A 56401-nucleotide genomic window follows, 5' to 3' on the forward strand; every position below is an offset into this window, starting at 1 on the left:
GTGGGGAGCCGTCCTGCGGGTGATCCATACGTCTCACATCTGCTATTAATATGTCGACCGTCAGCGCGGCGGCATCTACAGATGGGACCGACGATGAGACCCCAGCACCGAATGACCACGATCGCAGCGACGGCCACGGTCGCCCTGCTCGTTCTGACCTCCGCCCCGGCATCCGCGGCACCCCCCGACTCTCCCCTCCCTGCGACCCCGAGCGAGACCCACCCCTCGGGCCTGACCGCTCGCATCGAGAGCGTCGACGTCACCGATCGCACGGCCGTGGTCTCCGGCAACGCCGAAGCCGGCGCGACCGTCGTCGTCGACGACACCTTCGAGGTCGACGCGAACGACGCAGGCGTCTGGCGGGCCGAGCTCGGGCACCTCCCGCTCGGGCCCGCCTCGACACACCTCGCCGAGTACCGAGGCGAGACCCTGGTCGACACCCTCGACCTCGAGTTCTTCGTCGGGACCCCCCTCGATGTGACCCGGACGTTCCCGGAGGCACGGACCGAGCGTGTCCACGTCGAGGGTCGAGCGACTCCCGAGTCCCTCGTCGAGGTGCTGAGCGTCGGCGGCGGCCTCCTGGGCTCGGGCCGCACCGACCGTGACGGCGCGGTCGACGTCGAGGTGCTCGCCCCCGACGCCGGCGGCGTGCACACAGTGACGGTGCGCCAGTCCCTCGACGGCGAGAAGATCGACGAGACCCGTCTCGACCTCGACTACGGGGCGGCCGTCTCCGTCGCGAGCCCGGCGGACGGAACAATCCACACCGGGGGCCCGGTCGCGCTGACCGGGAAGGGAGTCCCGCGCGGCGAGGTCCGAGTCCGCGAGAAAGGCTCCACCTCGTGGCTCGCCCCCGCGACCACCGTGCTCGCCTCCGGCACCTGGCGCGTGACCACCGCGCCCCTCGACGACTCGGGTCACGACCTCGAGGTCGTACAGATCGGCCGCGGCCACAACCGCACCACCGCCGCACTGACGCTCGAGGGCCCCGAGACGCCCGAACCCGCCCCCCTGCTGCCCGGCACCATCACCGGCCCGGCGACCTACACGGCGGGCACGCTCACCCGGATCGAGGGCATGGCGACCCCCCGGGCCACGGTGGCGCTCGTCAACGCCTGGGGCACCGAGGTCGCCCGCGGCATCCCGGTGGACGGCGCCGGCCACTGGCACCACGACCGCGTGTTGGCCGCGCCGAGCGTCTACACCCTGTGGGTCGCCCAGACCCTGGCCACCCAGACGGCCAAGGACGGGCCGTTCACGATCCACCCCGAGACGCTCCGCCCCGAATTCCGGGTGATCAGCCCGAACCGGGAGGCCGGATACGTCTCGGGCACGGCCACCACCTTCAGCGGCACGGCCGACCCGCGAGCCGCCGTGCACGTGCAGAACAAGTGGGGCACCCGCGTCACCGGCCCGGTCGACGCCACCCCGGACGGCGGCTGGTCGTTGAGCTACGTCCTCGCGGCGCCGTCGGTCTACGACCTCACCTTCGTCGAGACGACTCCGGGAACCAGTCCTCGGACCGTTGCGTTCGGCGAGTTCCGACCGCGTAGCTGAGCCGGAGGACGACGGAGGCGCGGGTGCGGTGATCACCCGACCCGCGCCTCCGTGGTCCGGCCGAACCGGCGGTCGGCCGAGGGCCGGCCGTCAGGGGCCGTCGGCGAAGCGCGTGATCGTGCTCGCCCGGCCGTAGACCGGCAGCGTCGTGGCCGACCAGTCGTTGCGCACGAGATCGAGGACGTTGCCGCTGCCCGGCACCGACACCCCCCTCACCGGGACGGGAGTCGAGACCGGGCCCGACCCGGATGACACGCGGTACGCGTTCCCCACGAAGGTCGCGGTGTTGGAGGCGCTGCGCACCTCGAAGGCCGCCGCGATCGAGGCACCCGTCCCGAGGGCCAGTCCCTCGACCGTGTTTCCGACGACCAGGGTCGCGTCGTTCGAGTGGTAGAGCGACAGACCTCGCGTCACGCATCCACTCAGGGTGTTGCCGCGCACCACGACGTCGCGGGTCAGATAGAGCAGGATGCCCGCCTCGCGATCGCCGCCGCCCATGCCGACCACGACGTTGCCCTCGACGACGGCCGTCGCCCGCTCGGACGCCGACGCGACCGTCGACCCCGCCCCCTTGATCATGATGCCCGACCCCGTGCCCGTCGAGGCACCCCGCTCGACGTGGTTGCCCGTGACGACGACGTCGGTGGGCGCGTAGACGTACTCCTGGGGCGTGGCCGCGTTCTGGCAGGGCACGACGGCGATGCCCACCGCGCAGCCCGAGACGTCGTTGCCGCGGATCACGATGGACTCGCCGGCGTGCGTGTCGATGCCCTCCCAGCGGGGCACGCCCCGGACGGTGTTGCCGTCGACGGTCACCCGGACCGAGCGGGGTGACTCGGTCAGCGACCGCGACTCGTCACGCGTCACCGCGATGCCGTAGGCGTTGACGTAGCCGGGCGGCTGACGGACGTCGGTGATCGTGCAACCGCGGACGACACTGTCGCTGCACGACACGAGCAGCACACCCGCGTAACCGACGTCGCTGATCGTGCACGCGACCACCTCGAGTCCCACGACGTTCGTCGCGAGCAGCGCCGTGTGCGAGAACGACGAGAAGTGGCTGTCCTCCACCGACACGCGTTCGACCGGGGCGGCCGCCGTCCCCGTCACGACGATGCCGCGTCCGGCCCCCGTCCGCCCGGCGCCCGTTCCGACCAGGGTCGCGTCGACGATGCGCACGTCCGAACTGCGCACGTCGAAGACCGTGCAGTCCGCCGTCGCGGTCAACACGACCGAGGGGCCGAAGACCACGGTCGTCGGACGGTCGACGACGAGCGGGGCCGCGACCGACTCGGACCGGTCGACCACGAGGGTGCCCCCGTCGGGCACCGCGGCGAGCGCCGCCGCCACGGTCGGGTGGGCCGACGACGCGACGACGACGGTCAAGGTCGGCACGGCGTCTGGCGAGACGGGCTCGGCGGCCGCGACCGGGGCCGCGCCGGCGCCGGACGCGACCCCGCCCGCCGTGGCCGCTGCGGCCGTCGCGAGCGCTCCGATCAGGAACGAGCGACGCCCCGGTGTCGGCGAGTGGTGATGTTCGGGGCGACGAGATGTGTCGTGCAAGAAGATCCTCCGGTGCCGTGTGGCACATTACAATGACGAGCGTTAGTGTTACTCTCGTGACCGTACACGCCCCGCCGGTGAGGTGCGGGCATACTGGCCCGATGATCTCCGTCGACCTCGCCCGACGCCTGAGCGCCGCCGGCCTCCGCTGGCACCCCGCTGCAGGTGACCGGTTCGTCATCGAGCAGGGCGACTTCGACACGGCCGAGGTCTTCACCGTCAGCGACATGACGGTCGAGGCGCACGAGTACCCCACGGGCACGGTGCTCGGTTTCAACGGCACCACCGAGTGGGCGCTCGACTCGGTCGGGGTCGACGAGACCCTGTGGCTCCCTCGGGAAGACCAGTTGCGCGACCTGCTCGGCAGGTCGTTCGTCTCGTTGACGCGTGTGGCCGGGACGGACGGAGACGCCGACGGCTCCCTCGGCGGGACCACCGAGAGCGTCGTCTTCGAGGTCCGTACGCGGGCCCCGGGTGCCGACGTCGAGGCATCGACGCAGACGCACGCCGCGAGCCTGCCGGACGACGCCTACGCGCTCGCCCTCCTGGCGTACATCGAGTCGTCGCTGCGTCTCGACTGACCCGTCACCGTCGGGTCGGAGTCCTCACCGTCGGATCGGAGTCCTCACCGTCGGGCAGGAGTCCTCACCGTCGGGTCGAGACCGTCACCGTGAACCGGGCGTCGCGGGACACCTGCCGGGTCGGGCCGATGATGCGCTGCAGAGCCGGGCGATAACCGAGGGGCGAGTTCCAGACGCACCACAGCTCGCCTCCGGGCCGGAGTACCCGGGCGGCCGCGTCGAACAGCTTGTACGCGATGCCGGCGTGGACGGTCGCACCGACGTGGAACGGCGGGTTGAGCAGCACCAGGTCGGCGGAGCCCGCGGGCAGTGAGGCGCCTGCGTCGTCGCGCCGCACCTCCATCCGGTCGGCGACGCCGTTCGCCTCGGCGGTCGCGACGGCCGACGCGACCGCGGCCGCGGACTGGTCGGTGGCCACGAGGCGCGCCCGGGGGTGGGCCCGTGCGTACGTCACGCCGAGGACGCCGGTGCCGCAGCCGAGGTCGACGACGTGGTCGGCCCGCGGGTCCTCGACGGCCAAGGCCTCGAGCAGGGCCCGGGTGCCGATGTCGATCGACGCCCCGGCGAACGCCGCCCCGTGCGCCACGACCACGAGGTCGTCGTGCCGCTCCGACCGGGGCCACGACGGCCCCGAACGGGTCAGCGGTGCCGACGCGGTGAGCACCCGGGACTTCTGACGCGCGAGCCCGGCCTGCACCTCGCCGAAGTGGCGCCGCAGGACGTCGTTCATGGCCACGGCCATGTGCTTGACCCGCCCACCCGCGAAGAGGCGGACGTCGGGATCGGCGTGAGCGGCCACGAGCTCGGCGATCTCGTCGAGGGCGTCGAGCCCCCGAGGCAGCTGGAGCAGGACCACCCGGGCGCCGGCGAGCAGGCTCGCGTCGAGCGGACCGGAGACCCAGGCCGACGGAGCTTCGGGCCGACCGGGGGTGGGCGTCGACAGGCCTAGCCGTGCGGCGTTCGCGACCAGGGCGAGCTCGCCCGACCGTGCGTCCTGGTGCACCCGCACGGGACCCACGAGGTGATCGGACCCTCCGCCGACGGGCTCGAGCATCGAGACGGCCCCGAGGGTCAGGGCACCGTAGCGGTCGCCGATCACGGTGACGTGCCCGGGGTGGGCGACCAGCGCCTCCTCGGCGGTGTCGAGCAGCAGCCGGTCGGTCGCGTCGTGGGCCACGAGTTCGGGTGCCTCGACGTCGGGCCATCGGCGGAGCTGCGCGAAGTCGATCACGGAGACACGCTAGCGGTGCCGGTCGAGGGGGCGCGCCATCTCGACGACGTGAGAGCGGACGGGAAGGGCCGCCGTCAGCGCAGGGGCCGCCAGACGACCACCGAGGTCTGCCGCGACGGGCGCGTTCCGTGCCGCAACGGCACGACGCCGCTCTCACCCGCGGCGAAGACCCGGGCCCCGGGCCGGTTGACCATCTCGTCGGCCAACGCTCGTTCGAGCTCGCGCACGCGGGACTGCAGGGCGGTGACCTGGTTCTCGAGCTCGAGGATGCGCTTGATCCCCTCGAGCGAGATGCCCTCGCCGCCGAGTCGCGCGATCTCGCGGAGCTGCACGACGTCGCGCATCGAGTAGCGGCGCGACTTGCCGGCCGTGCGTTGCGGCACGACGAGCCCGAGCCGGTCGTACTGCCGGAGGGTCTGTGCGTGCAGGCCCGAGAGCTCGGCGGCGGTCGCGATGGCGAACAGAGGCGAGTGCTCGTCCATCGGCCACTGGGTGGGGTCGGGTCGGTCCATCTCGTCTCCTGTCTCGTCGCTCGGGACCTGCCGCCGAGGAGGCGCGGGTCGGGTGGGTCTCGTCAGGCCCGCGCCCGGGCGATGAGGTCGTCGCGGGGATTCTCGGAGGGCAGGGCGGCCGCCAGGGCCTCGACGGCCTCTCGCGCCTTGTCGTTGAGATGGGCGGGCACCGCGACCTGGACGGTGGCGAGCAGGTCGCCGACGCCGTCCTTCGCGTGCACGCCGCGCCCCTTGACGCGCAGCACGCGGCCCGAGGGCGTGCCCGGCGCGACGCGCAGTCGCACGGGGTCGCCGCCCAGGGTGGGCACCTCGATGGTGGCACCGAGGGTCGCCTCGGCGAACGTGACCGGCACGTCGAGCCGCAGGTTCTTGCCGTCGAGCTCGAACACGGGGTGCTTGCGGACGGCGACGGTCAGCACCATGTCGCCGGCCTCGCCGCCGTCGGGGCTCTGCTCGCCCCGGCCGCGCAGCTTGATCTTCTGCCCGTCGTGCACGCCGGCCGGGATGCGGACCTTCATCGGCTTGCCGTTCGACGCCTGCAGCGTGATGGTCTCGCCGACGATGGCGGTCTGGAAGTCGAGGGTCGTCGTGGCCGTCATGTCGCGGCCCTTCTGCGGACCGCCGAAGCCGCGGTAGCCGCCGCTGGTCTGACCGAAGCCGCCACCGCCGAACATTCCGCCGAAGATGTCGTCGAAGCCGCCGCCGCCGCCCTGGCGGAACTGCGTGCGCTGGCCGCCCTGGTTGAACATGCCGCCGAAGACGTCCTCGAAGCCGCCACCCGCGCCTCCGGGGCCACCGCTGCCGGCCGCGAACCGGGCGCCGCCGCCCATGGCACGCACCTGGTCGTACTCGCGACGCTGCTCGGGGTCGGAGAGCACCGAGTTGGCCTCGCTGATCTCTTTGAACTTCGCCTCGCTCGCGGCGTCGCCCGGGTTGCTGTCGGGGTGGTACTTGCGCGCCAGCTTGCGGTAGACCTTCTTCAGCTCGGCGGGCGTGACGTCTTTGGAGACACCGAGGACGGCGTAGAAGTCCTTGTCGAACCAGTCCTGACTCGCCATGCGGCACCTCCTTCCTTGACTGGAGGTCGCTGCCTGGCAGCGACCGGAAGAGAACGGGGGAGGCGGTGGGCACCTCGTCGAGGAGCCCACCGCCGGTCGCGACTCGCGTCGCAAGGGGGTGGTGACGGGCCGCCTCGAGGCCGCCCGTCACCGGGGTGTCACTGCGGGGTGTGCACCGCGACCTTGGCGGCGCGGATGACCCGGTCGCCGATCGTGTAGCCCGGCTCGATCACGTCGGCCACGGTGTTGACCGTGACGTCGGCGCTCGGCAACTGGACCAGTGCGTCGTGCTTGCTGGGGTCGAAGACGTCGCCCTTCGCGCCGATCTGCGTGAGGCCGAACTTGTCGAGCCCCCCACGGATCTTCTGCGCGATGACGGTCATCGGGCCCTCGGCGAGGTCGCCGTGCTGCTCGGCACGGGCGAGGTCGTCGAGCGCCGGCAGCAGCGAGCGGACGACCTCGGCGACCACGGCCTCGCGGTTGGCTTCACGGTCACGCTCGACGCGCCTCCGGAAGTTCACCAGCTCGGCCTGGGCCCGCAGCATGTCCTGTCGCATGTCGGCCACGAGGTCGGCACTGGCCGCGTCGAGGATGGCCTCGTCGTCGGCGCTCAGCGTCTCGGTGCCCTCGGGCGCCTGGGCCATCGATTCGGCGGCGGCCTTGGCTCCGGCCGGGGCCTCGGCGTCGGCCGGGACCTCGACGTCGGGGGCCTCGGCGTCGACGAGCTCGTCGGGCTCGACCACGTCGGCCGTGCCGCCGTCTTCGGACGGGGTCGCGGGACGCGGCTCGTCGTCGGGCGTCTTGTTGTCGTCAGTCATGCCGACCGCCTCTACTTCTTGTCGTTGTCGTCGTCGTCCACGACCTCGGCGTCGACGATGTCCTCGTCGTCACCCTGGGCCTGGCCGTCGGCGGGAGCACCATCGGGGCCTGCGGCTCCGGCAGCACCGGCCTGGTCGGCCTGGCTCTGCGAGTAGATCGCCTGGCCGAGCTTCTGCTGGCTCTCGTTGAGCTTGTCGAAGGCGGGCTTGACGGCGGACTCGTCGTCGCCGGCGAGGGCCGACTTGAGCGAGTCGACGTCGGCCTGCACCTCGGACTTGACGTCCGCGGGCAGCTTCTCGTCGTTCTCCTTGATCAACTTCTCGATCGAGTAGACGAGCTGCTCGGCCGAGTTGCGAGTCTCGTTGGCCTCGCGACGTGCCTTGTCTTCGGCGGCGTTCTCTTCGGCCTCGCGGACCATGCGCTCGATGTCGTCCTTCGACAGCGACGAGCCGCCCGAGATGACCATCGACTGCTCGGCGCCGGTGCCCTTGTCCTTCGCGGACACGTGCACGATGCCGTTGGCGTCGATGTCGAAGGTGACTTCGATCTGCGGGACGCCGCGGGGGGCCGGGGCGATGCCGGTCAGCTCGAAGGTGCCGAGGTTCTTGTTGTCGCGGGTGAACTCGCGCTCGCCCTGGAACACCTGGATCGCGACGGACGGCTGGTTGTCGTCGGCCGTGGTGAAGGTCTCGCTGCGCTTGGTCGGGATGGCCGTGTTGCGCTCGATGAGCTTGGTCATCGCGCCACCCTTGGTCTCGATGCCGAGGCTGAGCGGGGTGACGTCGATGAGCAGGACGTCCTTGCGCTCGCCCTTCAGCACGCCGGCCTGCAGGGCGGCGCCCACGGCCACGACCTCGTCGGGGTTGACGCCCTTGTTGGGCTCCTGACCACCGGTGAGCTGCTTGACGACCTCGGTGACGGCCGGCATGCGGGTCGAGCCACCGACGAGCACGACGTGGGCGATGTCGCCCACCTTCACGCCCGCCTCTTTGATGACGTCGTTGAACGGCTTCTTGGTGCGGTCGAGCAGGTCGCTCGTCCACTGCTCGAACTGCGAGCGCGAGATGGTCTCGTCGAGGTTGAGCGGGCCGTCGGCCGTCAGCGTGAGGTAGGGCAGCTGAATGCTGGTCGAGGTGCTCGACGACAGCTCTTTCTTGGCCTGCTCGGCAGCCTCTTTGAGGCGCTGCTTGGCGATCTTGTCGGTCGACAGGTCGACGCCGTGGGCGTCCTTGAACTTCTTGATCAGGTGCTCGACGATGCGGTTGTCCCAGTCGTCGCCACCGAGGCGGTTGTCACCCGAGGTGCTGCGCACCTGGATGGTCGAGAAGTCTTCGTCTTTGCCGACTTCGAGCAGCGAGACGTCGAACGTTCCGCCACCGAGGTCGAAGACCAGGATGAGCTCGTCTTCTTTGCCCTTGTCGAGGCCGTAGGCCAGGGCGGCCGCGGTCGGCTCGTTGATGATGCGCAGGACGTTGAGACCCGCGATCTCGCCGGCCTCTTTGGTGGCCTGGCGCTCGGAGTCGTTGAAGTACGCGGGGACGGTCACGACGGCGTCGGTGACCTCTTCGCCGAGGTACTGCTCGGCGTCGCGCTTGAGCTTGCCGAGGATGCGCGCACTGATCTCTTGCGGGGTGTACTTCTTGTCGTCGATCTCGACCTTCCAGTCGGTGCCGACGTGGCGCTTGACCGACGCGATGGTGCGGTCGACGTTGGTGACGGCCTGGCGCTTGGCGGTCTCGCCGACCAGCACCTCGCCGTCCTTCGTGAAGGCGACGACCGAGGGGGTCGTGCGCAGACCCTCGGCGTTCGCGATGACGGTGGGCTCGCCACCCTCGAGGACGCTGACGACCGAGTTGGTGGTACCGAGGTCGATTCCTACTGCACGTGCCATGTGCTTTTCTCCTTCGTGGTGCGGTGTGACGAAAGCCTTGGGGGCCGGCCTTGAGTCGGCCTGGCTCAACTTTACTCACGCTGCCGCCGACGTCAAGCTGTGAACCTGAAAGTTGAGCCAGAATGACTCAACTCTCGAACGGGGGTCACCGCGATCGACGCGGACGAGGAGGCGCGACCCCCGTCGGCCACGGACGCCCACTAGGTTGACCCCCATGACCGCAGCGCAGACGCTCGCCGACAGCACCCCGATCCCGCGCCGCCGCGTGGTCTCGTGGGCCCTCTGGGACTGGGGCTCGGCCGCCTTCAACGCCGTCGTCACCTCGTTCGTCTTCAGCACCTACCTGGCGAGCGGCGCGTTCGTCGACCCGGCGATCGTCGCGGCAGCCGGAGACGACACCCGCAACCCGGCCCTCGTGCTGGCGAAGGCCGAGAACGCGACGGTCATCTCGACGGCCCTGACGATCGCGGGCGTGCTGATCGCGCTGCTCGCCCCGGTGCTCGGCCAACGCAGCGACGGCTCGGGTCGGCGCAAGCTCTGGCTCGCGATCAACACCGGCCTCGTCGTGCTCGCCATGGCCGCGATGGTGCTCGTGGCCCCCGTGCCCGGTTACCTGGTCTTCGGTGCCGCACTGCTCGCCGCCGGCAACATCTTCTTCGAGTTCGCGAGCGTGAACTACAACGCGATGCTCGTGCAGGTCTCGACGCCGCGGACCATCGGCAAGGTGTCGGGCTTCGGTTGGGGCCTCGGCTACGTCGGCGGCATCGTCCTGCTGCTCCTGCTGCTCGTCGCCTTCTTGCAGAGCTTCGGCGTCGAGGGACGCGGCGGCCTGTTCGGCGTCGCCACGGGAACGGCCGGAGGCGCCTGGGACGTCCGCCTGTCGATCGTCGTCGCCGCGGTGTGGTTCGCCGTCTTCGCGGTGCCGGTCCTGCTGTCGGTGCCCGAGCCGCCCGCCACCGCCGCGCGGGCCCGGGTGGGCTTGTGGCGCTCGTACCGCCTCCTGGGTTCCACGATCGCCAAGCTGTGGCGCAGCAACCGGCAGGTGCTGCTGTTCCTCGTGGCCAGTGCCGTCTTCCGCGACGGCCTCGCCGCCGTGTTCACCTTCGGGGCGATCATCGCCGCGCAGGTGTTCGGCTTCTCGCCGAGCATGGTCATCTACTTCGCCGTCGGGGCGAACCTCGTCGCCGGCATCGGCACGTTCGTCGGCGGCTGGCTGGACGACCGACTCGGGGCCAAGACGATCATCGTCGGGTCGCTGGTGGGGCTCGTCGTCGCCGCCTTCGCGGTGCTCGCCATCGGGACCGCGACGAACCTCTTCTGGGTGTTCGGGCTGGCCCTCGCCCTCTTCGTCGGGCCGATCCAGTCGGCCAGCCGATCGTTCCTGGCCCGCGTGACCCCGCCCGGGCGCGAGGGTGAGATCTTCGGGCTCTACGCGACGACCGGTCGCGCCGTGAGCTTCTTGGCACCGGGCCTGTTCACCCTGTTTGTCTCGGTGACCGGCGACACGCGTTTCGGCATCGTCGGCATCGCCCTCGTGCTGCTGGCCGGCCTGGTGCTGATGCTGCCGGTCAAGGCGGTGCAACGCACCATCGACTGAGCCGGGAACCTTCCGACGACCGGGCCCGACCGCGATCAACCGACCGGGACGCCGCGTGTCTGGTCGAGGTAGTCCCCGACCGTGTCGTCGTGAAGGGCCTGACGCAGGGCGTAGAGCCGATCGACGTCGAACGCCAGGTACGACTGCCCGTCGGCGGACGTGCCGCCGCCCGCCGTGGCCATCGTGAACGCGTGCAGACCGGAGGGCCTCAGCTCACGAGCACTCCACGCGATCCCCGCCATGCGAGTGGGGGTCAGGCCGGGGTCGACCGCGACGTGGTCGGCCGTCGCGGCGACGAACGACGAGACCGCCGCGGGATCGGTGAGGGTCCGGCGATCCAGCAGACCGTCGACGAGACCCCGGACGAAGGCCTGTTGGTTGCGCACCCGCTGGTGATCGGCCTCGGCGAAGGACTTCCGCTCGCGGACGAAGTCGAGGGCCTGCTCGCCGTCGAGGTGGTTGGGGCCCGCGACGAAGTCGTGGCCCCCCGCCCGGAACGTCCGCTCGGAGACCACGTCCACACCACCGAGAGCGTCGGTCATGCCCTCGAACCCGGTGAAGTCGACCTCGGCCACGTGGTCGATGCGGGTCTGCAACAGCTGCTCGACCGTCTGCACCGTCAGCGGGACCCCTCCCCAACTGTAGGCGGCGTTGATCTTGGCCATCCCGTGGCCCGGCACGTCGACCCACGTGTCACGCATGATCGACATGACGTACACGTCACGTCGGTCGGCCGGCAGGTGGACCAGCATCATCGAGTCCGATCGCCCCGAGGCCCCGGCCTGCCGGGTGTCGGAGCCCAGCAGGAGGACGTCGAGAGCGCCGTCGTCGACCGCAGCCGGTCGGTCGGCCTCGTCGGGGAAGGCGGCCCGGATCGTGCTCGCCCCGTCGTCCCAGGTGCGGGCGAGGTGGCCGAGGTACCCGGCTCCGACGCCGATCACGAGGGCCGGCAGGCCCACGAAGACCACCAGGGCCGCCGCGAGGGTGACGACGGCCGGCCGTCGGCCTCGCCGTCGCCGACGCCTCGACCGGTGGACCGTCGGGCGTGGGACGTCTCGTGCCACGCCACGGCTCGATCTCGTCGGCCCGTCGAGCCCCAATCGGGTGAGGGCGTCACCCGCGGGCAGGTCGGGCTCGGGTGGTCGCTGTTCCGGAATCATCCTCACATGATATTTCACATCTGTCACGACGGCAAGGTCTCCCGAGGAGGGCGTGCGGCCCGCGCAGGTTCCGCCTGACGGACGACGACAACGTCGGTGGCGGTCCGTAGGCTGGTCCGGTGAGCACCCTCGACGACGACTACGACCTCCGCACGTTCGCGGCCGCGCTCGACCCCGAGGCGCCGGGCGACGCACCGCGGGCCGATGCCGCGACCGCCGCCTGGGTCGCCGCCGAGTCCCAGGGCTTCCACGAAGCCTCCGCGGACGACGCGGCCCTCGGCCGGGCCGCCCGCCGCCTCGCCACCGACGGCCGCCGTCTCACCGGCGTGTACCGCCGCGAGGCGAACCCCGGCTCACTCGACGCCGAGGGCCGCCCGGTCGGCACCTTCGCCTCGTTCGACAAGACCCTGCACGTCGGCGGCGGCCGCCTGATCGAGGCCGACCTCGTCGCCGGCGTGACCGTGCAGCCGACCCACCGACGCAAGGGCATCCTCCGCCGCATGATGACCGACGACCTCGCCCGCGCCAAGGCCGCCGGCACCCCGGTCGCCGCGCTCACCGCGAGCGAGGCGTCGATCTACCGGCGCTTCGGGTTCGGCGTGGGCGTCCGCGAGCGCACGATCGAGGTCGACGTGCGACGTGCGGGCGGCCTGCTGAGCGAACCCGAGGGCAGCACCGAATTCGTCACCACCGCCTCGCTCGCCGAGGTCGCCCCCGACGTCTTCGCCCGATTCCACGTCCGCAGCCCGGGATCGATCGATCGCCACGAGGGCGCGTGGAACCACGCCCTCGGCCGCGAGCGAGCCGACGGCACGCCCGACCCGACCGTCCGAGCCGCCGTGCACCGCGACGCGACCGGCACCGTCGACGGCTACGTGACCTACCGGGTCGAGGCGACCGGTGGCGGCCCGGGCTCCACCGGCACGCAGACCCTCGTCGTCGTCGACCTCGTGGCCGCGACCGACGACGCCTACCTCGGCCTCTGGCAGCTGCTGCTCGCGGTCGACCTGGTCCAGGCCGTCCGCTACTCGAACGCCCCGCAACACGACCCGCTGCCCCATGCACTGGTGGACGGTCGCGCGCTGACGATCAGCCACGACGAGGACCACGTGTGGTTCCGCATCCTCGACCCCGTCGCCGCCCTGCAGGCACGCCCCTGGGCCGCCGACGGCGTCGTCACGATCGCCATCGGCGACTCCCTGGGCCACGCGGCCGGCACGTACCGCGTCACGAGCGAGGCGGGCGGGGCCACGGTCAAGAAGGCCGCCGTGCGTCGCGCCGACCTCGAACTCGACGTCGCGACGCTCGGCTCGCTCTGGCTCGGAGGTTTCGACCCGGTCACGCTGGCCGCCGCGGGCCTCGTCCGCGAGCGCCGCAAGGGGGCCGTGCAGAAACTCCGCGCGATGTTGCTGCCCGACCGCCCGCTGCACGGCATCACCTACTTCTAGGCACGGCATCGGCCCCGGGGCCGAGACGCGGGAGGCGCGGGTCACCCGACCCGCGCCTCCTGCGGGCCTGCGCCCGCCGCACCCGGTCGAGCTGTCACGACCGGCCGGTCACGGTCGAACGTGAGCGGCCGGTCGTGACAGCTCGGCTGAGCCTGCGAGAGCTACGCCCGCGCCAGCCCGTTCGCCCGGGCGACCCCGCCGTACCACCGGGCGCTTGGCTTGGGCGTGCGCTCGAAGGTCTCGCGGTCCCACCCGATCAGGCCGAACGTGGGGCGGAAGCCGCTGGCCCACTCGTAGTTGTCGAGGGCGCTCCAGTGCTGGTAGCCGAGCACCTCGATGCCTTCGTCGATGGTGTCGTGGATGTGCTCGAGCGCGCCTTGCGTGTAGGCGATGCGTCGGGTGTCGTCGGCGGTCGCGATGCCGTTCTCGGTGACCATGACGGGCACGTGGCCCGACAGCTCCCACGCGCTGCGGATGCCCTCGGCGGCGGCCGGCGGGTAGAACTCCCACCCGGTCAGCGTCGTCTCGAGCCCCTCGGCGACCGGACGCGGCCCCTCGGGCCCGACGAACGTCTGCGTGTAGGCCTGCACCCCGACGAAGTCGTCGCCGGCCGCCATCTCGCTGTACCAGTCGTCACGGACGTAGCCGTACTCGCGGGTCTTCTCGGCGGCACCGGGCTCGTCCAGGGCCTTGAACGCCTGGGTCGCGACGGTCCAGCCCGACTTGACCTGCGGCAGCTGCGAGAGCACCTCGCGGCTGCGCTTGTGGGAGGCGAGCAGGGCGTCGGCGACCTCGAGGTCGGGGTTCGGCAGGCCGTAGGCGACGAGGTTCGAGGCGTCCTCTCCCCCGGCGAGCATCGCGGCGATGTTCGGCTCGTTGATGGTGCACACGTACCGGACGCCCTCGGCGACGACCGGCAACGCGAGCTCGGTGTAGCGCGCGAACAGGTCGGCGGCGTCGGGCGCGCGCCAGAAGCCGTCGCGCTCGAACCAGCGCGGCACGGTGAAGTGCATCAGCGTGACGATCGGCTCGATGCCGAACTCGTGGCAGGTCTCGACCATGCGGCGGTAGTGCGCGATCTGGGCCTTGCTCACCATGCCGCGCTCGGGTTCGATGCGGGCCCACTCGATGCTGAACCGGTAGCTGTTCAGGCCGAGCTCGGCGAGCAGCCGGATGTCGTCGCGGAACCTGTTGTAGCTGTCGGCCGCGTCACCGCTCGGTTCGACGATGGTCGTGCCGGGGGCGTTCTCGTGCACCCACCAGTTGCTGTTGACGTTGTTGCCCTCGATCTGGTGGGCGGCGGTGGCGGCTCCCCACAGGAAGCCGTCGGGGAAGGTCAGCACAGGGTGGTTCCTTTCGGGTGGAGCGAGAGGGGATGTCAGGAGGCGCGGTGCGTGCGGCGCGGGTTCGGCACCGCGTCGAGCAGGTTCACCGTGTACGGGTCGGTCGGACGCTGCAGCACCTCGGCCGTGTGCCCCCGTTCGACCACGGCTCCCTGGTTGAGCACCATGATGTCGTCGGTGATCAGCCGGGCACTGAGCAGGTCGTGGGTGATGTAGAGCATCGAGACGCCCCACTGCTCGCGGAGGTCCTCGAGCAGCGCGAGCACGCCGGCCCGCAGCGAGACGTCGAGCATCGAGACGGGCTCGTCGGCGATGATCACCTGCGGGTCGCTCGCGAGCGCCCGGGCGATCACGACGCGCTGCCGCTGGCCACCCGACAGCTGGTGCGGCAGCTTGGCCGCGAACTGCTCGACCGGCGTCAGACCGACCGTCTCGAGCAGCTCGAGCACCCGGCGCCGCGCCTCCTGACCGGTCAGGCCGGTGTAGTTCACGACGGGGCGCGTGAGCGTGTACTCGACCGTGTGCAGCGGGTTGAGCGCGGCGTAGGGGTCCTGGAAGACCATCTGCACGTCGCTGCGGAAGCTGCGGAGGGCGCGGCCGCGCAACCTCGTGACGTCGGTGTCGCCGAACGTGACGCTGCCGCTCGTCGGCTTCTCGACGCCCGTGACGAGCTTGGCGATCGTGCTCTTGCCCGAGCCGCTCTGCCCGACGAGGGCGAGCGACTGTCCCGGTTCGAGCGTGAACGACACGTCGCGGACGGCCCGTACGGGGTCGTCCCCGCGACGAGGAGGCGCGTAGGTCTTGGTCACGCCGCTCACGGTGATCGCGTGCTGCGCCGTGCGCTGTCCGCGCGTGGCCACGGTCGGCACCGAGGTCGTGGTGTCGACGCGGCGGTCACCCCGGGCCCGGCGGACCGATCGGTCCTCGAAGCCGGGCAGCGAGACGACCTCGGCGCGCGGGTCGGCGTAGTGCGACAGCAGCATGCGCGTGTAGTCGTCCTGCGGGTCGGCGAGCACGTCGGCCGAGCGGCCGTCCTCGACGATGCGGCCCTCGTGCATCACGAGCACACGCTGCGCCGACTCGAGCACGATGCCGAGGTCGTGGCTGATCAGCACGGCCGTGAAGCCCTCGCTCTGCTGCAGCGAGATGATCGTGTCCATCACCGCGTGCTGCACGAGCACGTCGAGCGCGGTGGTCGGCTCGTCGAAGACCATCAGCTGCGGCTCGAGCGACAGGGCGAGGGCGATCGAGACGCGTTGGCGCATGCCGCCGGACAGCTCGCCGGGGAACCGCGCGAGGACGCTTGGGTCGAGCTCGACCTTGGCGACCAGCTCGGCGGCACGGGCGTGCCAGCGGTCGCGCGGCACGTGGCCGTGGGCCTTGAACACGTCGACGAAGTGGTTGCGGATCGTTCGCACCGGGTTCAGCGCGTTCATGCCCGACTGCAGCACCATCGCGAAGCCGCCCTGCCGCTGCTGACGCAGGGCCTCGGTGTCGAGGTCGCGGACGTCGGCGCCGTCGAACCAGATGCTGCCGCCGTTGGTGCGCGCCGGCGGCTTCTGCAGCCGGGTCAGCGCGTAGCCGAGGGTCGACTTGCCCGAGCCGGACTCGCCGACCAGGCCGACGAACTCGCCCCGCTTCAGCCGGAACGACACGTGGTCGACGGCCTGCACGGGCTCGGCGCCGGCGCTCTCGTAGACGACGCTGAGGTCGCGGACGTCGAGCAACACGTCGTCGGAGGACGAGGGCGAGGAGGCAGTGGGCTGGTCGGTGAGATCCGTGGCGGTCACTTGCGCGCCTCCTTCTTCTGCTTCGCACCTTCGCGAAGTCGCGGGTTGCCGACGGCGTCGACGCCGAAGTTGATCAAGGTCAGGCTCATCGCCAGCAGGGCGATGCAGAGGCCGGGCGCGAAGAGCAGTATCCACTGGCCGGTGAGCAGGGCGTTCGAGTTCTGCGCCCAGTAGAGGATCGTGCCCCAGCTGACGATCGACGAGTCGCCGAGCCCCAGGAACTCGAGGCCGGCCTCGGCGAGGATCGCACTGGTCGCGGCGCCGAAGAACGAGCCGGTGATCAGCGAGGTCATGTTGGGCAGGATCTCGCGGAACACGATGCGCCCCGCGCTCTCGCCCGAGAAGCGTGCCGCCGTGACGAAGTCGCGTGAACGCAGCGACTGCGTCTGGCTGCGCAGCACGCGCGCACCCCAGGCCCAGCCGGTGATGACGATCACCGCGAGGATCACGGTGATGCCGCCGTTCTGCAGGTAGGCCGCGATGACGATCATCAGGGGCAGACCCGGGATCACGAGGAACAGGTTCACGACGAAGCCGACGACGTCGCCGCCGAAGCCCTTCATGTAGCCCCAGCTCAGCCCGATCGCGACGGCGACCAGCGTCGACAGCACGCCGGCGACGACGCCGACGAAGACGCTGATGCGGGCGCCGTAGATCAGCTGGCTCAGGACGTCCTCACCGGCGGCCGTGGTGCCCATCCAGTGGGCCCAGCTCGCGTCGGCGTTGCGCTCGAAGCCGTTCTCGCTGCCGCCGTAGGGGGCGAGCAGCGGGGCGAAGATCGCGACGAGCACGAACAGGCCGAAGATGACGACGCCGATCTTCGCCTTGGGGTTCGACCAGATGGTCGCGGCCATGCGGCCGATGGTGAGCCAGCGACTGGGCGCCTTCTGCTCGGCGGCCCCGTTGGGGGGCGCGCCCTCGGGCAGGTGGACGGACACGGTGGAGGTCATCGGCGGGTCCTTGGGTCGAGCACGCCGTACAAGATGTCGACGAGGAAGTTGGCGACGAGCACGCTGACCGTGATCATCAGGAAGAGGGCCTGCATCAGCGGGTAGTCCTGGCCGATGACGGCGTTGAACAGCAGGTAGCCGATGCCGGGGTAGCCGAACACCTGCTCGACGAGGATCGAGCCGCCGACCACGCCACCGAGGGCGAGGCCGAAGCCGGTCAGGTTCGGCAGGATGGCGTTGCGGGCGGCGTAGCGAACGGCGACCGTGCGACCCTTCAGGCCGTTGGCCTCGGCGAAGGTGACGTAGTCGTCACCCAGCGTCGAGATCATCGCGTTGCGCATGCCGAGGATCCAGCCGCCGAGGCTCGTCAGCAGGATCGTGATGGCCGGGAGCACCGCGTGCTGCAGCGCGTCGCCGACGAAGGCCGGCGTGAACCCGGGCGTCGTCGTCGCGCCGTAGGCCCCCGTGGTGGGGAACCAGTGCAGCACGTAGCCCAGGAAGAACAGCAGCAGCAGGGCCGTCCAGAAGTACGGGAACGTGCTCATGAAGCTGCCCGACAGGGTGGGCAGCGAATCGAGCCAGGTGCCGCGCTTCCACGCCGCGGCGACACCGATCAGGGTGCCGAGCACGAAGGCGATGACCGTGCAGACGCCGACGAGGATCAGCGTGAACGGCAGGGCCTGGCCGACCAGGTGGCCGACCGTCTCGGGGAAGAACGTGTAACTGGTGCCGAAGTCGAGACGCACCACCTGACCGAGGTAGCTGACGTACTGCTGCAGCACGTTGCCGTCCGGCACGCCGAGCTGGGCCTCGATGGCGGCACGGGTCGCCGCGCTGACCGGACCGTTCAGCGACAGCTTCGCGATCGCGGCGTCGGTCGGGCTGCCGGGCATCAGCCGCGGCAGGATGAAGTTCAGGGTGACCGCGGCCCACAGGGTGAGCACGAACAGGCCGAGTTTCTGGGCTGCGTACTTCACTGGTCGCCCTCTTTCTGGTCGACGCGCTTGAGCTTCGTGAAGATCAGCAGCGGTGCCTGGTCGTAGTTCTGCGGTGCCATGTACGGGTTCTCGGCAGTGGGCCAGCCGGTGAACTTCGAGTCGTTGAACAGACCCCAGAGCCCGCCGTAGTAGAGGCCGATCACGGGCAGCTGGTCGTAGACGACGTTCTGCAGCTGGTACGCGTACTGCTTCTGCTGCTCGGGGTCGGTCGTGGCCTTCCAGTCGTCGAGCAGCTGGTCGACCGCCGGGTCGCTGAACCGCTCGAAGTTGGCCGCCGTGGTCTCGCCGACCGGGGTCGCGAAGTCGCTGTTGAGCAGGTTGTTGTAGGCCTGGTACACGTTGCCGTTGCCCATGCCGCCCATCGCCATGTCGAACTCGCCGTTCGCGATGGCCGACTGGTAGCCGGCCGGTTGGGGAGCCTGGATCTGCACGTCGATGCCGATCGCGCCCAACTGGCTCCGCACCTCCTGCACGGCCCGCAGCCAGTCGGTGTAGCCGTTGGCGGTGAGGATCGTGATCTTCAGCTGCTTGCCGTCGGGGCCGACCAGCTCGTCGCCTCGCTGCGTGTAGCCCGACTCGGCGAAGGCCGCGAGGGCGCCGTCGACGTCCTGCTCGAGGATGCCGGCGTTCGGGATGGACGGGTCGAGGTCGTCCTGCTGGTTCGGCAGGATGAGCCCGGTCTGACCGGCCGGCTCGAGATACCCCTCGGTGGCGGACTCGGCGATGGGCCCGCGGTCGAGCGCCAGCGCGATGCCGCGCCGCACGTTCACGTCGTCGAACGGCGCCTTGGTGAGGTTCGGCACGAGGCCGATCACGCCTCCCGGCGGGAACCAGAACTGGTTGTCGGGGCTGGCGGCGCCCCAGGTGCCCTCGACGTCGCTGATGAACGAGTACGACCAGTCGTAGCCGCGCGTGACGGTGTCGAGCTGATTGTTCGTCGCGGGCAGGATCAGGTGCCCGATCTCGATCTTGTCGGCCTGCCAGTAGGTCTGGTTCTTGTCCATCGAGTACTGCTGCGGCGAGTAGTTGCCGAGCGTGAACGGTCCGGTGCCGACCGGGTCGGGGTTGCGGAAGGTCGTGGGGTCGTCGACGTCCTTCCACAGGTGCTCGGGCACGATCGTCGTCTGGCCGATGATCTCCATCGCGGGCACGTCGTCGGTCTGCAGGTGGAAGACCACGTGGTCGCCCTGCTGCTCGATCGTGTCGATGTGCTGCCAGGCGCCCTTGAGGTCGAGCGACGGGTTCGCCTTGATCAGGTCGAACGTGTAGACCACGTCGGCCGGGGTCATCGGCGTGCCGTCGGACCACTCGACGCCGTCGCGGATCGTCATGTCGATCGTGCGCGCGTCGGGCAGGACGGTCTCGCTCGCGAGCCAGGGGGTGATCTCGCCGTCGAGCGGGTTGATCTCGAGCAGGGGCTCGTAGATCCAGGTCGAGGCGGTGCGCTTGTTCGTGAGGAACGGGTTGAAGTTGCGCTCGAACTGCGGATTGCCCTTGTCGGCGTTGATCAGCATCGTGTCGGCCCCGATGCTGGGGTCCGGCTGGCTGCGGATCTGGATGCTGCAGCCGGTGGCCACGAGCACGGCGGCCGTGGCCGCTGCCAGGGCCGCGAGCGTGCGGAAGCGTCGGCGCGGGTGTCGCCGAGGGGGTGTCGCGTGCGTCATCGCCACGTTCTCTCATTCGTCGTCGAGGTGAGCTGGGCCCACTGTAAGCGCATACATCGCGTGTGCGCAAGCAGCGGGGCTCGGCGAGACGGCACGACGTGCCGCTCAGGTCCGGACGTGAGCGGCACGTCATGACGTCTCGGGGTCGCGAGCCCCCGGGGACGAGGAGGCGCGAGGTCGTTCGACGCCGAGCCAACCGTCAGGGGACGCCCGGGCCCGCACGCCAGAATCGGCGTCGGGTGCCGGTCGCGGCACCCCGGCCGACCGGAGGGACCCGCATGGCCAGCACGACGCAGCTGCGAGCACTCCGCGCCTCGCTGCCCGTGGTCGCCGAGCGGGCGCACGACATCGCCGACGACTTCTACCGTCGCCTGTTCGCCACGCGACCCGACCTGCTGCGCGACCAGTTCAACCGGGGCGACCTCGCGCAGGGGCGGCAGCAGCGTGAGCTCGCCCGCACGATCGTGGCGCTCGCGCAGGCCGTCCTCGACGCGGCCCCGGGGTCGACGCGAGGCGAGGGGGCCGACCGGCACCGCGCCTCCTCGGGGGGCCGAGCGCCGGGCGGGGACGCCGCCCGCCAGGCCGGGGCGCCGACCCTCGCGCCGGCGACACCCGGCGAGATCGTCTCGCGGTTGGCCCAGCGGCACGCGGCGCTCGGCGTCACCCGCGACGAGTACGACCTGTTCGAGCGGCACCTCGGCGAGGCGTTCGCGGTCGCCCTCGGACCGGACTTCACAGCCGAGGTCGCCGACGCCTGGGCGGCCGTCTACCGTCAGGCCCGCGACGAGATGGCGGCGACGGTCGAGGCGATCTACCGGCAGGCCGACCTCGAGCCGGGTGACGAGTGGCGCGAGGCCCTCGTCACCGAGCTCCGCGTCGAGGCCGAGGACGTGGTCGCGATCACCCTGGTCTCGGCCGACAGCGAAGCGCTGCCCCGGTATCGCGCCGGCCAGTTCGCGTCGGTGCAGGTGCGGCTGGCCGACGGGGCCCGGCAGATCCGGCAGTACAGCCTGCGCGGCGGGCCCGACGAGCAATGGCGCATCAGCGCACGGTTGCTGCTCGGTGAACCGCCCGCGCCCGACGGTGAGGTGTCGTCGCACTTGATGGGCGAGCTGCAGGTCGGCGACGTGGTGAGCGTCTCGCCCCCGATCGGGTCGCTCACGATCGACGACCTCGACGACGCTCCCCTGTTGTTCGTCTCGGCGGGCATCGGCTGCACGCCCGTGCTCGGCATGCTCGACCACCTGGCCCGTTCCGAGCCCGACCGCGTCGTGACGGCGCTGCACTTCGAGCGCACGCCCGAGCGGCACGCGCACCGCGTCGAGCTCGAGGCACTGGTCGCGTCGATGCCGAACGCGACGCTGCGGGTCAGCTACACGCAGGGGTCGCTGTCGGCGCTCAGCGCGCTGGCCGAGGCGTCGATCGACGGGCCGGGCGTCTACCTCGACCCGATCGACCTGGCCCGGGTCGACCTGACCGCGTCGCACCGGGTGTTCCTGTGCGGACCGGTGCCGTTCATGGCGATCGCCCGGGCGGCCCTGATCGGCCACGGGGTCGACGCCGAGCGCGTGCACTACTTCGTCTTCGGGCCGGACGACGGCAGCGTCACCGGCGCCGACACCGGGCAGGGCGGGCTCGGGTAGGGCCGGGGCCGGTCGGCGAGGAGGCTCGGGGTTCAGAGCGCGGGGCAGCTCTCGCGCAGCAGCACCTCGACCGGCAGGGTGACCCGCTGCGGGGGCGCACCCGGGTCGGTCAGCCGTCGCACGACCGTACGGACGGCGATGCGGCCCAGCTCGCCCATCGGCTGGCGCACCGTGGTGAGCCGGGGCCGGGAGAACCGGCCGGCGTCGATGCCGTCGAACCCCGTCACGAGCACACGACCGGGCACGTCGACGCCCTGCTCGCCGAACACGTCGAGGACGCCGAGCGCCGACTGGTCGTTCGCGCAGAGGACGGCCCGGGGCAGGTCGCCGGCCTCGAGCAGGGCCGCAGCGGCGCGACGACCGCCGGCGCGGGAGAACTCGCCCGGCTCGACCCGGACCGTGACGCGCGCCCCGGCGGCGCGGTGCGCCTCGACGGCCCGGTCGAAACCGGCGTGACGGTCGAGTTCGTCGGGCGAGTCGGACGGTCCGGCGACGTAGGCGACGTCGCGCACGCCTCGCGTTCCCAGCACGAAGTCCGTCAGGGCGTGCATGCCGGCGACGTTGTCGACGCCGACGTGGTCGAGGTCGTCACCCGGCCTCGAGTCGGCGAGCACGACGACGGGGATGCGTCGCGAGACGTGCGCGAGCAGGTCGCCCGGCACCGTCTGGGCCAGCACCGCGAGCCCGTCGACCCGGCCCGCGATGTCGTTGACCATCACCTCGCGGCTCGACCCCCGGCCGGCCGCGACCATGAGGGCGAATCCGCGTCGCCAGGCCTCGACCTCGGCGCCGCGCAGCACCTCGTCGAAGTAGAGGTTCGCCGGGTTCGACCCGTGGTCGGATGCAGGAGGCGCGGTGGGGGTCGTCGAACCGCGGCCCGGGTCGAGGACGGCCGGCGCCTCCACCCGCTCACGGTCGTCGATCAGCGGGATGCGCGACGCATCCGCCACCCGCGCCCAGTCGGGTTCGGGGCCGTCGATGCCGTCGTGGCCCGGCAGGAAGAGCCCGAGCACGCCCGTGCGTCGCCCGGCGAGGCCGCGGGCCGCGCCGCTCGGCACGTAGCCGAGGGCACGCACCGACTCGAGCACCCGGCTGCGGGTCTCGGGGCGCACGTCGTCGGGACGGCGCAGCACCCTCGACACCGTCGCGATCGACACGTCGGCGTGGGCGGCCACGTCGTACACGGTCGGGGCCTTGGTCACGAGAGGTCCTCCAGGCGGGCGGCGGCGGGTCGCGGACCATCCTAGGTCGGACGGTCGGTCGGTGGCCGAGGCCGGGCCGCGCCTCCCGTGCTCGTCGGCCGTCGGCGCCGGTGAGTGCAGTCGGCGACGGCACGAGCCGAGGGCACCGCCCGAGCGGTGGGACGACGAACGCCGCCCGTCCTGTCGTGGACGAGCGGCGTTCGGAGGTGGCCCGGCAGGGCCGTCGGTCACTCCCCGTCAGGGCCGGCGGTCGATCGGCGACGGTGTCGGGTCGCGACGACGGTGGCCGCCCCGACGAGCACCATGAGCAGTGCCGCCGCCGCGAACGGCGTCGGCTCGCTGCCCGTGTAGGCGAGCGCCCCGGTGGCGCGGACGGTCGAGACCGGTACGACACCCGTCGAGACCGGCGTCACCACGGGAGGCGCGGGTGCCACGACCACGGCGGCCACGGAGAAGAGGACCGGCGTCGTGAAGGCCGACGTCGTCCCGTCCGTCAGGGTCTGGACGGCGGTCACCCCGAAGTCACCGACGGGGACGCCGGTCACCGGGAGCGAGAACGCTCCGGTCGCGTCGGTCTGCACGAAGGCGAACGCACCACCGATCGCGGGATCGTACGCGACGGGGTCGGCCGCCACCCGGGCGGACCGGGCCGAGGCCGACGGAATGGTCTGGTCGAGGTCGGCCAGCTGGTCGGCGGTCGCGAACACCACCGTCACGAGGGCGTTCGGCTGGGCCGTGCCGGTCACGGTGACGGTGCCCGGCTCGAGGACCGCACCCGTGACGGGGGCCGTGATGGCCGGGCCCGAGATGGCGGCCTCGACGAGCAGGTCGAGGGTCGCCTCGCTGCCCTCGGAACCGACGAGGGTCAGCGTGGTGACCCCGGCGGGCACGGTCGACGGCAGCTGGGCGAGGTCGTCGACCCGGCCCCGCTCGTCGGCGACGAGTTCGCCGTCGAGACCGTCGATCGTGATGGTCTCGCCGGGCACGAAGTTCGCGCCGCGGATGCGGAAGGGCTTGCCCGCCTGGACGGTGCCGTCGGCGACGGCCACGACCGGGTCGCCGCCGAGGTCTTCGGTGACGGCCGCGAAGGCGTCGACGACGCCCGCGCCGTAGAGGGCGGGGTCACCCCCGCCGTCGGCCTGGCTCTTCAGCAGCGCCTGCAGCTCGGCCGGCGTCGCGTCGGGGTGGGTCGAGGCGAGCAACGCGGCCACGCCGGCGACGTGGGGCGAGGCCATCGAGGTGCCGTTGTAGACCTCGTAGCGACCACCGAAGACGGTGCTGAGGATGCCCGAACCGGGCGCTCCGAGGTCGATGACGCCGGCACCGTAGTTCGAGTAGCGCGCGTCGAAGACGGGCTGGCCGTCGGCACCCTCGCGCAGGGCCGAGACCGTGATCACGCCGTCGATCTCGGCGGGCATGTCGATGCAGCCCTGCGACACGTCACGGCCTTCGACCGGGGTCGAGTCGTTGGGGCTCGTGTCGTTCGTGGTCTTGTTCGCCAGGTCGTAGGCCGAGTTGCCGGCGGCGGCGACGCTCAGCACCCCCTGCGTCTCGGAGTACTCGACGGCACGGGTCACGGCCTCGAGAGCCGGGGCCTGATCGGCCTCGTCCTGGCACCAGAACTCGTAGGGGTCGACGTAGTAGCTGTTGTTGGTGACGTCGAAGCCCTTGTCGGCGGCCCACATGAAGCCGCAGAGCGCGTACTCCGGGTAGATGTAGCCGTCGTAGTTGACGACCTTGACGCTGGCGAGCGTGACGCCGGGGGCGATGCCGACGATGCCCACGCCGTTGTCGGCGGCCGCGATCGTGCCGGCGACGTGCGTGCCGTGCGACTCGCTGTCGTCGACGGGGACCCACGCCGACTGGTCCTGGTCGGGAACGCCGTTGACGGCACAGCCGACCGAGAGGGCGGGGTCGACCTGTCCGGCCAGGTCGGGGTGCGAGACGTCGATGCCGCTGTCGAGCACGCCGACCACGACGTCGGGGTCGCCGGGCGTGATCTCACGGGCCTCGGGCGCACCGATCGCGCTCATGTCCCACTGCTCGGCCTCGAGCGGGTCGACCGGGGCCACCTGCTCGCCGAGGGGGCGGTCGATGCCCTGGGTGCCGGCGCCGGCCGGGGCCACCGTCTCGGCAGCACCGACGGCCGCGGTGCGCGTCGGGCCGGCGGACTCGACGCCCGCCGCCAGACGGATGGCCGTGAGGAAGTCCCCGTCGGACGACTGGGCGGTCAGGACGCCGATCTCGGGGTACCGGCTGAGGACCGTCCCGCCGTCGGCGACGACTGCGGCCGCCGCGACGTTGACCGCCGCCTGGCCGGTGGCCGCCGTGTTGACGACGTAGTTCATGACCACGCCGTCCGCGACCTGCGCGTCGGCCTCGGGCAGTGGTGCGGCCGGGGCCTCGACCGCGTCCGGGGTCTCGGTCGCGTCCACGGCATCGGTCGCGTCCGTGGCGGGCGCCTGACCCGCCGGGTCGGCGATCTCGACCGCGGCGTCGGCGGCGTCCGTCGACGGCGCCTCGGTGACGACCTCGGTCGACTCGGCGGTGGCGGTCGGCGTCTCGGTCGCCTGGCCGGCGACGGAGCCGTCGACCGTGGCGTCGTCGCCGTCGGCCGCGAAGGCGGCGGTGGGTGCCAGGGCGAGGGCCCCGGCGAGCGCCAGCGAGGTCGCGATGCGCGGCCCCCGGCGTGCGGTGTTCCTGATCACGGACGTGCTCCTGCGGGTCGGGTCGTCTCGCCACGGGCACGGAGCGACGGGGCGAGATCGCGATGGCCGGGGATCACCCCGCTCGGCCCCCCGAGATCGGACGGCCCCTCAGCCGGATGTCACCACTTTAGGGGCCGACGTGTTACGACGGGATGACGATTTCCACCGATCCCGGGGGGACCTGGTCGTACGCCTCGTCCCCACCCTCCCGATCGCCCGCGCGTTACGCAGCGTTGCCCCGCGGCGCCCGTCGCCGACGTGCCGCCCGTAGCGTGGGACGCATGGCCACCAGCGACACCATCTCGAACCTGCTCGACGAGCGACGGACCTTCGCCGCGCCTCCTGCGCTCGTCGAGGGGGCCAACGTCACGTCCGCCGAGCACGCGCGGGCGGCCGCCGACCCCGTCGCGTTCTGGGCCGAGGCGTCGCAGCGACTCGACTGGCACACGCCGTGGACGGTCGCGCACACCTGGAAGCCCGTCACCGAGGGGCCCGACGGCGAACTGACCGTGCCCGAGGCCACCTGGTTCGCCGACGGCACGCTCAACGTCGCCGTCAACTGCGTCGATCGGCACGTCGATGCCGGCCGCGGCGACAAGGTCGCCCTGCACGTCGAGGGCGAGCCCGGCGACCGCCGCGACGTCACCTATGCGCAGCTGCAGCGCGAGGTCGTCAAGGCGGCGAACGGCCTGCGGTCGCTCGGCGTGGGAAAGGGCGACCGGGTCGTCGTGTACCTGCCGGTGATCGCCGAGACGATCGTGGTGACCCTCGCCATCGCGCGACTCGGGGCGATCCACTCGCTCGTCTTCGGCGGTTTCTCGGGTGAGGCACTCAAGTTCCGGGTCGAAGACACCCGCGCCAAGCTGCTCGTGACAACCGACGGGCAGTTCCGACGCGGAGGCGCGGTGCCGGTCAAGGCGAACGCCGACCACGCGGTCAGCGGCGAGAACGAGATCGAGCACGTGCTGGTCGTGCGACGGACCGGCGAGCAGACGCCCGACGTCCCGTGGACGGACGGACGAGACCTCTGGTGGCACGACGTCGTCGACCCGCAGCCCGACACCGACGAACCCGAGTTCTTCGGTGCCGAGACCCCGTTGTTCATCATGTACACGAGCGGCACCACCGGCAAGCCGAAGGGCCTGGTGCACACGAGCGGCGGCTACCTCACCCAGGCGAACTGGACGCACTGGGCCGTCTTCGACGCCAAGCCCGACGACGTGCACTGGTGTACGGCCGACCTCGCCTGGGTCACGGCGCACACCTACGAGATCTACGGCCCGCTCTCGAACGGGCTGACCCAGGTGATCTACGAGGGCACTCCCGACACCCCGCACCCGGCCCGACACCTCGAGATCATCGAGCGGTACGGCGTGACGACGTACTACACGGCCCCGACGCTGGTGCGCACGCTGTCGTCCTGGTTCCCCGACGGGCTGCCCGACACCTACGACCTCTCGTCGCTGCGCCTGCTCGGCACGGTCGGCGAGGCCATCAATCCCGAAGCCTGGGTCTGGTTCCACGAGCAGTTCGGCCGGGGCGAGTGCCCGATCGTCGACACCTGGTGGCAGTCCGAGACGGGGGCTGCCGTCATGGCCCCGCTGCCCGGGGCCGACACCCTCAAGCCGGGTTCGTCGCTGCGGGCCCTGCCCGGGCTGTCGACCGCCGTGGTCGACGACGCCGGCGAGCGCGTCCCGAACGGCAGCGGCGGCTACCTCGTGGTGCAGCAGACCGGGCCGGCACTGGCCCGCACGGTCTGGGGCGATCCCGAGCGCTACCGCGACAGCTACTGGGCGACCTACTGGCGGCAGGGCTGGTTCTTCTCGGGCGACGGCGCGAAGTACGACGCCGACGGCGACATCTGGGTGCTCGGTCGGGTCGACGACGTGATCAACGTGTCGGGCCACCGCCTGTCGACCATCGAGATCGAGTCGTCGCTCGTGTCGCACCCGGCCGTCGCCGAGGCGGCCGTCGTCGGTGTGACCGACGAGCGCACCGGCCAGGCGATCGCCGCGTTCGTGGTGCCGTCGACGCGACCGGCAGGAGGCGCGGTGCGAGACGCCGGCGACGCCACCGAGCCGTCGGTGTGGGCTCCGCTCGCGGGGTCGCTCTCGCCGACGCTGCGCGCCCACGTGGCCGATCAGATCGGGCCGATCGCCAAGCCGGCCACCGTACTCGTCGTGCCCGACCTGCCCAAGACGCGCTCGGGCAAGATCATGCGGCGGCTGCTGGCCGACATCGTCGACGGGCGCCCGCTCGGTGATACGACGAGCCTGCAGGACGAGACCGTGCCCGGCCGGGTGGCGGCCGTCCTCGCCGAGGCGACCCGCGCCTCCTGACGTCGGGAATCCCGTGGGGGCGGGCGGAGTTGTCGTGACCGTGGCTCGACGGCGCGCCCACACCCTTGTCAACGAGAAGAAAGCGGCACCATGTCGATCTCCGAGTCCACCGCCCCGTCCACCGTCCGCACCGCCGAGACCAGCGTCCCGATCGTGTCGCTGCTCGACGAGCGCTGGAGCCCCCGCTCGTTCGACCCGACCGCCGAGATCTCGGACCGTCAGCTCGACGCCCTGCTCGAGGCCGCCCGCTGGGCTCCGTCGGCGCAGAACCACCAGCCCCGTCGCTTCATCGTGGCCCGCCGCGGCAGCGAGTCGTTCGACACGATCGTCGGCACCCTGATGAGCTTCAACGCGATGTGGGCCGGCAACGCCGCGGCACTGATCGTCGCCGTCGCCGAGACGTCGACCGTCGAGGGCGACGCCCGCCCGACCGCCGAGTACGACCTCGGCCAGGCCGTCGCCCACCTCACGGTGCAGGCCCACGCCGAGGGCTTCCACACCCACCAGATGGCCGGCGTCGAGTGGGACAAGATCGTCTCCGCCTTCGGCCTGACCGACAACCTCAAGCCCGTCACCGTCACGGCCGTCGGCGTCGTCGACGAGGCAGACAAGCTGATCGAGGCCCTCGCCGAGCGCGAGACCGCCCCGCGCGAGCGCCTGCCGCTCAGCGAGCTCGTCCTTCGGCGCGACTAGTCCCCGCCGAGATCGGCCCGGGCTGGTGCCTGCCAGCCCGGGCTGGTTGGCTGGGCGCATGTCGATCTCCAGCACGGCCGAGAAGGCCGAACTCCTCCGCTCCCTGCACGTCCCCGGCGACCCGCTGATCGTGACGAACGTCTGGGACAGCATCACCGCGCGCATCGTCGCGGGCGCACCGGGCGTGAAGGCCCTGGCCACCGCCTCCCACTCGATCAGCGAGGCCCACGGCGTGGAAGACGGCGAAGGGCTCGACGTCGACGACATGCTGGCCGCCGCCCGCATCGTGATCCGCTCGGTCGACCTGCCCGTCTCCGTCGACTTCGAGAAGGCCTACGCGACCGACGCCGCCGGCACGCTCGACAACGTCTTCCGCCTCATCGAAGAGGGGGCCGCCGGCCTCAACATCGAGGACAGCATCGGCCAGGCCAAGGCACCCTTGTACGACATCGACACCCAGGTCTCGAAGATCGCGGCCGCCCGCCGCGCCGGCGACCGTGCCGGGGTGCCGATCGTCATCAACGCCCGCGTCGACGCCCTGGCCGGCGACCCCGACTCGTTCGACGACGCGATCACCCGGGCCAACGCCTACCTCGACGCCGGCGCCGACTGCGCCTTCGTCCTCGGCCTCGGCACCGAAGACCTCGTCAAGGCCGCCCTCGAGCAGATCCACGGCAAGGTCAGCGTCATCTCGAACCCGTCGTCCGTCCCGCTCGCCCGTCTGGCCGAGCTGGGCGTCTCGCGGGTCAGCTTCGGACCGACCACGATGGGCCTGACGCTGTCGCACCTGCGCGACGCCGCCACGACCCTCACCGCGCGCGGCGACTACCCGTCCGAGCTGGGCTTCTCGTTCTGACGGACGACCGGGCCGGGCACGTCGTCCACGCCCCCTGACGAACGACGCGACCCGCGCCTCCCGAGCTCGTGAGAGCCGAGGAGGCGCGGGTCGCGTCGTGCGGGGACGTCACCTAGTCGTCCTGGTCGCCCTTCGAGCGGTCGCCCTTCGAGGGCCCGTCCTCGGCGCGCTCGTCCTTCTTCCGATCGGATGCGGACGCCTCGGAGCCGCCCTCGCCGTCCGGCTCGGGCACCTCGTCACCGTTCTTCTCGATGGTCGCCGCGGCCGCCTGCCGCAGGCGCATGCCGGCGAGCTCGTCCTTGGCGAGGGCCGCGGCCTTCTTCTCGCTCTGGGCGGTGTCGCGGGGCGGCAGCAGGATGTCGCGCTCGGCCCGGAGGCCGGCCTGCAGCTCACGACCGCGCTCGAGCTCGGCGTCGAACTCGGCCCCGAAGAGCAGGGCGTTGTTCGTGATCCAGAGCCACAACAGGAAGACGATGACCGCACCGAGCGAGCCGTACGTCTTGTTGTAGTTCGAGAAGTTCGCGATGTAGAACGCGAACCCCATGGACGCGACCAACCAGATGAGCAGGGCCACGAGCGACCCGAGGCTCATCCACTTGAACTTCGGCTGCTTGACGTTCGGAGCCCAGTAGTAGAGCACCGCGACGATCACGATGGCGATGATCGCCAGGATCGGCAGCTTGGCGATGTCCCAGACGAAGACCGCGGTGCTGCCCAGTCCGACGAGGTCGCCGACCGTCTCGGCCACGGGGCCGCTGATGACCAGGATGAGCGCCGCGACCACGATGAGCACGACCGTGAACGCCGTGACGCCGAGCATGGTCGGACGGAGCTTCCAGATCGGACGCCCCTCGTCGATGCCGTAGACGCGGTTCATGGCCCGCCCGAAAGCGCCCACGTAACCGGAGGCCGACCAGAGGGCACCCAGTACACCGACGATCAGGGCGACCCCGGCGGCCGGCGAACCGGTGAGCTGCATGATCGGTTCCCGTAGTAGGGCGGCGACGTCCTCGGACCCGAACTGCGACACGAGGTCGAGCAGTGTCTTGGCGGTCGAGTCCGCCTGCCCCACGACGCCGAGCAGCGACACGATCGCCAGCAACGCCGGGAAGATCGCCAGCACCGCGTAGTACGTGAGCGCGGCGGCGAGGTCGGTGCACTGGTCGCGGGTGAACTCGCGCAGGGTCTTGCCCAGCACGTACCCCCACGAGGGCTTGGAGACGTCGGTCAGGTCCTGTGGCTTGCGCGAGTCGTCCTCGTCGGGTGACTGCTGCTCGCGCTCGGTGCTCTTCTGGGCCACGGGTCAGCGCCTGATCGTCTTGACGATGCCGGCGACGAGCGCCACGACGCCGACGGTGCCGGCCGCGGCGGCCGCCACGACGGGCTTCGGGTCGCTGTCGAGGCGGCGCTTGACGCTCGCCTTCAGCCGACGGGCGTGGGCGGGGACGCTCAACTTGTCTTCGATGGCGTCGAGCGTGGCCGCGAACTCTTCACGCGTGCGGGCGAGGTCGAGCTCGATCTCGGGGATGCTCGCGCCGGGGCGGGGCCCGGTGGCGTTCTCGGCGTCCTTGTCGGGCGACGTGCTGCCGTGGGCGTCGGCGCGCTCCTCGGCCGCACGGGCCTCGGCGAGCTCGGCCCGGGGGTCGGGCTCGTCGCCCTTGCCGCGTTTCGCCGTGCCGTGCTTCTCGTGATCGCTCGCGTCAGTGCTTCTCGGAGTCATAGCTGCCCTGCCCTTTCAACGCGCTGACGTCGGCCTTCACGCTGGCGACGGCCTTCTCGGGGGTCGGCGGCACGCCCTTCTTCAAGGCCTTGATGCCGAGCAGCGCGAGCACGGCCGTGATCACGAGCAGGACGGCCGCCACGATGAGCGCCGCGAGCCAGGGAGCGACGACGGTCGCCAGCCCGAGCACGCCGGCCGTGATGAGCACGGCGAGCAGGAAGAAGCCGAACAGGGCGGCGCCGACCAACAACCCGACGCCCACCCCGGCCTCCTTGGCCTTGGTGGCGAGCTCGGTCTTGGCGAGCGCGATCTCGCCGCGGATCAGCCGCGAGATCAGCTCGGGCAGGCTGCCGATCAGCGAGCCGAGCGAACGTTTGGTGCTCTGTTCGGGTGCCTTCAGGTCACTCACCGACCGTCACCCCCGGCAGCTTGTCGTCGTCGGGGCTGGTGCCAAGGGTCTGCTTCTTGACGTCGTCGGCCTTCTCGTTCACCTTGTCGGCAGCCTTGTGCGCCGCCTCGGTCGCCTTGGCGGCGGCCTTGTCGGTGGCGTCCGAGCCCTTGCCCGAGACGGACTTCGCCTTGGAGCCGACCGCGTGGGCGGCGTCGTTCGCGACGTCCTGAGCCTTCTTGGCGACGACCGGAGCGTTCTCCTTCACGAAGCCCTCGGCCTGCTGCACGCCCTTCTGGACGGTCGGGTTCTCCCACAGGCTCTCGGCCTGGTTCTTGATCTTGACGTAGGCGCCGCGGCCCGCGCGGGCTCCGAGGACGTACCCGACGGCCGCTCCTGCGACGAAGAGGATCTTGCCTTTCATGAGTGCTCCTTGGTTCGTGGTGGCAGGTAGGCCTCCCACGGTGGCACGAGACGGAGCACGCGGCCCAGATTGGCCGGGCATCCGTGGACGACGCCACCCGTCGGCACGCGGGGGACGAGCCGCCCCGACGCCGCGGTCAGGAGGCGCGGGTCGCCACCAGCGGGACGCGCACCTCGAGCGCGTCGCTGCGCACCGTGGCGACCGCCAGCCGCACGAGTCGGGCCGTGCACCAGCAGAACAGGACCACGAGCAGGGCGTTGCGGGCGCCCAGGACGAGCACGGCCACCGGGTTGAGCTCGATCAGCGGCCGGTAGAGGATCGGGAAGACCAGCGTCGTGAGCCCCGAGGCCCAGGCGGTCAACACGGCCGGCGTCCGGAACGTCTCGGGACGCGCGGCGTACCCGACGGCCACGATCGGGACGATCCAGAGCAGGTACTGCGGCGAGCCCACCTTGTTGAAGACGACGAAGGCGAGGGTGAGGGTCAGGGCGCCGAGCAGCACCGTGTCGAACTCGTCGCCGCGGGCACGAGCCGGGACGACGGCCACGGCGTCGGCGGACGCTGCCGACCCGCGCCTCCTGGACGAACCCCACCGGGGCAGGCCGAAGCTGGCGACGGCCAGCACGCCGGCCAGGAGCACGAGGACGGCGAGCATGACCTGGGTGCTCTCGTTGATCATCCAGGTGTCGCCCGGGCCCATCACCTCGCGCGTGGCGAGGGCGACGTTCTGGTAGACCGAGGCGCCGGGGACGCGCAGCATGGCCATCCACAGCCAGGGCGTCGAGAGCGTCGCCTCGAGCTGCAGGGCCCGCCCCGACTGCATCGTCACGAAGCTCGTGAGGTCGTCGGCCCCCCGGCCGAGCAACACGCACGACACGACGACCATGGTGACGAGCACGCCCCCGCGCAGCACGACCGCCCGGTGACGCGACCCGACGACGACCGCCGCGATGACGGCGGCGGGCCAGACCTTGATCCAGGTCGCCGCGGCGAGCAGCAGCCCGGCCACCCGCGGACGCGTCGACAGCAGCATCAGGGCGGCGACGACCAACGGCGCACTGAACCCCTCGAGCCGCAGGAACGCCACGGGGCTGAGCAGGAGCGTCACGAGCAGCCACCACCAGGCGGCCCGGTTGTCGACCGTGTGACGACCACGGTCGGTCAGCAGCCAGAGCGCGACGGCGTTGAGGGCGGTCAGCAGCGCCAGCCAGACGAACTGGTAGTGCTGTTCGCCGAAGACGTTCGGCAGCACGATCGGCACGACGGCCCCGGCCGGGTAGACCCAGGAGAAGTCGAGGACGGGCCAGACCCCGTCGCTCAGGGCCCCCGTCGCCCAGAGCCGGTACAGCGGCAGGTCGCCGCTGACCCCGCCGCCGATCATCAGCGGCGTGAGCGCCAGGAACACGGCGGCGTGCACGGCGACGAAGCCGTAGAGCAGGCCACGCGGATGCGCCTGCACGCGCGACCAGGTACGGCGCAGTCGCGTGGGGAGGGGCGCAGGCGCGACGGCGCTCGAGGTGGTCACGCCTCGAATGTACGGCCGCGGCCTTGCCGTTGTCTTTCCGGCAGGTGAATCCATCGGAAGATCCCTCTCGAGACGGAGGTACGACCGGTGTACGGTGCCGTCCATGGACCGACGACGTTCCGAAGACGGAGGCGAGGTCACCCCGCCGACCGATGACACGCACGCACCTCTCGACCTGGGCAGCGTCGACGACGACCTGGCCGTCGACCGGGGGCGCCCGATCGGCTTCTGGCTGAAGCTCGTCGACGGGCTGATCGACCGGCGCTTCGACGAGGTCCTCGACGAACACGGGGTCACGCGCCGGCAGTGGCAACTCCTGAACCTGCTCGAGCGCGGCCCGGCGACCCGCACCGCCCTCGACGGGGCCGTCGCGCCCTTCCTCGACCCGGCCACGGGTGAGTCCAGCTCGGACCACCTCGCCGAGCTGGTGGAGAGCGGCTGGGTGGACCTCGCGACCGACGGGGTCGGCGACGACCGCTACGCGCTCACCGAGCGCGGAAGCCTGGCGCACCGCAAACTCGTCGGCGTCGTCGAGGGCCTCCGCGACGAGACGGTCCGGGGGGCCGAGCCGGGCGCCTACTCGACCACCGTGCGGTTCCTCCGTACGGCGGCGCTCAACCTCGGCTGGCGCCCCTGAGCGTCCGGCCCGCCCGACCCGGCGGGCCGAGGGGCGACGAGCGCAGGAGGCGCGGCGTCAGTTCCGCAAGAAGACCCACCAGATCATGAGCATCGTCACGACGAACCCGCTGACGAAGTTGAGCGCCAGGAAGCGTCGCCACCCGCGGTTGACCTCTTCGGCCCGGTCGTCGGTCACGTTCCACCACGGGGCGCAGCTGATCGCGTAGGGCAGGGTCAGCAGGGCCGCCAGCGCGCCCGGCCATTCGGTGAAGGTCAGCAGCACGCCGGCCAGCAGGTAGGCCACCACCGAGAGGCGCACCGTCGCGCGGGCCCCGATCTCGGTCGCGATCGACGAGATGCCGCCCTCGCGGTCGGCCAGCACGTCCTGCACGGCACCGAACGCGTGACTCGCGACGCCCCAGAGGAAGAACGCGCCGAGCAGCGCCCACAGCTGGGGCGTGAAGGTCGCCCCGGCCAGCACGAGACCGTAGACGGCGGGGCTGACGAAGTGCGTGCTCGAGGTGATCGAGTCGACGAAGGGGCGCTCCTTGAAGCGCAGGCCGGGGGCCGAGTAGGCGATCACGGCGAAGACGCTGACGGCCAGCACGAGCCAGCTCAGCGGGTCGCCCACCGCGACGAGGAACACGAGGAACGGGACGTTCGTGATCACCGCGGCGCGCAACGTCGTGCGGTGCAGGCTGCGGTCGAGCAGCGCGCCCTCGACGCCGCCCTTGCGCGGGTTGTGCAGGTCGCTCTCGTAGTCGAAGACGTCGTTGATGCCGTACATCGCGAGGTTGTAGGGGATCAAGAAGTAGAGGGCGCCGACGACCAGCACGAGCCAGTTCACGTCACGGCTGCCGAGCAGGGACGTCAGCACGTACGCCGCCGCGAACGGGAACGCCGTGTTGATCCAGCTCAGGGGCCGGGACGAGACGAACAGGGCCTTGATCGTGTTCACGAGCGCGCCTCCTTCACGGGCGTCGACCCGCCGGCCGCCGGCGCAGCGGGCACCCGGGGCGTCTTCGGCCCGCCGAGGAGCACCCACACCGACGGCAACAGCACGAGCGCCGCGATCGCGTAGGCGAAGTCCTCGAGCGGGGCGATGCCGACGAACACCCCGCTGATCCGGGCGGCGTCGTAGCCGACCAGCCCGATGCCGATCATGACGTTGTCGAACACGGCGGTCATCACGAGCAGCACGCCGGTCGCGAGGCCTGCGCCCAGCAGCCGTTCGCGCCGGCGACGCGACGTCTCGGCCGGGGACGAGGAGGCGCGCGCGGCCCGGCCACGCACCCCTGCGGCCACCAGTGCCAACACTCCGAGCACGGCGACGATCGACAGGAACACCGCGTTCACGGCCCAGTAGGTCACGACGTCACGCCGTCCACCGGGCGACCGGCCCGGCTCGCGTCACGCCGGTCGAGCACGACCGCCGCCGTCATCCGGGCTCCGGCCAGCAGGTTCATCGTCAGGTAGCAGAGCAGCGTCAGGAAGAAGACCTCTTCGAGCGGCAGCTCGGTCGCCACCAGGACGCCGGTCATGAACGAGGTCTCGCCACGGAAGAAGATGCCGAGGTCGATGCCCACGACGTCCCAGATCAGGAAGAACACGACGCCGACCAGCAGCGTCACCGCCGCCCGGGGGACGTCGCGCCAGAAGAACAGGTGGAACCTGCGGTCGAGCATCACCATGCCGAACAGCGAGACGAGCAGCGCCGCGAGGTACAGGAACCCCATCAGCCGGCGGCGGGCTCGGACGGCGTCGGCCGGGCCGCCGACGGCTCGGGGAGCGGCTCGGTGCTCGTGTCGCCGCGCAGGTTCTTGAGCAGCACCTCGGCGCTGATCAGGCACATCGGCAGGCCGATGCCCGGGCGGACCGAACCGCCGGCGTAGAACAGCGAGTCGACGCGGGTCGAGACGTTGCCGGTGCGGAACAGGGCGCTCTGGGCGAGCGTGTGCGCGGGGCCGAGCATGCTGCCGCTCCAGGCGTTGACGTCGTCGACGAAGTCGCGCGGTCCGCGGGTGCGTCGGACGACGACGCGGTCGGCGAGGTCGGGCACGTGCGCCCACTCGGCGATCTGGGCGATGACGCCGTCGGCGAGCCGCTCGATCATCGGGTCGCCGTCACCGTCGACGTCGCCCGAGCCGAGCGCCGGGTCGGCGGGCAGCGGCACCAGGACGAAGAGGTTCGTGTGACCGGCGGGCGCCGTCGACGGGTCGACCGTGCTCGGTTTGCAGACGTACAGCGACGGCGGGTCGGGGATGCGCTTGTCGGCGCCGAAGATCCGGTCGAAGTTCTCGTGCCAGTCGCGGGCGAAGAGCAGCGTGTGGTGCTCGAGCTCGGGGATCTCGCCCTCGACGCCCAGGTAGAGCAGCAGGGCGCTCGGCCCGGGGTTCTTCTTCGCCCAGTACGACGAGTCGTAGGTGCGCAACTCGCGCGGCAGCAGCTGCGTCTCGGTGTGGTGCAGGTCGGCCGCGCTGACCACGAGGTCGGCGTCGACGCGGTGCGTCGCGCCCTCGGCGTCGACCCAGTCGACCCCGGTCGCCTCGGCGGTCGCCTTCGAGCCGCGCGGCAGGGCCGCGCCCTCGGCCGCGAGCGGCTGCGTGACGATCTGCGTCACGGCCGCGCCGGTCACGACGGTCACCCCGGCCTCGACGGCCACGTCGCGGATCGCCTCGATCACCGAGATCAGGCCGCCCTGCGGGTACAGCACGCCGTCGTCGAGGTCGAGCGTGCTCATCAGGTGGTACATGCTCGGGGTGTCGAACGGCGACGAGCCGAGGAAGACCGCGGGGTACCCCAGGATCTGACGGAGGCGCGGGTCAGTCACCGTGCGGGAGGCGAACGAGTCGAGGCTCGTCAACAGCAGCCGCGCCAGCTTGGGTAGGCGCACGAGAACGTCGCCGCGCAGCAGGGGTGCGAGGCTGCCGAAGCTCGTGTAGAGGAACCGCCGCTTGGCGATCTCGTAGGTGTCGCGGGCGGACCGCAGGTACCGGCGCATGCGGTCACCACTGCCGGGTTCGACGCGCTCGAAGAGCTCGACGTTCTGCTCGAGCCCGCGGGGCACGTCGATCGGAGCGCTGGCCGCGGGGTCGTCGGGCGTCGGCTCGAACAGCACGCGGTAGCCCGGATCGAGTTCGACGAGGTCGAGGCGCTCGGCCGCCGACGTGCCCATCAGGCGGAAGAAGTGGTCGAAGACCTCGGGCATGAGGTACCAGCTCGGGCCGAGGTCGAAGCGGAAGCCCTCGTGGCTCCACGACCCGGCGCGGCCACCGACCTCGTCGTTCTTCTCGAGCAGGGTGACCTCGTGGCCTTCGCGGGCCAGCAGTGCAGCCGAGGCCAGGCCGCTGATGCCGCCGCCGATCACGACGACGCGGCGACCGTGGCGGGTGACGCTGAGGCCGTGTGACTCGTCGGGCGCACCGGTGGCGGCGCCCGTGGCCCCGCGGTCGACCGTGTCGCGGCTCATGCGCGGGCCTCGGGCAGGCGCGTGACGCGGCCGGCCGCGGCCCCCGCGGCGATGCGCACCTTGACCGGGTTCGGCACGCGCACGCGCGCCCGGACCAGCGAGGAGGCGGGGGTCGCCTCGAGACGCCGGTTCAGCTCGGCGAACAGGCCGTGGGCCAGGGCCACCGCCCGACGCGAGGTCGTCGGCAGCACGGGGATGATCTCGCCGCTCACGCGGAGGTCGTCGTCGATGTCTCGCACCAGTCTCGTCTTCGTCTGCTCGTCGAACGTGGTCACGTCGACCCCGGGGAAGTAGCTGCGGCCGAGCTGTTCGAAGTCGGCCGCGAGGTCACGCAGGAAGTTCACCTTCTGGAAGGCGGCGCCCAGACGGCGGGCCCCCTCTTCGAGCTCGGCGACCGTGCTCGGCGGGAAGGCGTGCCCCTGCAGGAACGCCTTGAGGCACATCAGTCCGACGACCTCGGCCGAGCCGTACACGTAGGCGTCGAACGAGGCCTGGTCGTGCTCGCGGGCACTGAGGTCGGCCCGCATCGAGGCGAAGAAGGGTGCGGTCAGCTCGGCACCGAAACCGGTGGCGCGGGCGGTGCGGGCGAAGGCGTGCACGACCAGGTTGGGGCTGAATCCCTCGGCCAGGGCCCGCTCGGTCTCGGCCTCGAAGCCGTCGAGCAACCGGCCCGCGGCCTCGGTGCTCAGACCGGCCTCGGTGGCGGGACCGTCGACGATCTCGTCCGCGACGCGCACGAGGGCGTAGACGTTCTCGACGTGCTGCCGCACCTCGCCGCCCAGCAGGCGGGAGGCCAGGCCGAACGACGTCGAGTAGCGGCGGATCACGCCGCCCGCGGTCGCGTCGGCCACGGAGTCGTACAGCGACAGGCCCGTCATCGCACCCTCTCGAGGACGTCCTGGACTACCGGCGTCAGCGCCTCGCGGAGCGACTCGGGCACCTCGGCACGGTCGAGCACGTCCAGAGCGCGGCGGGCGTGCTGCTCGACGAGCCCCTCGGCGAAGGCGCGGGCGCCGCAGACCTCGAGGCGGCCGCGGACGTGCTCGGCCTCCGCCTCGCTGAGGTCGGCCTTGCCGATGAACGGCTGGATCGTGAACCACTCATCGGTGGTCGCGGCGTGCGCGACGAGCACCGTGCGCTTGCCCTCGCGCAGGTCGCCGCGTGTGGTCTTGCCGGTGGCCTCTTCGGTGCCGAAGACCCCGAGCAGGTCGTCGACCACCTGGTACGCGACCCCGACCTCGCGGCCGAAGTCGCCGACCGCCGTCACGACGGCCTCGCCTGCCCCGGCCAGGACGGCGCCCGCCTGCAGCGGCGCCTCGAACGAGTAGACGGCCGTCTTGGCGCGTTCCATGTCGAGGATCTCGTCGACGGTCGGCAGGTCGGCGGAGAGCGAGAACTCGACGTCGACCATCTCTCCACCCGCGCTGACGAAGATCGCCTCGTCGAGCAGGTCGAGCAGCCGCGTGCGGACGTGGTCGGCGCAGCCGATGCCGAGCAGCATGCGGCTGGCACCGGTCAGGGCGAGATCACCGGCGATGACGGCGGCCGACATGCCCCGGTGCTCGGCCGCGGGGGTCGGGATGCCCGCCGTCGTCGCGGTGTCGCGGTAGCTGCCCGAGACGTTGGGGATGCCGCGTCGCGAGAAGTCACGGTCGATCACGTCGTCGTGGACGATCAGCGCCGTGTGAAGCAGTTCGAAGGCCGCGCCGACGCGGGCCACGGCCTCGTCGTCGGCGCCCCCGAGGGCGTCGTACACCGTGAAGACCATGCGGGGCCGGAAGCGCTTGCCCCCGGCGCTGTTGCGCTCGAGCACAGACCACAGGTCGACGTAGCGCCACCCCACGGACTCGGCCCGGCGTTTGGCCAACGCGAAGAAGTCGTCGAGGACGGCGTCGACACGATCGTGTCTCGCCCGCGTGCCTGCGTGCAGGTGATCACCGTCCACCAGGGCAGACTACCTCTCATGACCCGTGAGATCTCGACGCATCCCCAGCCGACGTCCGGTGACCGCCCCGGCGCGCACGACGAGCTCGTGGTGCTGCTCGACGACGAGGGCACGCCCATCGGCACGACCGCGAAGGCGACCGTGCACACCGCCACGACGCCGCTGCACCTGGCCTTCAGCTGCCACGTCACCGACGACCTCGGCCGCGTCCTCGTCACCCGCCGCGCCCTGTCGAAGAAGACCTGGCCCGGCGTCTGGACCAACTCGTTCTGCGGCCACCCCGCACCCGGCGAGACGCCGGCCGAGGCGCTGATGCGCCGCGCCCACCAAGAGCTCGGCATGGAGGTCCGTGACGTCGAGGTGATCCTGCCCGAGTTCCGGTACCTCGCCACCGACGCCTCGGGTGTGGTCGAGAACGAGATCTGCCCGGTCTTCACGGCCCGGGCCGTCGGCCTGCCCGACCCCTCGCCCGACGAGGTCGCCGAATGGGCCTGGGTCGAGCCCGCCGAGCTGCGCGACGCCGTCGCGGCCGCGCCGTTCGCCTTCTCGCCCTGGTTGGGCTGGCAGCTGGCCGCCTGGCCCGCCTGAGAGCGCCGAACCCTCGACGCTAGCCCTCGCCGAAGGGCCTGACAAGCCCCTCGCGAGCACCGTCGACCACTCGTATCGTGGCGGTCGAGGCACCGGATGCGACGTCCGGCCCGCGACGGGAGGCGACCGTGGATTCCAGCTACACGAGGGACGCGACGGCGTCCCCCCTCGCGATCCACCCGTACCCCAAGCAACAGTCCCGGCCGGCCGGCAGCCGCGACCGCCCCTCGCCGGCCCGGGAGGCGCGGGCCGCGTCCGGCGACGCACGTCCCGTCCGCTACGAGGACTTCTTCGAGGACGACGAAGGCGCGAGCCGGTCCGCCTGACCCGGCCCGCGCCTCCTGCGCTCGTCGTGCTCGTCGCCGACTAGCGGGGACGCAGCGCGTACGCCGCGGGGCAGTCGAACGGGTCGCGGGCCGAGAGGCCGACGCGGTTGAGGTACCGGATGACGATCGCGTACGACTTGCCGATCGTGGCCTCGGTGTAGGGGATGCCGTGCTCGGCGCAGTGCGCCTTGACCAGGGCGCTGGCCGCACGCAGGTTCGGACGCGCCATGCTCGGGAAGAGGTGGTGCTCGATCTGGTAGTTCAGCCCACCCATGAACGCGGTCGAGTGCCGTCCCGTGATGTTGCGCGAGGTGAGGACCTGCTTGCTGAGGAAGTCGACCTTGGCCCCCTCGGGGATGATCGGCATGCCCTTGTGGTTCGGGGCGAACGACGACCCCATGTAGAGACCGAAGACGGCCATCTGCACGCCGATGAAGGCGAAGGCCATGCCGACCGGCAGGAACCAGAAGACGACGCCGAAGTAGGCGACCAGCCGGACGGCGATCAGCGTGATCTCGAGCGCCCGGCCCTCGACCTTGTCGCGACCGAGCAGCGTGCGGAACGACGTCACGTGGAGGTTGACGCCCTCGCCGAGCAGCAGCGGGAAGAAGAAGTAGCCCTGGCGGCGGGTGATGAAGCCGAGCACGCCGCGCTGCTTCGCCGCGTCCTCTTCGAGGAACGAGATCGTGTCGAACGCGATGTCGGGGTCTTTGCCCTTGGTGTTGGGGTTGGCGTGGTGACGGCTGTGCTTGGTCATCCACCACGCGTAGCTGATGCCCACGACGCCGGCGGCGAGCACGCGACCGACCTTGTCGTTGCGCGTGCCCGACTCGAACACCTGGCGGTGCGCGGCCTCGTGCGTGAGGAACGCGAACTGCGTGAGGATGATGCCCAGGGCCCCGGCGATCAGCAACTGGAACCAGCTCGAGCCCAGCAGGACGAAGCCGGTGGCCGCGCCGCCGAGACAGGCGACGAGCACGACGAAGACCGTGACGTAGAAGCCGGTGCGACGCTGCAGCAGGCCTGCCTCACGCACGGACTTGAGCAAGCTCGAGTAGGTGCTGGTCGGCTTGCCGACCTGGCCGGCGACGGTGGGACGGAACCCGGCGGGCGCCGCACCTGCCGGCGCATGGACGATGCGCGGCTGCGCGGTTCGGGTGGTCGTGGGGACGGTGGCGGTCATCGGGCTCCCGCGGCTGGTCGACTTCTCAGCCGGGTGGAGGGGCCGGAGGCGGCCCGCAGATGCTGCGAACGTAACGGCGCGGGCTGGGAAGGTGTCGGGAGATCGTCGGGTCCTGCCGCGTTTGTCCTCTCCCATATTTCACACGTAACCTGTCGCAGGTGACAGCCAGTTTCGTCGAGCGACTCAGCGGGGTGGTCCACGACCTCGAGCAGGTGCCGTACCGCACGGGCGAGCGCGACGCCCGCCAGGGGTACGGGCTGCGGGACTGCGCCCTCGGGGCCGCAGCATCGGACGCACCCGCACGCGAGATCGAGATCTCGGGGCTCGAGGTGCTCGTCGAGATCTGGCCCGACGCCAAGGACGGCCACGGCTCGCGGGTCACGGGCGGCACCGTCGTCGGCACCGGGCCGCGGCCCGCCTCGGTCGTGGCGGGTTACGTCGACCTGCTCTTCATGAGCACCGAGGGCGTTCGACGCACGTACTACCGTCTGCTCACCGTCGACGACCCCGACCCCGACGTCGCGACGGTCCGCCTGATCGAGTGCGTCAAAGAGGTCGGACCCGACTGGCGGTCCACCTGGGCCGACACGACGACCGCCTACACCCGGGTCAGCCGCATGCCGGCCGGCGTGCTGATCGCGGCCGAGCTCGGCACGGGCGCGGGCCTGGCCTCCACCCGGCGCGTGATGGACGGCGTGCTCACCGGGTTGTCGCTCGAGTCCGAGGGGGTGCTGCGGGTGACGCCCTCCGGCATGGCGCGTCAGCTCACGACGCTCAAGGGCCGCGGCTGGCCGCTGACCTTCGGTACCGCCCGCCGCCTGGCGTTCAGGAGCGCGCGGTAAACTCGGCGGGTCCCCCACCCGTGAAAGAGGTCTCGTGACGCCTGCGCACCACGACTCCGGCGCGACCGCCCCCGTGGCGTCGCCCGACCCCTCGGACCGGGGCGTCGACCCGTCGCTCTCCGCGTACTGGCCCGTCCCCGTGCTGCGTGCCGTCCCCGCCCTCGCGGCCGCCGCGGCCATCACCTTCACCCCCGACCACTCACCTCAGGTCGGCCTGCTCGCCTTCGGCTCGGCGGCGGTCGTCGGCGGCGTCGTGCTCGCCGTGGGGTCGGCCCTGCGCCTGTCCGACCGCTCGAGCCGTACCATCGCCGTGCTGCAGGGCGTCGTCGGGGCCGTGATCGGCGCTCTCTGCCTCGTCTTCTCGCACGGGCAGCTGCCCGTGCTGGTCGCCTTCGTCACGGCCTGGGCCGTGCTGACGGGCGTCCTCGAACTGCTCACCGGCCTGCGCCGTCGTCGTCGTTCACCGCTCGCCCGTGACTGGACGACCGTCGGCGTGCTGACCCTGGCCCTGGCCGTGGTCTTCCTCGTCGTCCCGCCGGACTACAGCCAGCAGCTCGGCGGCATCGAGCAGATCGAGGGCGAACTGACGTCCTCGACCGTGCTCGTCGGCATCCTGGGCGCCTACGGCGCCCTGGTCGGCGTGTTCCTCGTGATCGCCGGCCTCTCGCTCAAATGGCAGACCGGGCACCCGGCCGCTGCCGACACCCCTGACGACAAGGCACGAACGTCATGACCCACCCCACCTGGCGCGACCGGTTCCGCCCCGCCGAGTTCCTCGGACTGTCGGGGGTCTTCGCCGCCTTCGTCGGCCTCGTCGTCCTCATGACGACGCGCGACCTGCAACTCGCGCTGATCTTCCTCTGCATCGGCTTCATCGTCGCGCTCGTCACCATCGCCATGCTCGCCCTCGCGGCCAAGCCCAACGACGACGAGCGACACGAGATCGACGACGCCGACAAGCCCCGCGGCCACTGACGCACGCCTGACCCTCGGCCGTGGCCTGCGGGCCGGGGCACGCTGGTGCGCGGGTCGTCCGGACGGGCCGACCCGCGCCTCCCGGGCTCAGGCCAGGTGGTCGACCAGCTGCGAGGCGATGCCCGTGTAGGTCGCCGGGGTCAGGGCCACGAGGCGCTGCTTCGCCTCGTCGGACACGTCGAGGCCCTCGACGAACGCGACCAGTTCGGCCTGCCCGACGCGCTTGCCACGGGTGAGCTCTTTCAGCATCGCGTACGGGTCGTCGATCGACGATCGTCCGGCGACGACCTCGGCGCGGATCACGGTCTGGATCGCCTCGCCGAGGACCTCCCAGTTGGAGTCGAGGTCGGACTCGAGCGTCACGGTGCCGACGGCGATCTCGCCGAGGCCGCGGCGCAGGTTGTCGAGCGCGAGCATCGAGTGGCCGAAGGCGACCCCGATGTTGCGCTGGGCGGACGAGTCCGTGAGGTCGCGCTGCTGGCGGCTGGTGACCAGGGTCGAGGCCAGCGAGTCGAAGAGCGCCGACGAGATCTCGAGGTTCGCCTCGGCGTTCTCGAAGCGGATCGGGTTGATCTTGTGGGGCATGGTCGACGACCCGGTCGCTCCCGCTTGCGGGATCTGCGTGAAGTAGCCCATCGAGATGTACGACCACACGTCGGTGGCGAGGTTGTGCAGCACGCGGTTGGCGTGGGCGACGCGCGAGTAGAGCTCGGCCTGCCAGTCGTGCGACTCGATCTGCGTCGTCAGCGGGTTGAAGGTCAGCCCCAGGGCGTCCTCGACGAAGGCCCGGGCCGTCGCGGGCCAGTCCAGCCCGGGGTCGGCCACGACATGGGCCGAGAACGTGCCGGTCGCCCCGCTGAACTTGCCGAGGAACTCGGTGCCGACGATCTGCGAGCGCAGGCGCTGGAGGCGGTGCGCGAAGACGGCGAACTCTTTTCCGACCGTGGTCGGCGTCGCCGGCTGCCCGTGGGTGTGCGCGAGCATCGGCACGTCGCGGGCATCGGTCGCCCAGGTGGTGAGGGCGGCGAGCACGGAGTCGAAGGCCGGCAGCCAGACGTCGAACAGGGCCGCCTTGACGGTGACCGCGTACGAGAGGTTGTTGATGTCCTCGCTGGTGCAGGCGAAGTGGGTGAGTTCGGCGATCCCGTCGAGCCCGAGCTCGGCCAGACGGGCCCGGACGAAGTACTCGACCGCCTTGACGTCGTGTCGGGTCGTCGCCTCGAGGCCGGCGAGTTCGTCGATCGCGGCCTGGCCGAAGTCGGTGACGACGGCCCGCAGGGCCCGCTTCTGCTCGTCGTCGAGCGGGGTCGAGCCGAACGCGCCGCGGTCGGTCTGGGCGATCAGCCACTCGACCTCGACGTGCACGCGGGCCCGGTTGAGCCCCGCCTCGCTGAGGTGGTCCCCCAGCGTGCCGACCGACGAACGGTAACGGCCGTCGAGCGGGCTGAGGGGCTGAGGAGGCAACGTCATGACTGTCCCTTGCGGAGTGCGGGTTCGATCTGGCGGAAGAGGGCCGAGCAGGCGCGCTCGACCATGTCGAGCACCTCGTCGAAGAGTCCTGCGTCGGAGTAGTACGGGTCGGGGACGTCGAGACCGCCGCCCGCCGGCGCCGCGTCGGGAGCGAAGGTGAGCAGCAGCTGCACCTTCGAGCGGTCGGCGTCGTCGCCTGCCCAGGCCCGGAGGATGCGTTCTTGGCCGCGATCGAACGCCACCACGAGGTCGTAGCGCGCGAAGTCGTCGGCCTCGAACTGCTTCGCCCGGTGCCGCGAACCATCGTAGCCGCGGCGCTCGAGGGCCTCGACGGTGCGGGGATCGGCCCCTTCACCGACGTGCCAGTCGCCGGTGCCCGCGCTCGTGACCTCGACCCGGTCGCCGAGGCCCGCGTCGTCGACGAGCGAGCGCAGGACGGTCTCGGCCATGGGCGAGCGACAGATGTTGCCCGTGCAGACGAAGCAGATGCGGAACCGGTTCACCGCTGACGGTCTCCCCGCCCGACCACGGGGCGGACGACGACGCCGATGGCCCACGCGAAGACGGCGAGCACGACGGCGCCGAGCACGCCCCACCAGAAGCCGTCGACGGTCAGCCCGAAGCCGAACAGGCCCGAGATCCACGCCACGATCAGCAGCAGCAGGCCGTTCACGACCAGGGCGATCAAGCCGAGCGTCAGGATGTACAAGGGGAACGCCACGACGCGGATCGCCGTGCCGACCACGCCGTTGACGATGCCGAAGACCAGGGCGAGCAGCAGGAAGGTCACGATCGTCTCGAGGGTGCCCCCGGCTCCGTAGGGCGTCACCGTCACCCCCGACACGAGCAGCGTGGTGAGCCAGAGGGCCACCGCGTTGATGAGCAGCCTCACGACGAATCGGGTCATGTCCCCATCATGCCGACCTCTCGTCCACGGGCGGTAGTGCCCGAGCAGATCCCCCCGAGGAGGCGCGGTGCCCTGACGCGACGCGGCCCCCGCCCCATAGGCTGGTCGCGTGACCACTCCCGTCCGACTCCGTCCCGAGATCGCCGCCCTGCCGCCCTACCGCCAGGGCAAGCAGGCGTCCCCTGACGCTTTCAAACTGTCGTCGAACGAGAACCCGTTCGAGCCCCTTCCCTCGGTCGTCGAGGCCGTCCGTGGAGCTGTCTCGCTCAACCGCTACCCCGACGCCTCGGCGACGGCCCTGCGGACGGCCCTCGCGACGCGCTTCGGCGTCACCGTCGACGAGGTCCACGTCGGCGCGGGCTCCGTCTCGTTGCTGGCCCAGTTCGTGCTCGCCGCCGCCTCGGTCGGCGACGAGGTCGTCTACGCCTGGCGCTCGTTCGAGGCCTACCCGGGGCTCGTCACGGTGGCCGGTGCGACGAGCGTCCAGGTGCCCCTGCGGGCCGACGGCGGCCACGACCTCGAGGCCATGGCCGCGGCCGTCACCGACCGCACCCGCGTCGTCATCGTCTGCTCCCCCAACAACCCGACGGGCACCACGGTCTCGACGAGCGAGTTCGAGTCGTTCATGGCCGCGGTGCCCGACGACGTGCTCGTGCTGCTCGACGAGGCGTACGCCGAGTTCGTCACCGACAGCACGGCCGTCGACGGCGAGACGCTCACCGAGCTGCACCCGAACCTCGTCCTGCTCCGCACCTTCTCCAAGGCGTACGGGCTGGCCGCACTCCGCGTCGGGTACGCGATCGGCGCCTCCTACCTGCTCGACGCCGCGCGGGCCACGGCCATCCCCCTCGCCGTCACCGAACAGGGCGCGGCCGCGGCCCTCGCCTCGCTCGACCACGCCGACGAACTGCTCGGCAGGGTCGATCGCATCGTCCTGCTCCGCGACCAGGTGCGACGCGCCCTGATCGACCAGGGGTGGACGGTCCCCGAGGCCCAGGGCAACTTCGTCTGGCTCGCGACGGGCGAGCACACGGCCGCCGCGGCCCAGGTGTTCGCCGACCACGGGGTCGTCGTCCGGCCGTTCGCGGGCGAGGGCGTCCGCGTCACGATCGGCGAGCCGTCGTCGGTCGACAAGCTGCTGCACGCCGCCCAGCAGATCGTCGACCTCACATCCCGGTGACGGCATATGCCGCGGAATAGATTGGACGCCATGTCTTCCTCCGAAGCGACCGACGCGCCCCCGCCCGTCCAGCTCCTGTCGCCGTCGGGCGAGGTGGTCGAGTCGGCTGCGGCCGACGAGTTCCGCCCCTACGTCGACGCCCTCGGCGACGACGGACTCCGCGCCCTCCACCGCGACATGGTGCTGACCCGTCGGTTCGACCGCGAGGCCGCGGCACTGGCCCGCCAGGGCCAGCTCGCCCTGTGGGTGCCGAGCCACGGCCAAGAGGGGGCCCAGGTCGGCCTGGCCCACGCCACCCGCCCCCAGGACCACCTCTTCCCGTCCTACCGCGAGCACGCCGTCGCCCTGTCCCGCGGCATCGACCCGGTCGACATCCTGCGCCTGCTGCGCGGGCACACGCACGGCGGTTGGAACCCCGCAGAGCACCAGAACTTCCACATCTACACGCTGGTGATCGGCTCGCAGACGCTGCACGCGACGGGTTTCGCCATGGGGCTCGGCCTCGACGGCAAGAGCGGCACGGGCGATCCCGAGGTCGACCAGGCCGTCGTGACGTTCTTCGGCGACGGCGCGACCAGCCAGGGCGACGTCAGCGAGGCCCTGGTGTTCGCCGCGAGCTTCCAGACCCCCGAGCTGTTCTTCCTGCAGAACAACCAGTGGGCGATCAGCGTGCCGGTCGCGCGCCAATCGCGCACGCCCCTCGTCGCCCGAGCCGGCGGCTTCGGCATCCCCGGCACGCAGGTCGACGGCAACGACGTGCTCGCGAGCTACGCCGTCAGCCGCCGCGACCTCGATGCCGCCCGTGGCGGCGGCGGGCCCCGCTTCATCGAGGCGCTCACCTACCGCGTCGGCGCACACACCTCGTCCGACGACCCCACCAAGTACCGCACCGACGACGAGCTGCAGTCCTGGATCGCCCGTGACCCGATCACGAGGTTCGAGGCCTTCCTGCGGAACCGCGGCGAGGGCGACGCGTTCTTCGCCGACCTCGAGACCGAGGGCGACGACCTCGGAGCCGACGTGCGACGGCGCACGGTCTCGCTGCCGAACCCCGACCGCGGCCTCATCTTCGACCACGTGTACTCCGAGCCGCACCCGCTGATGACCGAACAGAAGCAGTGGCTGGCGACCTACGAGCAGAGCTTCGGCGGCGCGGGCGAGACCGCGGCCACCGACGAGGGGGCAGCATGACCGACACCGTCGAGAACCCGACCGGCACGATCGAGCCGACCCGCTCCTCCGTGCAGACCATGCCGCTCGGCAAGGCGATCAACGCCGGACTCCGCAAGGCAATGGCCGACGACCCCCGCGTGCTCCTGATGGGAGAAGACATCGGTACGCTCGGTGGCGTCTTCCGCGTGACCGAGGGGCTGCAGGCCGAGTTCGGCGAGAAGCGCGTCATCGACACCCCGCTCGCCGAGTCGGGCATCGTGGGCACCGCGATCGGACTCGCCATGGGCGGCTTCCGCCCGGTCTGCGAGATCCAGTTCGACGGCTTCATCTACCCCGGCTTCGACCAGATCACGTCGCAGCTCGCCAAGATGACCAACCGTCACGAGGGTGCCGTTACGATGCCGGTCGTGATCCGGGTGCCCTACGGCGGACACATCGGCGCGGTCGAGCACCACCAGGAGAGCCCAGAGGCGTACTTCGCCCACACGGCGGGCCTGCGCGTCGTCAGCCCGAGCACACCGCACGACGCCTACTGGATGATCCAGGAGGCGATCGCGTCGAACGACCCCGTCATGTTCTTCGAGCCCAAGAGCCGCTACTGGCCCAAGGGCGAGGTCGACCTGAGCGACCCGCAGGCGCCGTTGCACGCGAGCCGCGTCGTCCGGACGGGCACCGAGGTCACCCTGCTGGGGCACGGCGCGATGGTCAGCGTACTGCTCCAGGCGGCCGAGATCGCGGCGGCCGAGGGCGTCTCGGCCGAGGTCGTCGACCTGCGGTCGCTCTCACCGGTCGACTACGGGCCCATCCTCGAGTCGGTCCGCAAGACCGGACGCCTCGTCGTGGCACAGGAGGCCCCCGGTTTCGTCTCGGTCGGCTCCGAGATCGCCGCCACCGTCGCCGAGAAGGCTTTCTACTCGCTCGAGGCGCCCGTGCTGCGCGTCAGCGGCTTCGACGCTCCCTTCCCTCCTGCCAAGCTCGAGACGCAGTACCTGCCCGACGCCGACCGCGTGCTCGAGGCGGTCGACCGGGCCCTGGCCTACTAGGAGTCACGACATGACCAGCGAATTCACCCTGCCCGACGTCGGCGAGGGCCTGACCGAGGCCGAGATCGTCGAGTGGAAGGTCGCCCCCGGCGACAGCGTCGAGATCAACCAGGTGCTCGTCGAGATCGAGACCGCGAAGTCGCTCGTCGAGTTGCCGTCGCCCTACGCCGGCGTGGTCGAGAGCATCCTCGTCGAACCGGGCACCACGGTCGACGTCGGCACCCCGATCATCCGGGTCGGCGACTCGGCGGCCCCCGCGACCCCGTCGGGTCGTGCTGCCGAGTCCGAGTCGCTCGAATCGGGCGGACTCGCGCGCACGGCGCAGGTCGTGTCGCAGAACGAAGAGGCGCTCTCGGCGCAGCGTGCCCGTCAGGCCGAACCCGCGGCAGTCACCGCCTCGGTGCCGGCGCAGGGCTCGACCCCCGTCGCCCCGGTCCGCTCGGCCGACGCGGTCAGTGCCGACGGCGACACCGGTTCGGTGGCGCACGCACCCGAGGCCGCGCCAGAGGCCCCCGCCGACTCCGGCTCGGGTGCCGTGCTCGTGGGCTACGGCGCCGCGGGCGGTCACGGCGCGACCCGCCGCCGTCGTCCGTCGCAGACCGAGGTCGACGCCCGGCAGCTGCGCGTCGCCGAGCAGGCCCGGCGACGCCCCACCACGTCGGTGCCCGCCGCCCAGGCCCTGCCGATCATCGCCAAGCCGCCGATCCGCAAGCTGGCCAAAGACCTCGAGGTCGACCTCGCCGTCGTCCAGCCGACCGGCCTCGCCGGCGAGGTCACGCGCGACGACGTCATCCGTCACGCCCAGCAGGCCAGCGTGTTCCGCAACATCGAGACGCCCGAGTGGGGCGAGGAGCGCGTCGAGCGCATCCCGGTCAAGGGCGTCCGCAAGGCCATCGCGGCGGCCATGACGTCGTCCGCGTTCACCGCCCCGCACGTCAGCCTGTTCGTCGACGTCGACGCCACCCGCACGATGGAGTTCGTCAAGCGGCTGAAGGCGTCGCCGCAGTTCGCCGGCGTCAAGGTCTCGCCGCTGCTGATCATGGCCAAGGCGATCATCTGGGCCGTGCGTCGCAACCCGATGGTCAACTCGGCCTGGACCGACCGCGAGATCCTCGTACGGCACTTCGTCAACCTCGGCATCGCCGCGGCCACCCCGCGTGGCCTGATCGTGCCGAACGTCAAAGAAGCCCAGTCGATGAGCCTGCTCGAGCTGGCCCAGGCCCTCGAGCAGCTGACGCTGACGGCGCGCGACGGCAAGACGACGCCGGCCGACATGAGGGACGGCACCATCACGATCACCAACATCGGCGTCTTCGGCATGGACACCGGCACGCCGATCCTCAACCCGGGCGAAGTCGCGATCGTGGCCCTCGGCACGATCAAACCCAAGGCCTGGGTGGTCGACGGCGAGGTGCGCTCCCGCATGGTGACGACGATCGGGGCGAGCTTCGACCACCGCGTGGTCGACGGCGACGTCGCCAGCCGGTTCGTGGCCGACGTGGCGAGCGTCCTCGAAGAGCCCGCGCTCCTGCTCGACTGAGCCGCGCCTCCTCGTCCGTTCCTGTGAACCGCACCCCCAGCCGGGTCCTCGCCTGGCTGGGGACGGGCGCCGTGGACTAACGTCGAGTGCAGGACGACCGGTCATGACCAGATGGGACCACCCTCGGGCGTGACCGACGAGGGGCCCATGACCGACCACATCACCGACGGAGCCGTGCCGAAGCACGAGCAATTGCGCTCCATCGTGCAGCGGCTCGCGGCCGGTTCGCAGCCCGGCTCGGCGATCGCGAGCGAGCGCCAGCTCATGCTCGAGTACGGCGTCAGCCGCATCACCGTGCGCGAGGCCGTGGGGCAACTCGTGAACGAGGGCTGGTTGACCCGCGTGCGGGGCAAGGGCACCTTCGTGGCGCACCGTGTCGTGCAGTCGACGCTGCACCTCGCCTCGTTCACCGACGAGATGACCAAGCTCGGTCACGTGCCGAGCACGGTCGTGCTGGTGAAGGCCGAGACGACTCCCCCGCCCGAGACGGCCGCCGCGCTCGGACTCGAGGCCAGCGCCTCGGCGTTCCGCGTCAAGCGCCTGCGCCTGGCCGACGGCGTGCCGGTCAGCATCGACGACGGCTGGTACCCCGCCGAGCGCCTGCCCGGACTGCTCGACCACGACCTGAGCCGGTCGCTGTACCGCACGCTCGACGGCGACTACGCGACCCCCATCACGCGCGCGACCCAGACGGTCAGCGCCGAGGGGGCCGACGCCGACGTCGCGACCCTGCTCGGCACGCGAGAAGGCGCCCCGGTGATGTACTTCGACCGGATCTCGTTCGCGGGCGACGTCCCACTCGAACACGCCAAGAGCTGGTACCGCTCGGACCGCTACCGCCTGAAGATGCAGGTCGAGTCGGGCACCACCCCGGTGTGACACCCGGCCACGGCCGCACGGCACCGCGTCTCGTGCACCGCACCGCATCTAGACCGGGTGTGGTGCACGACACGCGGCGCCCTGTCGGGCCGCGAGCACCGTGGTGCTGGCCTCAGAGGTCGAAGAGGGGCTCGCCCGATGCGACGGTCGCGCCGACGGCCTGCTGCGAGACGCTGTCGGGGGCGCTGTCGAGCACGACGACCGGGATGACGGCCGAGTAGCCCGCCTCGGCCACGACGGCCGGGTCGAAGCGGACGACGAGGTCGCCCGCCGCGACGGTCGCGCCCTCGGCGACGACGAGCTCGAAGCCCGTGCCGCCGAGCTTGACGGTGTCGATGCCGACGTGCACGAGCAGGCCCCTGCCCGACTCGCCCACGACGACGAACGCGTGCGGGTGCAGCTTGACGATCTCGCCCGCGACGGGCGAGACGACGGCGACCAGGCCACCGGCAGGAGGCGCGCTCGGCTCGACCGCGACGCCCGCGCCCACGAGCTGCCCCGCGAACACGGCGTCGGGCACCTCGGCGAGCCCCGTCACCCGGCCGGCGACGGGCGAGACGACCGTGGTCACGGCAGCAGGTCGTTGATGTCTTCGGCGAGCGAGTCGGCGATGGTGCCGACGATCACCTGGACGCTGCCACCCGCGTGGACGACGGCGGTGGCACCGGCCGCCTTCAGGGCGGCGTCGTCGACGAGCGAGATGTCCCGCACGTCGGTGCGGAGGCGCGTGATGCAGCCCTCGATCTCCTCGATGTTGTCGGCGCCGCCGAGTCCGTCGATCATGGCCTGTGCTTTCGACATGAGCTGTTCTCCTCCGTGGGTCGGTCGCTCGCGGTGACGAGGGTGTCGTCCTAGTTGACACCACCCGTCGGTCTGAGGAAACTACCACTCACTGGTCATGACCGGACAGGACCGGGCTGGCTCCACGCTCGACGTGACCCGCGCCTCCCGAACCGCCTCCACCTGCACGACACCCACCCCCGCACCACGGCTGCTCACCGACGAGAGGACCACCTGATGACGACGACGACGACCGAGTCGGCCCCGACCAAGAAGAGGGGCTCGGCCGCGTTCGCGGTGCTGCAGCGCCTCGGGCGCAGCCTCATGCTGCCGATCGCCGTGCTGCCCGCCGCGGGCATCCTGCTGCGACTCGGGCAGGACGACCTGCTCGGGGCGATCCCGGGCTTCGAGACCGGCGCCTCGGTGATCGGGGCGGCCGGACAGGCGGTCTTCACCTGGCTGCCGCTGATCTTCGCGGTCGGCATCGCGATCGGCTGGGCGAAGAAGTCGGACGGCTCGACGGCCCTCGCCGCGGTCGTCGGCTACATGGTCATCGACGGCGTCTTCAAGGCCATGTCCCCGGTCGTGCTCGCCGGTCGCGAGACCCCCACGGGCGACCCCGAGGTCATCAACTACGGCGTACTGGCCGGCATCGTGATGGGCATCCTGTCGGCGATCATCTGGCAGCGGTTCCACCGGACGAAGCTGCCCGACTTCCTCGGGTTCTTCTCGGGCCGCCGCATGGTGCCGATCCTCACGGCCGTCACCGGCCTGGTCGTCGGCGTGGTCATGTCGTTCATCTACCCGCTCTTCAACAACGCCCTCACCGGCATCGGCCAGGCCGTGGCGTCGAACGACGTGGTCGGCAGCGGCGTCTACGGCGTCGCCAACCGCCTGCTGATCCCCACGGGCCTGCACCACATCCCTAACTCGGTCGTCTGGTTCCTGGTCGGCGACTACACCAACGCGAGCGGCGAGGTCGTGCGCGGCGACCTGAACCGCTTCTTCGCCGGCGACCCGAGCGCCGGGGTGTTCATGACCGGGTTCTTCCCGATCTTCATGTTCGCCCTGCCCGCTGCGGCCCTGGCCATCTGGCGCCACGCCCGCCCCGAGAAGAAGAAGCTGATCGGCGGCATCATGCTGTCGACCGCGCTGACCGCGTTCATCACGGGCATCACCGAGCCGCTCGAGTTCTCGTTCATGTTCGTCGCCTGGCCGCTGTATGTGATCCACGCGGTGCTGACCGGCACGTCGATGATGCTGGTCAACGCGCTCGACATCCACACCGGGTTCACCTTCTCGGCGGGGTTGATCGACTACGTGCTGAACTTCAACATCTCGCAGAACTCGATCTGGCTGATCCCGATCGGGCTCGGCTACGCGGTCGTCTACTACGTCCTGTTCAGCTTCGTGATCAAGAAGTGGAACCTCAAGACACCCGGTCGCGAGGACGACGACGCGGCCGGCGCCGAGTCCGTCGAGGCCGCCACGAAGGCCTAGACCCGGCGAGACCCCAGGAAGTGACCGAGACCCCCGTGCGCGCACGGGGGTCTCGGCGCATTCCTGGGGTCTCGGCGAGGCGAGGAGGCGCGCTCGACCGGGCCGCGCCTCCTCGTTTTGACAATCATTATCAGTAGCAATAGCGTGACCGACATGAAGAAGCGTTCGCTGCCGACCCTGCTCGTCCTGCCCGCCGCCGCGGCCCTCGTGCTGAGCGGTTGCGCCACGGGCGCCTCCGGCTCGAGCGAGGCCGCCGACGGAGGCGCGATCTCGGTGGTGACGTCGACCAACGTCTACGGCGACATCGCCCGGACGGTCGGCGGCGACCTGGTCGACGTCACGAGCATCATCAGCGACCCCTCGCAGGACCCGCACTCGTACGAGGCCGACGCCCGCACGCAGCTGGCCGTCTCGAAGGCCGACGTGGTCGTCGAGAACGGCGGCGGCTACGACTCGTTCGTCGACACGATGGTCGACGCGAGCGGCACCGACGCCACCGTGATCAACGCGGTCGACGTCTCGGGGCTCGACCCCGAGGCCGGGCACGCCGACGAGGCCACCGACGCCGCGAGCGACGACGCCACCCCCGAGGCCGACGACCACGCCGACCACGACCACGCGGCGTTCAACGAGCACGTCTTCTACAGCCTGCCGAGCATGGCGAAGCTCGCCACGGCCCTGGCCGACGAATTCGGCCGGGTCGACACGGCGAACGCCGACACCTTCACCGCCAACGCCGAGGCCTTCGGCACGAAGATCGCCGACCTGGAGGCGCAGGCCGCGTCGATCAAGACGGCCCACGACGGCGACCCCGTCGCCTACAGCGAGCCCGTGCCCGGCTACCTCTTCGACGCCATGGGCCTGGTCAACGTGACGCCCGCCGAGTTCTCGGAGGCCATCGAGGAGGGCGACGACGTCTCGCCCGCCGTGCTCAACGAGACCCTGAAGCTCTTCACCGACGGGAAGGTCGACCTGCTCGCCTACAACGAGCAGACCTCGAGCCCCGAGACCGAGCAGGTCGAGAAGGCCGCGACCGACGCGGGCGTCGCCATCGTGCCGGTCACCGAGCTGCTGCCCGAGGGGGAAGACTACGTGGCATGGCAACAGAGCAACATCGACGCGATCTCGGAGGCGCTCGGCAAGTGACCGACCCGTCCGGCGCGACCTCCGTCGCCGCCGCCACCCGCGCCTCCTCGGCCGGTGGCGGCGGCGACGCCGTGCTGCGCCTCCGCGACGCCGGGGTCTCGTTCGGCGCCCGCACGCTCTGGTCGGGGCTCGACCTCGACGTGCAGCCGGGCGAGTTCATCGCGGTGCTCGGGCCGAACGGCGCGGGCAAGACGACGATGCTGCGCACGATCCTCGGCCAGCAGCAGCTGACCGAGGGCAGCATCGAGTTCCTCGGCCGACCGGTCGGTCGCGGCCACCGCCGCATCGGCTACGTGCCGCAGCAACGACTGATGGAGTCCGGCACCCCGCTGCGCGCCCGCGACATGATCGCGCTCGGCGTCACGGGTCACCGCTGGGGGCTGCGCCGCGAATCGGCCGCCGAACGTGCGCGCATCGACGCCCTCGTCGACGACGTCGGCGCCACGTCGTTCGCGACCTCGCCGGTCGCCAGCCTCAGCGGCGGCGAGCAACAGCGCACGCGCGTCGGTCAGGCCCTGGCCGCCGAACCGGCCCTGCTGCTCTGCGACGAACCCCTCATCTCGCTCGACCTGCGTCACCAGCGCGAGGTCACCCGGCTGATCGACGAGCAGCGGCGGGCCCGCAACGCCGCGGTCGTGTTCGTCACGCACGACGTCAACCCCATCCTCGACGTCGTCGACCGGGTGCTCTACCTCGCCGGCGGCCGGTTCCGCATCGGCACGCCCGACGAGGTGCTGCGCGCCGACGTGCTGAGCGACCTCTACGGCACCCCGGTCGACGTGATCCGCACCATGGGCCGCGTCGTGATCGTCGGAAGCCACGACGGCCACGACCACCACGTCGACGAACACCGCGACGACGAAGGGCTCGTCCGATGACCGACCTGTGGTCGCAGCTGTTCAGCTTCCAGGACTTCGGCGAGCTGCTCGTGCTGGTCCGGAACAGCGTCGTCGCGGGCGCGGTGCTCGGCCTGGTGGGCGGCCTGATCGGCCCGTTCGTCATCACGCGCAACATGCCCTTCGCGGTGCACGGCATCAGCGAGCTCTCGTTCGCAGGCGCCGCCGCCGCCCTGCTGCTCGGCGTCAACGTCGTCAGCGGCTCGCTCGTCGGCAGCCTGCTCGCGGCCCTGCTGATCGGGCTGCTGGGCACCCGGGCGCGCGAGCGCAACTCGATCATC

At 71.3% G+C, this 56401-nt stretch carries 54 protein-coding genes (1 of these 54 cut by a window edge); 23 read left to right on the forward strand and 31 right to left on the reverse strand.

Annotated features, from left to right (window positions below):
• Nucleotides 1-111: 111 nt before the first annotated feature.
• Nucleotides 112-1557, forward strand: coding sequence for a hypothetical protein (locus BIV04_RS07350; protein ID WP_071255539.1), 1446 nt, complete (start codon nucleotides 112-114; stop codon nucleotides 1555-1557).
• A gap of 90 nt (nucleotides 1558-1647) precedes the next feature.
• Here the strand turns inward: BIV04_RS07350 and BIV04_RS07355 are convergent, their stop codons facing one another.
• The gene (locus tag BIV04_RS07355) at nucleotides 1648-3120 is read right to left on the reverse strand and encodes a right-handed parallel beta-helix repeat-containing protein (protein ID WP_177174785.1); all 1473 of its coding nucleotides are present in this window, start codon (nucleotides 3118-3120) and stop codon (nucleotides 1648-1650) included.
• Nucleotides 3121-3221: 101 nt separating this feature from the next.
• On the opposite strand from BIV04_RS07355, the gene BIV04_RS07365 reads away from it, so the two are divergent.
• The gene (locus BIV04_RS07365; RefSeq protein ID WP_071255542.1) at nucleotides 3222-3701 is read left to right on the forward strand and encodes a hypothetical protein; all 480 of its coding nucleotides are present in this window, start codon (nucleotides 3222-3224) and stop codon (nucleotides 3699-3701) included.
• Nucleotides 3702-3765: 64 nt separating this feature from the next.
• On the opposite strand, the gene BIV04_RS07370 is transcribed toward BIV04_RS07365, so the two are convergent.
• From BIV04_RS07370 to dnaK, 5 genes are all read right to left on the reverse strand, one after another.
• Nucleotides 3766-4932, reverse strand: a complete 1167-nt coding sequence (locus tag BIV04_RS07370; protein WP_071255544.1) for a methyltransferase — start codon at nucleotides 4930-4932, stop codon at nucleotides 3766-3768.
• 74 nt (nucleotides 4933-5006) lie between these two features.
• Complete coding sequence (locus BIV04_RS07375; protein ID WP_043597756.1) at nucleotides 5007-5414, reverse strand: heat shock protein transcriptional repressor HspR; 408 nt, start codon at nucleotides 5412-5414, stop codon at nucleotides 5007-5009.
• 92 nt (nucleotides 5415-5506) lie between these two features.
• The gene (locus tag BIV04_RS07380; protein WP_071255546.1) at nucleotides 5507-6502 is read right to left on the reverse strand and encodes a DnaJ C-terminal domain-containing protein; all 996 of its coding nucleotides are present in this window, start codon (nucleotides 6500-6502) and stop codon (nucleotides 5507-5509) included.
• Nucleotides 6503-6660: 158 nt separating this feature from the next.
• Complete coding sequence (locus tag BIV04_RS07385; RefSeq protein ID WP_255364205.1) at nucleotides 6661-7320, reverse strand: nucleotide exchange factor GrpE; 660 nt, start codon at nucleotides 7318-7320, stop codon at nucleotides 6661-6663.
• Nucleotides 7321-7331: 11 nt separating this feature from the next.
• A complete protein-coding gene (gene dnaK, locus BIV04_RS07390; protein ID WP_071255547.1) occupies nucleotides 7332-9212 on the reverse strand; it encodes a molecular chaperone DnaK in 1881 nt (626 codons plus the stop codon).
• A gap of 214 nt (nucleotides 9213-9426) precedes the next feature.
• Here dnaK and BIV04_RS07395 point away from each other — a divergent pair, with 214 nt between their 5' ends.
• Nucleotides 9427-10809 carry an MFS transporter gene (locus tag BIV04_RS07395; RefSeq protein WP_071255548.1) on the forward strand — a complete coding sequence of 461 codons (1383 nt, stop codon included), beginning with the start codon at nucleotides 9427-9429 and terminating at the stop codon, nucleotides 10807-10809.
• Nucleotides 10810-10844: 35 nt separating this feature from the next.
• Here BIV04_RS07395 and BIV04_RS07400 read toward each other — a convergent pair whose 3' ends face one another.
• Nucleotides 10845-11873, reverse strand: coding sequence for an LCP family protein (locus BIV04_RS07400; RefSeq protein WP_071255550.1), 1029 nt, complete (start codon nucleotides 11871-11873; stop codon nucleotides 10845-10847).
• Between the two features lie 215 nt (nucleotides 11874-12088).
• Here BIV04_RS07400 and BIV04_RS07405 point away from each other — a divergent pair, with 215 nt between their 5' ends.
• Complete coding sequence (locus BIV04_RS07405; RefSeq protein WP_071255552.1) at nucleotides 12089-13417, forward strand: GNAT family N-acetyltransferase; 1329 nt, start codon at nucleotides 12089-12091, stop codon at nucleotides 13415-13417.
• Nucleotides 13418-13578: 161 nt separating this feature from the next.
• On the opposite strand, the gene BIV04_RS07410 is transcribed toward BIV04_RS07405, so the two are convergent.
• The 5 genes from BIV04_RS07410 to BIV04_RS07430 are packed head-to-tail and all read right to left on the reverse strand — an operon-like array spanning nucleotide 13579 to nucleotide 20162.
• Complete coding sequence (locus tag BIV04_RS07410; RefSeq protein ID WP_071255554.1) at nucleotides 13579-14760, reverse strand: glycoside hydrolase family 1 protein; 1182 nt, start codon at nucleotides 14758-14760, stop codon at nucleotides 13579-13581.
• 35 nt (nucleotides 14761-14795) lie between these two features.
• A complete protein-coding gene (locus BIV04_RS07415) occupies nucleotides 14796-16550 on the reverse strand; it encodes an ABC transporter ATP-binding protein (RefSeq protein WP_177174786.1) in 1755 nt (584 codons plus the stop codon).
• Entirely contained in the window at nucleotides 16547-17500 is a 954-nt protein-coding gene (locus tag BIV04_RS07420) for an ABC transporter permease (RefSeq protein WP_071255555.1), read from the reverse strand. The genes BIV04_RS07415 and BIV04_RS07420 overlap by 4 nt, the downstream gene beginning before the upstream one ends.
• A complete protein-coding gene (locus tag BIV04_RS07425) occupies nucleotides 17497-18477 on the reverse strand; it encodes an ABC transporter permease (RefSeq protein ID WP_071255557.1) in 981 nt (326 codons plus the stop codon). The genes BIV04_RS07420 and BIV04_RS07425 overlap by 4 nt, the downstream gene beginning before the upstream one ends.
• The gene (locus BIV04_RS07430) at nucleotides 18474-20162 is read right to left on the reverse strand and encodes an ABC transporter substrate-binding protein (protein ID WP_071255558.1); all 1689 of its coding nucleotides are present in this window, start codon (nucleotides 20160-20162) and stop codon (nucleotides 18474-18476) included. The genes BIV04_RS07425 and BIV04_RS07430 overlap by 4 nt, the downstream gene beginning before the upstream one ends.
• Nucleotides 20163-20440: 278 nt before the next feature.
• On the opposite strand from BIV04_RS07430, the gene BIV04_RS07435 reads away from it, so the two are divergent.
• The gene (locus BIV04_RS07435) at nucleotides 20441-21805 is read left to right on the forward strand and encodes a globin domain-containing protein (RefSeq protein WP_083396261.1); all 1365 of its coding nucleotides are present in this window, start codon (nucleotides 20441-20443) and stop codon (nucleotides 21803-21805) included.
• Nucleotides 21806-21837: 32 nt separating this feature from the next.
• Here the strand turns inward: BIV04_RS07435 and BIV04_RS07440 are convergent, their stop codons facing one another.
• Both BIV04_RS07440 and BIV04_RS17300 read right to left on the reverse strand, forming a co-directional pair.
• The gene (locus BIV04_RS07440; protein WP_071255559.1) at nucleotides 21838-23007 is read right to left on the reverse strand and encodes a LacI family DNA-binding transcriptional regulator; all 1170 of its coding nucleotides are present in this window, start codon (nucleotides 23005-23007) and stop codon (nucleotides 21838-21840) included.
• Nucleotides 23008-23234: 227 nt separating this feature from the next.
• Nucleotides 23235-25715: a S8 family serine peptidase gene (locus BIV04_RS17300; RefSeq protein WP_071255561.1), complete on the reverse strand. Its 2481-nt coding sequence runs from the start codon at nucleotides 25713-25715 to the stop codon at nucleotides 23235-23237.
• A gap of 281 nt (nucleotides 25716-25996) precedes the next feature.
• Here BIV04_RS17300 and acs point away from each other — a divergent pair, with 281 nt between their 5' ends.
• The 3 genes from acs to BIV04_RS07460 all read left to right on the forward strand — a co-directional run bounded on the left by acs (nucleotide 25997) and on the right by BIV04_RS07460 (nucleotide 29603).
• Complete coding sequence (gene acs / locus BIV04_RS07450) at nucleotides 25997-28054, forward strand: acetate--CoA ligase (protein WP_071255563.1); 2058 nt, start codon at nucleotides 25997-25999, stop codon at nucleotides 28052-28054.
• A 90-nt stretch (nucleotides 28055-28144) separates the two neighbouring features.
• Entirely contained in the window at nucleotides 28145-28747 is a 603-nt protein-coding gene (locus tag BIV04_RS07455; protein ID WP_071255564.1) for a nitroreductase family protein, read from the forward strand.
• A 58-nt stretch (nucleotides 28748-28805) separates the two neighbouring features.
• Nucleotides 28806-29603, forward strand: coding sequence for an isocitrate lyase/phosphoenolpyruvate mutase family protein (locus tag BIV04_RS07460; protein WP_071255566.1), 798 nt, complete (start codon nucleotides 28806-28808; stop codon nucleotides 29601-29603).
• Between the two features lie 112 nt (nucleotides 29604-29715).
• Here the strand turns inward: BIV04_RS07460 and BIV04_RS07465 are convergent, their stop codons facing one another.
• From BIV04_RS07465 to BIV04_RS07485, 5 genes are all read right to left on the reverse strand, one after another.
• The gene (locus BIV04_RS07465) at nucleotides 29716-30903 is read right to left on the reverse strand and encodes a YihY/virulence factor BrkB family protein (RefSeq protein ID WP_071255567.1); all 1188 of its coding nucleotides are present in this window, start codon (nucleotides 30901-30903) and stop codon (nucleotides 29716-29718) included.
• Between the two features lie 3 nt (nucleotides 30904-30906).
• Nucleotides 30907-31323, reverse strand: a complete 417-nt coding sequence (locus tag BIV04_RS07470) for a DUF3618 domain-containing protein (protein WP_071255568.1) — start codon at nucleotides 31321-31323, stop codon at nucleotides 30907-30909.
• The gene (locus BIV04_RS07475; RefSeq protein ID WP_056049738.1) at nucleotides 31304-31732 is read right to left on the reverse strand and encodes a phage holin family protein; all 429 of its coding nucleotides are present in this window, start codon (nucleotides 31730-31732) and stop codon (nucleotides 31304-31306) included. The genes BIV04_RS07470 and BIV04_RS07475 overlap by 20 nt, the downstream gene beginning before the upstream one ends.
• A complete protein-coding gene (locus tag BIV04_RS17090) occupies nucleotides 31725-32135 on the reverse strand; it encodes a hypothetical protein (protein WP_071255569.1) in 411 nt (136 codons plus the stop codon). The genes BIV04_RS07475 and BIV04_RS17090 overlap by 8 nt, the downstream gene beginning before the upstream one ends.
• A gap of 136 nt (nucleotides 32136-32271) precedes the next feature.
• Nucleotides 32272-33660, reverse strand: coding sequence for a glycosyltransferase 87 family protein (locus tag BIV04_RS07485; protein WP_071255571.1), 1389 nt, complete (start codon nucleotides 33658-33660; stop codon nucleotides 32272-32274).
• A gap of 103 nt (nucleotides 33661-33763) precedes the next feature.
• On the opposite strand from BIV04_RS07485, the gene BIV04_RS07490 reads away from it, so the two are divergent.
• Nucleotides 33764-34297 carry a MarR family transcriptional regulator gene (locus BIV04_RS07490; RefSeq protein ID WP_255364206.1) on the forward strand — a complete coding sequence of 178 codons (534 nt, stop codon included), beginning with the start codon at nucleotides 33764-33766 and terminating at the stop codon, nucleotides 34295-34297.
• Between the two features lie 57 nt (nucleotides 34298-34354).
• Here the strand turns inward: BIV04_RS07490 and BIV04_RS07495 are convergent, their stop codons facing one another.
• Genes BIV04_RS07495 through BIV04_RS07520 form a run of 6 tightly spaced genes read right to left on the reverse strand, consistent with a single transcriptional unit; the run spans nucleotide 34355 to nucleotide 39692 of the window.
• Entirely contained in the window at nucleotides 34355-35236 is an 882-nt protein-coding gene (locus BIV04_RS07495) for a prenyltransferase (RefSeq protein WP_071255572.1), read from the reverse strand.
• Nucleotides 35233-35649, reverse strand: a complete 417-nt coding sequence (locus tag BIV04_RS07500) for a lycopene cyclase domain-containing protein (RefSeq protein ID WP_071255573.1) — start codon at nucleotides 35647-35649, stop codon at nucleotides 35233-35235. The genes BIV04_RS07495 and BIV04_RS07500 overlap by 4 nt, the downstream gene beginning before the upstream one ends.
• Nucleotides 35646-36014: a lycopene cyclase domain-containing protein gene (locus BIV04_RS07505; RefSeq protein WP_071255574.1), complete on the reverse strand. Its 369-nt coding sequence runs from the start codon at nucleotides 36012-36014 to the stop codon at nucleotides 35646-35648. The genes BIV04_RS07500 and BIV04_RS07505 overlap by 4 nt, the downstream gene beginning before the upstream one ends.
• Nucleotides 36014-37747 (reverse strand): phytoene desaturase family protein, encoded by a 1734-nt coding sequence (gene crtI / locus BIV04_RS07510; RefSeq protein ID WP_083396263.1) that lies wholly within the window; start codon nucleotides 37745-37747, stop codon nucleotides 36014-36016. The genes BIV04_RS07505 and crtI overlap by 1 nt, the downstream gene beginning before the upstream one ends.
• The gene (locus BIV04_RS17095) at nucleotides 37744-38625 is read right to left on the reverse strand and encodes a phytoene/squalene synthase family protein (protein WP_071255575.1); all 882 of its coding nucleotides are present in this window, start codon (nucleotides 38623-38625) and stop codon (nucleotides 37744-37746) included. Before BIV04_RS17095 ends, crtI begins: the two co-directional genes overlap by 4 nt.
• On the reverse strand, nucleotides 38622-39692 hold the full coding sequence (locus BIV04_RS07520) for a polyprenyl synthetase family protein (protein ID WP_083396264.1): 1071 nt from the start codon (nucleotides 39690-39692) through the stop codon (nucleotides 38622-38624). The genes BIV04_RS17095 and BIV04_RS07520 overlap by 4 nt, the downstream gene beginning before the upstream one ends.
• Nucleotides 39693-39710: 18 nt before the next feature.
• Between BIV04_RS07520 and idi the strand changes: the two genes are divergently transcribed.
• Nucleotides 39711-40280: an isopentenyl-diphosphate Delta-isomerase gene (gene idi, locus BIV04_RS07525; protein ID WP_043594089.1), complete on the forward strand. Its 570-nt coding sequence runs from the start codon at nucleotides 39711-39713 to the stop codon at nucleotides 40278-40280.
• Between the two features lie 128 nt (nucleotides 40281-40408).
• Nucleotides 40409-40606, forward strand: a complete 198-nt coding sequence (locus BIV04_RS07530) for a hypothetical protein (protein WP_143048610.1) — start codon at nucleotides 40409-40411, stop codon at nucleotides 40604-40606.
• Nucleotides 40607-40646: 40 nt separating this feature from the next.
• Here BIV04_RS07530 and BIV04_RS07535 read toward each other — a convergent pair whose 3' ends face one another.
• A complete protein-coding gene (locus BIV04_RS07535) occupies nucleotides 40647-41789 on the reverse strand; it encodes an acyl-CoA desaturase (protein WP_071255578.1) in 1143 nt (380 codons plus the stop codon).
• Between the two features lie 158 nt (nucleotides 41790-41947).
• On the opposite strand from BIV04_RS07535, the gene BIV04_RS07540 reads away from it, so the two are divergent.
• From BIV04_RS07540 to BIV04_RS07550, 3 genes are read left to right on the forward strand one after another with little or no spacing between them, the layout of a single operon-like run.
• Nucleotides 41948-42631 carry a hypothetical protein gene (locus BIV04_RS07540; RefSeq protein WP_143048611.1) on the forward strand — a complete coding sequence of 228 codons (684 nt, stop codon included), beginning with the start codon at nucleotides 41948-41950 and terminating at the stop codon, nucleotides 42629-42631.
• Between the two features lie 34 nt (nucleotides 42632-42665).
• On the forward strand, nucleotides 42666-43364 hold the full coding sequence (locus BIV04_RS07545; protein WP_255364208.1) for a DUF308 domain-containing protein: 699 nt from the start codon (nucleotides 42666-42668) through the stop codon (nucleotides 43362-43364).
• Complete coding sequence (locus BIV04_RS07550) at nucleotides 43361-43606, forward strand: hypothetical protein (protein ID WP_043594098.1); 246 nt, start codon at nucleotides 43361-43363, stop codon at nucleotides 43604-43606. The genes BIV04_RS07545 and BIV04_RS07550 overlap by 4 nt, the downstream gene beginning before the upstream one ends.
• An 87-nt stretch (nucleotides 43607-43693) precedes the next feature.
• Here the strand turns inward: BIV04_RS07550 and purB are convergent, their stop codons facing one another.
• Genes purB through BIV04_RS07565 form a run of 3 tightly spaced genes read right to left on the reverse strand, consistent with a single transcriptional unit; the run spans nucleotide 43694 to nucleotide 45983 of the window.
• Nucleotides 43694-45076 carry an adenylosuccinate lyase gene (gene purB, locus BIV04_RS07555; RefSeq protein ID WP_071255580.1) on the reverse strand — a complete coding sequence of 461 codons (1383 nt, stop codon included), beginning with the start codon at nucleotides 45074-45076 and terminating at the stop codon, nucleotides 43694-43696.
• Nucleotides 45073-45579 (reverse strand): low molecular weight protein-tyrosine-phosphatase, encoded by a 507-nt coding sequence (locus BIV04_RS07560; RefSeq protein WP_255364209.1) that lies wholly within the window; start codon nucleotides 45577-45579, stop codon nucleotides 45073-45075. Before BIV04_RS07560 ends, purB begins: the two co-directional genes overlap by 4 nt.
• Nucleotides 45576-45983 carry a phage holin family protein gene (locus BIV04_RS07565; RefSeq protein WP_055976474.1) on the reverse strand — a complete coding sequence of 136 codons (408 nt, stop codon included), beginning with the start codon at nucleotides 45981-45983 and terminating at the stop codon, nucleotides 45576-45578. Before BIV04_RS07565 ends, BIV04_RS07560 begins: the two co-directional genes overlap by 4 nt.
• A gap of 109 nt (nucleotides 45984-46092) precedes the next feature.
• Between BIV04_RS07565 and BIV04_RS07570 the strand changes: the two genes are divergently transcribed.
• The 5 genes from BIV04_RS07570 to BIV04_RS07590 all read left to right on the forward strand — a co-directional run bounded on the left by BIV04_RS07570 (nucleotide 46093) and on the right by BIV04_RS07590 (nucleotide 51798).
• Nucleotides 46093-47163: a histidinol-phosphate transaminase gene (locus tag BIV04_RS07570; protein WP_071255582.1), complete on the forward strand. Its 1071-nt coding sequence runs from the start codon at nucleotides 46093-46095 to the stop codon at nucleotides 47161-47163.
• A gap of 30 nt (nucleotides 47164-47193) precedes the next feature.
• Nucleotides 47194-48354: a thiamine pyrophosphate-dependent dehydrogenase E1 component subunit alpha gene (locus BIV04_RS07575; RefSeq protein ID WP_071255583.1), complete on the forward strand. Its 1161-nt coding sequence runs from the start codon at nucleotides 47194-47196 to the stop codon at nucleotides 48352-48354.
• Entirely contained in the window at nucleotides 48351-49379 is a 1029-nt protein-coding gene (locus tag BIV04_RS07580) for an alpha-ketoacid dehydrogenase subunit beta (protein WP_071255585.1), read from the forward strand. Before BIV04_RS07575 ends, BIV04_RS07580 begins: the two co-directional genes overlap by 4 nt.
• Nucleotides 49380-49389: 10 nt before the next feature.
• On the forward strand, nucleotides 49390-50919 hold the full coding sequence (locus BIV04_RS07585; RefSeq protein WP_071255586.1) for a dihydrolipoamide acetyltransferase family protein: 1530 nt from the start codon (nucleotides 49390-49392) through the stop codon (nucleotides 50917-50919).
• Between the two features lie 147 nt (nucleotides 50920-51066).
• Nucleotides 51067-51798 carry a GntR family transcriptional regulator gene (locus BIV04_RS07590; protein ID WP_071255621.1) on the forward strand — a complete coding sequence of 244 codons (732 nt, stop codon included), beginning with the start codon at nucleotides 51067-51069 and terminating at the stop codon, nucleotides 51796-51798.
• A 112-nt stretch (nucleotides 51799-51910) separates the two neighbouring features.
• Here the strand turns inward: BIV04_RS07590 and BIV04_RS07595 are convergent, their stop codons facing one another.
• Both BIV04_RS07595 and BIV04_RS07600 read right to left on the reverse strand, forming a co-directional pair.
• Entirely contained in the window at nucleotides 51911-52369 is a 459-nt protein-coding gene (locus BIV04_RS07595) for a PTS glucose transporter subunit IIA (RefSeq protein ID WP_071255587.1), read from the reverse strand.
• Nucleotides 52366-52599: a glucose PTS transporter subunit EIIB gene (locus BIV04_RS07600; RefSeq protein WP_054145886.1), complete on the reverse strand. Its 234-nt coding sequence runs from the start codon at nucleotides 52597-52599 to the stop codon at nucleotides 52366-52368. The genes BIV04_RS07595 and BIV04_RS07600 overlap by 4 nt, the downstream gene beginning before the upstream one ends.
• A 216-nt stretch (nucleotides 52600-52815) precedes the next feature.
• Here BIV04_RS07600 and BIV04_RS07605 point away from each other — a divergent pair, with 216 nt between their 5' ends.
• The 4 genes from BIV04_RS07605 to BIV04_RS07620 all read left to right on the forward strand — a co-directional run.
• A complete protein-coding gene (locus BIV04_RS07605; protein ID WP_071255588.1) occupies nucleotides 52816-54078 on the forward strand; it encodes a PTS transporter subunit EIIC in 1263 nt (420 codons plus the stop codon).
• A 153-nt stretch (nucleotides 54079-54231) separates the two neighbouring features.
• The gene (locus tag BIV04_RS07610) at nucleotides 54232-55224 is read left to right on the forward strand and encodes a metal ABC transporter solute-binding protein, Zn/Mn family (RefSeq protein ID WP_143048612.1); all 993 of its coding nucleotides are present in this window, start codon (nucleotides 54232-54234) and stop codon (nucleotides 55222-55224) included.
• Nucleotides 55221-56102 (forward strand): metal ABC transporter ATP-binding protein, encoded by an 882-nt coding sequence (locus BIV04_RS07615; RefSeq protein WP_369825299.1) that lies wholly within the window; start codon nucleotides 55221-55223, stop codon nucleotides 56100-56102. The genes BIV04_RS07610 and BIV04_RS07615 overlap by 4 nt, the downstream gene beginning before the upstream one ends.
• A protein-coding gene (locus BIV04_RS07620) for a metal ABC transporter permease (protein ID WP_071255591.1) crosses the window boundary here: on the forward strand, nucleotides 56099-56401 show its 5' portion. The gene runs 588 nt beyond the window's last position; the window shows 303 of its 891 coding nt (coding positions 1-303); its start codon is at nucleotides 56099-56101; its stop codon lies beyond the right edge, outside the window. The genes BIV04_RS07615 and BIV04_RS07620 overlap by 4 nt, the downstream gene beginning before the upstream one ends.

This window comes from Frigoribacterium sp. MCBA15_019 (genome assembly GCF_001864945.1).
GTDB lineage: Bacteria > Actinomycetota > Actinomycetes > Actinomycetales > Microbacteriaceae > Frigoribacterium.

What these genes read in the sequence shown, in the direction of transcription:
- BIV04_RS07350 (WP_071255539.1), top strand. Translation starts at nt 112, where the DNA reads ATGACCACGATCGCAGCGACGGCCACGGTCGCCCTGCTCGTTCTGACC.
- BIV04_RS07365 (WP_071255542.1), top strand. Translation starts at nt 3,222, where the DNA reads ATGATCTCCGTCGACCTCGCCCGACGCCTGAGCGCCGCCGGCCTCCGC.
- BIV04_RS07375 (WP_043597756.1), bottom strand. Translation starts at nt 5,414, where the DNA reads ATGGACGAGCACTCGCCTCTGTTCGCCATCGCGACCGCCGCCGAGCTC.
- BIV04_RS07380 (WP_071255546.1), bottom strand. Translation starts at nt 6,502, where the DNA reads ATGGCGAGTCAGGACTGGTTCGACAAGGACTTCTACGCCGTCCTCGGT.
- BIV04_RS07385 (WP_255364205.1), bottom strand. Translation starts at nt 7,320, where the DNA reads ATGACTGACGACAACAAGACGCCCGACGACGAGCCGCGTCCCGCGACC.
- dnaK (WP_071255547.1), bottom strand. Translation starts at nt 9,212, where the DNA reads ATGGCACGTGCAGTAGGAATCGACCTCGGTACCACCAACTCGGTCGTC.
- BIV04_RS07395 (WP_071255548.1), top strand. Translation starts at nt 9,427, where the DNA reads ATGACCGCAGCGCAGACGCTCGCCGACAGCACCCCGATCCCGCGCCGC.
- BIV04_RS07420 (WP_071255555.1), bottom strand. Translation starts at nt 17,500, where the DNA reads ATGACCTCCACCGTGTCCGTCCACCTGCCCGAGGGCGCGCCCCCCAAC.
- BIV04_RS07430 (WP_071255558.1), bottom strand. Translation starts at nt 20,162, where the DNA reads ATGACGCACGCGACACCCCCTCGGCGACACCCGCGCCGACGCTTCCGC.
- BIV04_RS07435 (WP_083396261.1), top strand. Translation starts at nt 20,441, where the DNA reads ATGGCCAGCACGACGCAGCTGCGAGCACTCCGCGCCTCGCTGCCCGTG.
- acs (WP_071255563.1), top strand. Translation starts at nt 25,997, where the DNA reads ATGGCCACCAGCGACACCATCTCGAACCTGCTCGACGAGCGACGGACC.
- BIV04_RS07455 (WP_071255564.1), top strand. Translation starts at nt 28,145, where the DNA reads ATGTCGATCTCCGAGTCCACCGCCCCGTCCACCGTCCGCACCGCCGAG.
- BIV04_RS07460 (WP_071255566.1), top strand. Translation starts at nt 28,806, where the DNA reads ATGTCGATCTCCAGCACGGCCGAGAAGGCCGAACTCCTCCGCTCCCTG.
- BIV04_RS07470 (WP_071255568.1), bottom strand. Translation starts at nt 31,323, where the DNA reads ATGACTCCGAGAAGCACTGACGCGAGCGATCACGAGAAGCACGGCACG.
- BIV04_RS17090 (WP_071255569.1), bottom strand. Translation starts at nt 32,135, where the DNA reads ATGAAAGGCAAGATCCTCTTCGTCGCAGGAGCGGCCGTCGGGTACGTC.
- BIV04_RS07490 (WP_255364206.1), top strand. Translation starts at nt 33,764, where the DNA reads ATGGACCGACGACGTTCCGAAGACGGAGGCGAGGTCACCCCGCCGACC.
- BIV04_RS07505 (WP_071255574.1), bottom strand. Translation starts at nt 36,014, where the DNA reads ATGGGGTTCCTGTACCTCGCGGCGCTGCTCGTCTCGCTGTTCGGCATG.
- crtI (WP_083396263.1), bottom strand. Translation starts at nt 37,747, where the DNA reads ATGAGCCGCGACACGGTCGACCGCGGGGCCACGGGCGCCGCCACCGGT.
- BIV04_RS17095 (WP_071255575.1), bottom strand. Translation starts at nt 38,625, where the DNA reads ATGACGGGCCTGTCGCTGTACGACTCCGTGGCCGACGCGACCGCGGGC.
- idi (WP_043594089.1), top strand. Translation starts at nt 39,711, where the DNA reads ATGACCCGTGAGATCTCGACGCATCCCCAGCCGACGTCCGGTGACCGC.
- BIV04_RS07535 (WP_071255578.1), bottom strand. Translation starts at nt 41,789, where the DNA reads ATGACCGCCACCGTCCCCACGACCACCCGAACCGCGCAGCCGCGCATC.
- BIV04_RS07550 (WP_043594098.1), top strand. Translation starts at nt 43,361, where the DNA reads ATGACCCACCCCACCTGGCGCGACCGGTTCCGCCCCGCCGAGTTCCTC.
- purB (WP_071255580.1), bottom strand. Translation starts at nt 45,076, where the DNA reads ATGACGTTGCCTCCTCAGCCCCTCAGCCCGCTCGACGGCCGTTACCGT.
- BIV04_RS07565 (WP_055976474.1), bottom strand. Translation starts at nt 45,983, where the DNA reads ATGACCCGATTCGTCGTGAGGCTGCTCATCAACGCGGTGGCCCTCTGG.
- BIV04_RS07575 (WP_071255583.1), top strand. Translation starts at nt 47,194, where the DNA reads ATGTCTTCCTCCGAAGCGACCGACGCGCCCCCGCCCGTCCAGCTCCTG.
- BIV04_RS07580 (WP_071255585.1), top strand. Translation starts at nt 48,351, where the DNA reads ATGACCGACACCGTCGAGAACCCGACCGGCACGATCGAGCCGACCCGC.
- BIV04_RS07585 (WP_071255586.1), top strand. Translation starts at nt 49,390, where the DNA reads ATGACCAGCGAATTCACCCTGCCCGACGTCGGCGAGGGCCTGACCGAG.
- BIV04_RS07590 (WP_071255621.1), top strand. Translation starts at nt 51,067, where the DNA reads ATGACCGACCACATCACCGACGGAGCCGTGCCGAAGCACGAGCAATTG.
- BIV04_RS07600 (WP_054145886.1), bottom strand. Translation starts at nt 52,599, where the DNA reads ATGTCGAAAGCACAGGCCATGATCGACGGACTCGGCGGCGCCGACAAC.
- BIV04_RS07605 (WP_071255588.1), top strand. Translation starts at nt 52,816, where the DNA reads ATGACGACGACGACGACCGAGTCGGCCCCGACCAAGAAGAGGGGCTCG.
- BIV04_RS07610 (WP_143048612.1), top strand. Translation starts at nt 54,232, where the DNA reads ATGAAGAAGCGTTCGCTGCCGACCCTGCTCGTCCTGCCCGCCGCCGCG.